Here is a 54,864-nt window from a genome sequence, read left to right on the forward strand (position 1 = left end):
CGGGGAGGACCTCGCGGAGCGAGCCGGGTGCGGGCACGCCTGTGTCGGCGCTGGGAGGACGGCGTACGAGGCGCGGGCGGTGAGGGGGGCGGCGGTACGCCGAGGGGGGCGTACCGCCGCCAGGCTGTGGGTCAGATCACCCAGAGGTCGTAATTGGTCCAGGTGCCGCCGTAGCACTGGTACTTCGACCAGGCGCCGTTGTTGATGCCGCGGTTGCCGACCTCGATGCAGCTGCTGGCCCAGAAGTAGTTGTCGATGTACCGCCAGCCGGGACCGGGCGGGTCGCTGCAGGGGTGGGTGCACTTGACGGTGACGGTCCCGTGCGGCGCGGGCGTAGCGGCGCTCGCGGGGGACGCGAGCGCGACGCCGCCTGCGGCCAGCGCACCCGCGACGGCGGTCGTCGCGATGAGATTCCGTGGTCTCATGAGGCGGACCCTTCGTTTCCGGGGAACTTCACCTCGACGTTATGGGCGGCCCCGTACCGAGGTATTGAACGAATGCGAAGGGCCGGCGCCCCGTCCCGCGCACCGATCGCCGACCGCGGCCGACCCGCGCGACGCGGTGGTCGTGGCGGCGTGCTCTGCGCGGAACGCGGTCGGCGTGCAGCCCGCCAGCCTGCGGAAATCCCGGTTGAAGTGGGCCTGGTCGGCGTAGCCGCACGCGGTGGCCACCCGCGGGAGCGTCGCGCCCGGGGATCGGGTGAGCAGCCGCGCGGCCCGCTGGAACCGCAGGATGCGGGCCATGGTCTTGGGCGGCAGGCCGATCTGCTCGCCGAAGCGCATCTCCAGGTAGCGGCGGGTCACGCCGATCTCCTCGGCGAGCGCGCCGACGCTGATCGCTCCGGCGGTCCGGCGCAGGAGCCGCCAAGCGCGCAGCACCGCCGGTGCCGGCTCCGGCCCGGCGCGGAACCAGGCGGGCAGCAGGTGGTCCAGCAGCGCGAACCGTGTGGCCCAGTCCGGTGCCTGCCACAGGCGTTCGGTGAGCTGTTCGCCGCGGTGGCCGAGCAGGTCGGCCAGGTCGACGGTGGTGTTGGACAGCTCCCGCATCGGCATCCCGAACAGCGCGTGCGCTCCGGGCGGGGTGAGCTCCACGGCCATCCCCCGGTGATGGCTCTGCTGCTCGAACAGCACGGGACCGTCGTGCAGGCCGGTGACGTGAGACGCCTGGACGCGCGCCGGCGTGGGCGTGGTGATCAGCCGCACCGAGGCGGTGAAGTCGATGAACAGCGCGACCGTGCACGTCGGCACGGCGCGGCCGTTCAGCGGCCGGGCGGCCTCCACGCGCAGACCGGCGTAACCGGAGACATGGCCGTGCAGGGCCGGGCCGGGCCGCGCCAACACCATCCTCGGCTCGGGCCGCGGGTCGCGGCACTCCAGCATGACTCCCCCGATGCCATTCACCATCGACCGCCTTTCCGCGTGGCTTCCCGGCCCAGTCTTCCCGCGGACCTGCGGGCCGGGGATCCGGGAAATCTCGTAATCGGGACGGGAAAGCGAACGCCGCCGGCGGGTGATACCGATGTGACCGCCATCCGCGCCATGGAAAGGCACCACATGACAGGGGATCCCCCGCCCGACCCGGTCGAGCGTTTCGATGAGGTCTTCGACGCTTATTTCGCCGAGATCCACCGGTACGCGGCCAAACGGCTCGGTCCGGACGCCGCCGCCGACGTCGCGGCGCAGACCTTCCTGGAGGCGTTCCGGGGGCGTCGGCGCTATGACCCGATTCGCGCGAGCGTGCGCACCTGGCTGTACGGGATCGCGACCAAGGTGGTCGGCAAGCATCAGCGGGCTGAGACGCGCGCGCTGCGGGCGCACGCCCGTCTCAGCCCGGGCCGGGGCACCGAGGAGCACACCGAACGGGTCGAATCGCGGGTCAGCGCCGAGGGGCTGCGCGGCCGGCTCGCCGGGGCGATCGCGTCGCTGCCGCGCGGGCAGCGCGACGTGCTGCTGCTCGTGGCGCTGGCCGACCTCAGTCACGACGAGGTCGCGGCGGCGCTGGGGATCTCCTATGGCACGGTCGGCTCCCGGCTGAACCGTGCCCGAACCACACTGCGCAAGGCGTTGGGCGGGACCAATCCGATGCTCACGTTGGAGGAACAGCATGGATGAGATGCGGATGGTCCGGGACTTCTACCCCGAGCCCGCTCCGCCCACCGCCCGGGACATCACCCGGGCGAAGGCACTGCTGAGCGAGTCGTCGCGCCGTTCACTGCCCCGGATGCGGTGGGGGCTGGGCGGCGGCCTGGTCGCGGTCGGCGCGGCGGCGGCCGTGGTGATCACCGTCGTCGGGGGGAACGCGTCTGGTGGGGGGAACACGCCTCCGTCGCCCGGCCCGGTGAACCTGGACGCCAAGGGGGCGGTCCTGGCAGCGGCGGAGAAGGCCGAACAGCAGCCGACCGGCAACTACTGGCACACCGACGTCGTCGCGGGCCAGTCCTACATCATGCGCTCCGCCACCGGGACGTACGCGATCACCGCTGCGGCCGACGAGACGTTCAACTGGTCCGGCGCGAAACCCGGCATGGGAGAGGCCTACTACGGCCGCGACCTGCCGGCCCACCCGCTGACCAAACAGGACGCGGCACTGTGGCGCAAGGCCGGGTCACCGTCGAGCTTCCACGTCTGGTCGGGCGACCACTACTACACCTACCCCGCCAAGGCGACGAAGTGGACCGCGAGCGGTCCGAACGTCGGCATCGACCCTCATGGCGGCGGGAATTACATGGGCAAGTCGGTGAAGGACCTACAAAACCTGCCGACCGACCCGGCCAAACTCGCCGCGATGTTCCTGAACGATACGGAGACGAACAGGGCGCTGGGCGCTCGGCCGGGGAGGAAGCTGTCGCCCGAAGCGGAACGACGCTTCAAAGAGGCCGCGCCCAAGCTGAAGATCTCCAGGGTGGCGGGGATCTTGAGCGGCCCGGTCCAGCCAAAGGCACGGGCCGGCCTGATGCGGGCGCTGGCCACCCAGCCGGGCATCCACGCGATCGGCGACGACACCGACCCGCTGGGCCGCCGAGGGATCGCACTGGCCTCCGACGACAGCGCCTTGACGGTCACCGGCGAGTACGGCGGGCCAAAGGCCGAGCAGGGGACTTACCGCTGGCGCGTGGTGGTCATCTTCGATGAGCACACCGGCGCGGTGCTGTCCCGGCAGAACGAGCTGACCACGCCCGGCGGCCCGTACTCGGAGATGAAGCCGGGCTTCGTCATCGAGTACCAGGCCTACCGCTCGACGGGCTGGACCGACACCAAACCCACCCCCTCACCCGAGCTGCCGTCGTTCGGCTGACCCTTTGGCCGGGCCCGGACGCGGTCCGGGCCCGGCCAAAGGCGCCCCTCAGACGAGGCCGGTGTACAGGTCGTGGGTGCGGCGGGCGATGTGGGACCAGGAGAAGTGCTCGATCGCCCGTCGGCGGCCCGCCTTGCCCATCGCCGCGGCGCGTTCGGGGTCGGCGACGAGGGAGCCCACGCGCTCGGCGAGGTCGGCGACGAAGCGGTCGGGGTCGGCGGGGGTGCCGGTGCCGTCGGCGGCCTGCTCGATCGGCACGAGCAGGCCCGTCTCGCCGTCGGCGACCACCTCGGGGATGCCGCCGGTGGCGGTGGCGACGACCGCCGCCTCGCAGGCCATGGCCTCCAGGTTGACGATGCCCATCGGCTCGTACACCGACGGGCAGACGAACACGCTCGCGTGGCTGAGGATCTGCACGACCTCGGGGCGCGGCAGCATCCGGGTGATCCACACGATCCCGTCGCGTTCGGCGCGCAGCGCGTCGACGAGCCCTTCGACCTCCGCGGAGATCTCGGGGGTGTCGGGGGCGCCGGCGCACAGCACGAGCTGGGCGGCCGGGTCGAAGGACCGGGCGGCCCGCAGCAGGTAGGGCAGCCCCTTCTGGCGGGTGATGCGCCCGACGAACACCACGGAGGGTCGGCCGGGGTCGATGCCGTGCCGGGTGAGGACGTCGGTGCCGTGGTCGGGGGCGTACTCGTCGGTGTCGATGCCGTTGTGCAGGACGGTGACCCGGCCGGGGTCGATGTCGGGATAGCAGGTGAGCACGTCGCGGCGCATGCCCTCGGAGACGGCGACGATCGCGTCGGCGGCCAGGAGGGCGGTGCGCTCGGCCCAGGAGGAGATGGCGTAGCCGCCGCCGAGCTGCTCGGCCTTCCAGGGCCGCAACGGCTCGAGGCTGTGGGTGGTGACCACGTGCGGGATCCCGTGCAGCAGCTTGGCGATGTCCCCGGCGAGATTGGCGTACCAGGTGTGGCTGTGCACTAGGTCCGCTCCCCCGGCTCCGGCGGCGATCTCCAGGTCGACGCCGAGGGTCTGCAGTGCCGCGTTGGCGTGTTCCAGCGCACCGGGGACGCGGTAGCCGGTCACGCCGGGCTCGGCCCGGTCACCGCCGAAACAGTGGACCCGCAGGTCGCACAGGTGGCGGAGCTCCCGGGCCAGGTGCTCGACGTGGACGCCGGCTCCGCCGTAGACGTCCGGCGGGTATTCGCGGGTGAGCAGATCGACGCGCATGCCCGGCAGCGTATGTGAAATATGCCCGCTCGTCCTGTTTTATTGCTGGTGGGGGGGCTAAGGTCCACGACATGGCGAGACCTCATGTCCTGGCGATGGTACTGGCGGGCGGCGAGGGCAAGCGGCTGATGCCGCTGACGGCCGACCGGGCCAAGCCCGCCGTGCCCTTCGGCGGAATGTACCGGCTGATCGACTTCGTGCTGTCCAACCTGGCGAACGCCGGCTACCTCAAGATCGTCGTGCTCACCCAGTACAAGAACCACAGCCTGGACCGGCACGTCTCGCGCACGTGGCGGATGTCGACCCTCCTGGGCAACTACGTGACGCCCGTCCCGGCCCAGCAGCGCCTGGGACCGCGGTGGTTCGCCGGCTCGGCCGACGCGATCCTGCAGAACTTCAACCTCATCGAGGACGAGCGGCCCGACCACGTCATCGTCTTCGGCGCCGACCACATCTACCGGATGGATCCACGGCAGATGGTGGACCAGCACATCGCCTCCGGCGCCGGGGTCACCGTCGCCGCGATCCGCCAGCCGCTGGCGCTCGCCGACCAGTTCGGGGTGATCGAGACCGGGCCCGACGGCGTCACCATCGCGGCGTTCCGCGAGAAGCCCAAGGACGCGATCGGCCTGCCCGACGCGCCCGACCAGGTCTACGCCTCCATGGGCAACTACGTCTTCGACACCCAGGTGCTGATCGACGTGGTGAAGGAGGACGCGGCCGACGTGTCCAGCAAGCACGACGTCGGCGGCAACATCATCCCCCGGCTCGTCAAGGCCGGCCGCGCGCAGGTGTACGACTTCGCCGACAACGAGGTGCCCGGCTCGACCGACCGCGACCGCGGCTACTGGCGCGACGTGGGGACCCTGGACGCCTTCTACGAGGCCCACATGGACCTGATCTCGGTCCACCCGGTCTTCAACCTCTACAACCGCGACTGGCCGATCTACACCGGCCATGACCCGCTGCCGCCGGCCAAGTTCGTCTTCAACGAGGAGGGGCGGCGCGGCTACGCGACCGACTCGATCGTCTCCCCCGGCGCCATCCTCGCGGGCGGGATGGCCGAACGTTCCATCCTGTCGCCCGGCGTTCAGCTGGACGCCGGCGCGGAGGTCCACGATTCGGTCCTGATGGACCACGTACGCGTCGGGCGCGGCGCCGTCGTCCGGAACGCCATCATCGACAAGAACGTCGTCATCCCCGACGGCGCGCGCATCGGCGTCGATGAGGACTACGACCGGGCGCACTTCACCGTGACGGACAGCGGCGTCCGGGTCCTCGGCAAGAACCAGGTCGTGCCGCGCTGACGGCCAGGGCCTGTCTCGAAGTCCCGCTCGCCAGGACAGCGGGACTTCGAGACAGGCCCTAAGGCCGGCCCGCCGGATCCTCGGCCATGAACTCGGTGATCAGGTCCGCCGGGTTGGCCGCCGCGGTGAGCGCGAACATCGCGTCGGGGTCGAACATGTCATAGAGGATCACCGGCAGCGGTCGTCCCAGGGCCGCGACGATGTGCCCGCCGGTGTGGAGCCCGCGCGCCACGTCGACGCACAGCTCGTGGAATCGCCGGTCGAGCAGCTCATCGCGCCGGTCGATCTCCTCTGCCGTCAGCGCGTCGCCGTCTTCGTACCACAGGCCCTCGGCCGCCGCCTCGCGCCGATGCGCCTGCGCGCCGGCCGGGTCGTGTTCGGGATCGTGACCGGCGACGCGGACGCCCTCCAGCCCGGACGGCGGGAAGTAGGCGTAGCTCCAGCGGGCCTCCCACGCCTCCGACGGGCTCAGTGTCGCCAGCATCCGCCGCACCTCGCCGTCGGTGTTGTAGCCGATCGCCAGGTAGGGGAACCGGGGATCCTGATCGACGCTGTCGATCCGGAACGTGACGGTGTAGATGTCGGGCACGGTCTCCGGCGGGAACTCCGCCAGGGCGCGCGCGGCGGCCTGCTCGATGTGCTGCCGGAACGTCTCCACTGCTCTCCTCGACTCCCCGGGAACCCTAGCGGGCCGGCGGCTCACTCGGGGCGCAGGGCGGCCAGCTGCTCCTCGAAGGGCACGACGGGCTCGGCCGCGGGCGGGGCGGCCGGGTGGTCCGGCATCAGCGCGGCCAGCTCGCCCGCCGCTCGGGTGATCCGGGCCGCCAGGTCGCCGGTGCGCTCCTCGCCGGCCGAACCCCAGTCCTCCGACGCCGCGTACACCGCCGTGGGGACCACGACCGCGCGCAGGTAGGCGAACAGCGGCCGCAGCGCATGCTCGAGGGCGAGCGAGTGGCGGGCGGTGCCACCGGTCGCGGCGATCAGGACGGGCGTGCCCGCGAGGGCGTCGGGGTCGAGCACGTCGAAGAACGACTTGAACAGCCCGCTGTAGGAGGCCGAGAAGATCGGGCTGACCGCGATCAGGCCGTCCGCGGCGGTGACCGCCTCGATCGCCGTACGCAGCCGGGCGCCGGGGAACCCGGTGACCAGGTTGGAGGCGATGTCGGTGGCCAGGTCGCGCAGCTCGATCACGGTGACCTCCACCGGGCGGGTGTCCTCGGCCAGGTGCTCGCGGGCCGCCTCGGCCAGGCGGTCGGCCAGCAGGCGGGTGGAGGAGGGCGTGCTCAGGCCGGCCGAGACGGCCACGAGGCTCAGCGGGTTCACTTGGCCGCCTCCGCCAGGGCCTCGGTGCCGCGGGCGGCGAGCAGGGAGGCGTGGGTGGGAGCGTCGGGGACCTCGGCGGGCCGGCCGTCGGCGAACTCCCGGCGAAGGACCGGGATGACCTCCTCACCGAGCAGGTCCAGCTGCTCCAGCACGGTCTTGAGCGGCAGCCCGGCGTGGTCGATGAGGAACAGCTGACGCTGGTAGTCGCCGAAGTGCTCGCGGAAGGTCAGGGTCTGGTCGATGACCTGCTGCGGGCTGCCGACCGTCAGCGGCGTCTCGTCCATGAACTCCTCCAGCGACGGCCCGTGCCCGTAGACGGGGGCGTTGTCGAAGTACGGGCGGAACTCCCGTACGGCGTCCTGGGAGTTCTTGCGCATGAACACCTGCCCGCCCAGGCCGACGATCGCCTGCTCCGGCGTGCCGTGGCCGTAGTGGGCGTACCGCTCCCGGTACAGGCTGATCAGCCGCTGGAAGTGCTCCTTGGGCCAGAAGATGTTGTTGGCGAAGAACCCGTCGCCGTAGTAGGCGGCCTGCTCGGCGATCTCCGGGCTGCGGATCGAGCCGTGCCACACGAACGGCGGGACACCGTCCAGCGGCCGGGGCGTGGAGGTGAAGGCCTGCAGCGGCGTGCGGAAGCGGCCCTTCCAGTCGACCACGTCCTCACGCCAGAGCCGGTGCAGCAGCGCGTAGTTCTCGATGGCGAGGGGGATGCCCTTACGGATGTCCTGGCCGAACCACGGGTAGACCGGCCCGGTGTTGCCGCGGCCCAGCATCAGGTCGACGCGGCCGCCGGCCAGGTGCTGCAGCATCGCGAAGTCCTCGGCGATCTTCACCGGGTCGTTCGTGGTGATCAGCGTGGTGGCGGTCGACAGGATCAGCCGCTCGGTCCGCGCCGCGATGTACCCGAGCATCGTCGTGGGCGAGGACGGGACGAACGGCGGGTTGTGGTGCTCACCGGTGGCGAACACGTCCAGGCCCACCTCCTCGGCCTTCAACGCGATCGCCACCATCGCCTCGATCCGCTCATGCTCACTCGGCGTCCTGCCGGTGGTCGGATCGGGCGTGACGTCGCCGACCGTGAAGATCCCGAACTGCATGACCCACCCTCCTGATTGAAAGTTCAACTATAGCCCCGAACGCACGGGCACGGCCGTCGATTCCCTTCGGGGGCTCAGCGGACGGGTCCGACGCGGACCACCTGCATCTGCTCCTCGGTGACGGATCCCCCGCAGTGCGCGCAGACCGTCGCGGGGTGGAACTCGGCTCCGCAGGAGTGCCGCCAGACCGTGGGCGCGGGGCCGTCGGTGACGTACCGGTCGCCCCACTCCATCAGGTTGAGCAGGATCGGGTGGAGGGCGCGGCCCGCCTCGGTCGGCACGTACTCATAGCGCGGCGGATGCTCCTCGTACCGCCGCTTCTCCAGCACGCCGGCCTCGACCAGTGTGCGCAGGCGCGCGGCGAGGATGTCGCGGCTGGCCCCGGTGTTGCGGGCGATCCCGTCGAACCGCCGCTCGCCGAGCAGGATCTCGCGCAGGACGAGCAGGCTCCACCGCTCGCCGATCACCGCCAGCGCGTTGGCGATGGAACACACACGGCCGCGTGCGGTCACCGGACTGCCCTCCTCGATCCGTCGCGGACCCCTCACGATCTCGCGCGCCCAACCTACCGTTGCCCACGCTACGAGTGGGTTGTGAAATCCAACTTTGCACGATATACCCGTGAGTAGGGTTCTGAAGCGACTGAGGGGACACCTCCATGAACGACGCTGTGATCGTCGACGCGGTCCGGACGCCGATCGGCAAGGGCAAGCCCGGCGGCGCCCTGTCGGGCATGCACCCCGTCGACCTGCACGCGCACGCGATCCGATCCCTCATCGAGCGGACCGGAATCGACCCCGCCATCGTGGACGACGTGATCAGCGGCGCGGTCGGCCAGATCGGCGAGCAGAGCGGAAACACCGCCCGGTGGGCCGCGCTGGCGGCCGGGCTCCCTGAGTCGGTGCCCGCCGTGACGGTGGACCGCCAGTGCGGCAGCAGCCAGCAGGCGATCCACTTCGCCGCCCAAGGCGTGATCAGCGGCGCCTACGACGTCGTCATCGCCTCCGGGGTCGAGTCGATGAGCCGGGTGCCGATCGGCAGCCAGACCGCCGGCCGCGACTTCCTCGGCCCGGGCGTCGCCGAGCGCTACCCGGACGGCCTCGTCCCACAGGGGATCAGCGCGGAGCTGATCGCCCAGCGCTGGGAGCTGTCCCGCCAACGGCTGGACGACTTCGCCGCCGAGAGCCACCACCGTGCCGCCCGGGCCTGGGCGGACGGCCGGTTCGCCGCCGAGGTCTCCCCCCTCAAGGCGCCGTCGGCCGACGGCGCCCTCGTGACCGTCGCCCAGGACGAATCGGTGCGCCCGAGCACGTCACCGCAGATCCTGGCCGGGCTGCGGCCGGCGTTCCGCGCCGACGTCTGGGAGGAGCGCTTCCCGCAGATCGACTGGCGGATCACCGCGGGCAACTCCTCACCGGTCAACGACGGCGCCGCCGCCGTGCTCATCACCAGCGGCCAGACCGCCCGGCGGCTTGGGCTGCGGCCCCGCGCGCGGCTGCACACCTTCGCCGTGGTCGGCGACGACCCCCTGCTCATGCTCACCGGCATCATCCCCGCGACGCGCAAGGTCCTCGACCGCGCGGGCCTGACGCTGCACGACATCGACGCGTTCGAGGTCAACGAGGCATTCACCAGCGTCGTGCTCGCCTGGCTGGCCGAGACCGGGGCCGACCCGGCCAAGGTCAACGTCAACGGCGGCGCCACCGCCATCGGGCACCCCCTCGGGGCCAGCGGCGCCCGCCTGATGACCACCCTGCTGTCAGTGCTCGAGCAGCGCGGCGGACGGTACGGCCTGCAGACGATGTGCGAGGCCGGCGGCCTGGCCAACGCGACCATCGTCGAACGTCTCTGAGCCGCTTCCGAGTCCGCGTGCGCGGGTGGTGTGCCCGGTCCTGGACAATGGAGAGTCCGCACCGGGCGCCGTGGGACGCCGGCGCCGCTCTGAGCAGGAGACCACGCCGTTGCCGCAGGATCACCAGACGCACGGCGCCGACCGCACCGACCTGCGGGCCGACTGCGGCCGGTGCCAGGCGCTGTGCTGCGTGGCGCTGCCCTTCTCCGCGTCGGCCGGCTTCGCGATCGACAAGGAGGCCGGGCGGCCCTGCCCGAACCTGCGCGCCGACTTCCGCTGCGGCATCCACGCCGACCTGAGGGCGAAGGGCTTCTCCGGCTGCACCGTCTTCGACTGCTTCGGCGCCGGGCAGAAGGTCTCCCAGGTCACCTTCGCGGGCCGGGACTGGCGGGAGGCGCCCGGCGTCGCCCGGGAGATGTTCGCGGTCTTCGCCGTCATGCGGCAGCTGCACGAGATGCTGTGGTACCTGACCGAGGCGCTGAGCCTCCCCCAGGCCCGCCCGATCCACGACGAACTGCGCGAGATGCTGCAGGACACCGAGCGACTCACCCGCGCCGGCGCCAGCGAGCTCGCCGAGCTGGACGTGGCCGCCCACCGCGCCCGCGTCAACCCGCTCCTGCTGCGCGTCGGCGAGCTCGTACGGGCCGGGGCGCCCGGCCGCCCGAAGAACCGCCGGGGCGCCGACCTCATCGGCGCCCGGCTCAAGGGCGCGGACCTGCGCGGAGCCGATCTGCGCGGCGCCTACCTCATCGCGGCCGACCTCAGGAACGCCGACCTGCGCGCGGCCGACCTGATCGGCGCGGACCTGCGCGACGCCGACCTGCGCGGAGCGGACCTGACCGGCGCCATCTTCCTCACCCAGGCGCAGGTCAATGCCGCCCGCGGCGACGCCGCGACCCGGCTGCCGGCCGCGCTCACCCGCCCCGCCCACTGGTGATCCCCTTACCGATCGCCGGGTGCGTGCCTTCTCATCGCTCGTCGCCGTGGCGGCTGCCGTATTCTGGCGACGTGGCAAAGCCCGACGGTGAACGCATGGGTGTCGTTACCGCACTGGTGCGCTCCTCTTTCCTGGTGAACGCCGTGTACGCCGACGCGGCCCGGGAGTACGGGCTGACCGCGCAACAGGGACAGCTGCTGTGCGTGCTGATGCCCGGCCCGTACGGCATGACCGAGCTGGGCCGGACGCTGGGGCTGGCCAAGTCGAGCCTGACCGGCCTGGTGGACCGGACCATGCAGCGCGGCCTGGTGCGGCGCGAGCCCGATCCGCAGGACAAGCGCGCGGTCCGCGTCGCGCTGACCGACGAGGGCAGCGAGGTCGTGGAGAAGTTCTACGCCGAGACCTGCCGCCGGGTGGACGCGCTGCCGGCGGACCTGCCGGAGTCCGACCGCGACACGCTCGCGGAGCTGCTCGGCCGCGTCGTCCTGGCCAACAAGGTGCCGATGGTCTTCGCCGAGGCCGACGCGGCGGCCACCGCCGCGCATGAGCACTGAGCGGCCACTCCACAATGGCCTGATGGCCGACTCCAGTACGGGCCCGGCGGACGGTCCCATGACGCCCGGGGCGGACTTCCTCCAGCTGCGCATCGAGGAGGCTCCTGCGGGCGGGCGCTCCGACTGGCTCGCCGAGCGGCTGCGGCACGCGATCGCGGACGGCCGGTTGCCGGTGGGCAGCCGGCTCCCGGCCACGCGGTCGCTGGCCGCCGACCTCGGCGTCTCGCGCGGGGTGGTCACCGAGGCCTACCAGCGTCTGATCGAGGAGGGCCGGCTCGCCGGCCGGGGCCGCGCCGGGACCGTCGTCGTCGCCGCCCCGCCTCCGGCGCGCAACCCGGCGCCTGTCCGCCCGGTGCCGGCGGGCGCGGTGTTCGCGGCCCCGCCGGGCGGGGACGTCTTCGACGCCGTGCGCGCGGCGCCCGCCCGGATCGACCTGTCGCCCGGGGTGCCGGACCTGGCCGCGTTCCCGCGCACCGCCTTGCTGCGTGCCGAGCGCGCCGTGCTCGCCGACCTGCCGACGGCCGAGCTGGGATACGGAGACCCGCGGGGAGCGCCCGCCCTCCGCCGCGCCGTCGCCGACCGGCTCGCCCGCACGCGCGGGATCCGGGCCGATCCGGACGAGGTGATCATCGTGGCGGGCACCGCCCAGGCGCTCGGCCTGTTCGCGCAGGTGCTCCGGGACGACGGGATCGGCGCGGTGGCGGTGGAGGACCCAGGGTCCCTGGGCGCCCGCCAGCACCTGCGGCACTGGGGACTCCGGACACCGCCGGTGCCGGTCGACTCGGCCGGAATCCGCGTCGACGACCTGCGCTCCCAGGGTGCCCCGGCCGTCCTGGTCACGCCGGCCCACCAGTTCCCGACCGGGGTGGTCCTCGGCGGGGACCGCCGCCGCCGGCTCACGGACTGGGCGCGCGAGGGCGGGCTCGTCCTGGAGGACGACTATGACGCCGAGCACCGCTACGACCGGCCTCCGGTGCCGGCGCTGCGGTCGATGCTCCCCGACCGCGTCTGCTACGCCGGGAGCGTCTCCAAGCTCCTGGCCCCGGCGTTGCGTGTCGGCTGGATCCTCGCCCCGGCGGCGTACCGGGACGCGCTGGTGGAGGCCAAGCGGTACGCCGATCTCGGCAACGCCCTGGTCCCGCAGCTGGTGCTGGCCCGCCTCATGGAGTCGGGCGCGATGGACCGCCACCTGCGCCTGGTCCGCAGGCGCCACCGGATCCGCCGCGACGCGATGATCGAGGCGATCGGGACGCACCTGCCGGGCGCGACCGTGCACGGCGCCGCCGCGGGCCTGCACCTGCTGATCACTTTCGCGGACCGGTTCGCCGACATCGAACTCGCCGCCGAGGCGCTCGCGCGCGGGGTGAAGGTCCAGCCGCTGTCCTGGCACCGCGTGCGGCCAGGCCGGCCGGGTCTGGTGCTGGGCTATGCCGCGAGCAGGCCGACGGACATCGCCGAGGGCGTGACGGCTCTCGGCGAAGCCCTGCGCGACCTGCTCCGCGGCCGGGCGTGACAGGTGCGGCTCGACGATCCCGCAGCGTATCGCGGCCGTCCCGTCACACGGGCGCGATCCGATCCGTCATCGGTACGGAGACGCGACAGAAGGACTTGACTTCCTCCCCCTCCTGGAGGAGGGGGATTCCCATCGGCCGTGCGGCCGATCCGGCCTTTAGGCCGGGTGCCTCACGGCGCGGGTTTCCTGGTTCAGCGCCGACTGCGGAAGGGAGGACCCTTGCCGTCTTACACCAGCTCCACAGGCATCACCAGGGTCGCCCCTGGCTACGGCTCGACCAGCCGCAAGGATGTTCTTGGCCGCGTTGATGTCCCGGTCGTGCCGGGTACGGCAGATGGGGCACGTCCAGTGCCGGGTCGAAAGGCTCAGCTCAGCGAGCAGGTGCCCGCAGATCGAGCAGGTCTTGGAAGAGGGGTACCAGCGGTCGATCAACACCAGGGTTCGTCCCGCGCGTTCGGCCTTGTACTCCAACTGCCGCCGGAACTCACCCCACCCCGCATCGCTGATCGCGCGCGCGAGCCTGTGGTTCTTGACCATGTTCTTGATCGCGAGGTCTTCGATCACGATGACATCCGCTCTGCGCACCAGGTTGGTGCTGACGCGGTGCAAGAAGTCGTCCCGGGCGTTGCGGACCTTGCGGTGGGCGCGGGCGACCTTGGCCTTGGCCTTTCGCCGGTTCATACTCCCGCGCTGGCAGCGGGCCATGCGCCGCTGGTAACGGGCCAGGTTGCGGGCCTTGCGCTCAAGATGGCGAGGGTTGGCGATCCGCTCCCCGTCGGAGGTGACCGCGAAGTCCCTGATGCCCAGATCGACGCCGATGGCATGCCTGGCCTTATCCATGGGCGCGGGCGCGTCGGTGTCGACGGCGAACGTCACATACCAGCGGCCATCCGGATCCCGGGAGATGACGACCATGGTGGGGTTGAGCGTGGCCACCTCGACGTCGTCGAAGGACCACACGAACCTCAGCGGCGTGGTCGTCTTGGCCATGGACAACTCGCCGTTCTTCATCCGGAACGCCGAGCGAGTGTAGTGCGCGGTCTGACGCGAGCTGCGCGTCTTAAAACGCGGGTACTTCGCGCGACCGGCGAAGAAGTTCGCGAACGCCGCATGCTGATGCCGCAGCGCCTGCTGCAACGGAACCGACGACACCTCCGACAAGAACGCCAGATCCTCGGTCTTCTTCCACCCGGTCAACGCCGCGTCGGTCTGCTTGTAAGAGGTCTTCTCACCACGCTGGTGATACGCCGCATGTCGGTCAGCCAGGGTCTTGTTCCACACGACACGCACACACCCGAACGTGCGGCTGAACACCGCCGCTTGCTCGGGGTCCGGGTAAGCCCGGCACTTGTACGCCGTCCGCATGCCCGTGACCTTACAGATGACATAAACAAGTGTAAAGCAGTTGGCTAGATTCCGATGGACTCTGCTCTTGTGCCAGTCCCGGCTAACGCCGGGTCGCTCCTGACGGAGCCCGAATTCCTCCCCGACCTGAAGGCCGGGGCAACCCGAGGAGGACGTGAGGGATGGACGAGGACGAGTTCCTGGCCGGCCGGTTCGAGGCGCACCGTACCCACCTGCGGGCGGTCGCCTACCGGATGCTCGGCTCCCTGGCCGAGGCCGACGACGCCGTGCAGGAGGCGTGGCTGAAGCTGAGCCGTGCCGACGTCGGCGACGTGGAGAACCTGGGCGGCTGGCTGACCACGGTCGTCGGCCGGGTCTGTCTCGACATGCTCCGGGCGCGCGGCAGCCGGCGTGAGGAACCTCTCGAGGCGCGCCTGCCCGATCCGGTGGTCAGCGCCGCCGAGGGGATCGATCCCGAGCAGGAGGCGCTGGTGGCCGACTCGGTCGGGCTCGCGCTGCTGGTGGTGCTGCAGTCGCTCGGGCCCGCCGAGCGGCTGGCGTTCGTGTTGCACGACATGTTCGCGGTGCCGTTCGAGGAGATCGCCCCGATCGTGGGCCGCTCGCCCGCCGCGGCCCGGCAGCTCGCCAGCCGCGCCCGCCGCCGGGTCCAGGGCGCGGCCCCGGTCCCCGACCCCGACCTGACGCGCCAGCGCGAGGTCGTCGACGCCTTCCTCGCCGCCGCGCGCGGCGGGGACCTCGACGCGCTGGTCGCCGTGCTCCACCCCGACGTGGTGCTGCGCACCGACCGTGGCGCCGTCCCGGGCGGACGGGCGGAGCTGCGCGGCGTACGGGACGTCTCCGGGCAGATGGCCACCTTCCACCGGGCCGCCAGTTCGTTCGCCACACGGCCGGCCCTGGTCAACGGCGCCGCGGGTGCCGTCGCCCTCGCCGGCGGGCGTCCGACGTCGGTTCTGAGCTTCACGATCACCAACGGCCTGATCGCCGCGATCGACATCCTCGCCGACCCCGACCGCCTGGCCCGGCTCGACGTCACGATGCTGGACGGCTGAGACGGACGGCTCCCATATATGGGATATCCTCCCGTATATGGGAACGTCGTCGATGAGTGCCGCGCCGGAAGAGGTGGACGCCCGGCTGGCGGCCCGCCTCGCGGAGCTGCGGGCCGAGCGCGGCTGGTCACTGGAGGAGCTGGCGCGGCGCACCGGGGTGAGCCGCTCCACGCTGTCGCGCCTGGAGCACGCCGAGATCAGCCCGACCGCCGCCCTCCTCAACAAGCTGTGCGCCGCCTACGAGCGCACCATGTCGCGGTTGCTGGCCGAGGTCGAGTCCGAGCCGCCGCAGCTCGTCCGCGCCGGCGACCAGGCCCTGTGGCGCGACGAGGCGTCGGGCTTCGTGCGGCGCTCGGTGTCGCCCCCGCACGCGGGCCTGCGCGGGGAGGTCGTCGAGGGCACCCTGCGCCCGGGCGCGGACATCTCCTACGACGGGCCGGCCGTGCCCGGCCTGGAGCAGCACATCTGGGTGCTCGAGGGAGCCCTGATGGTGGACGCGAACGGTCACGGCCACGAGGTTCGCGCGGGCGACTGCCTGCGGTTCCGGCTGTGGGGCCCCTCGCGGTTCCGCTGCGTCGGTCCCGACCCGGCCCGCTACGCCCTGGTGGTGGTGCTGCCGTGATCACCCGGCTGTCCGCCGCCGAGTTCGCCGCCGCGGTGCCGGATCTGGCGGAGCTTCTCGTCGACGTCGTCGCCGACGGCCACTCCCTCGGCTTCCTCACCCCGTTCGACCCGAGCGAGGCGGCCGCCTGGTGGGACGCGCGCAGCCCCGCCGTGGCCGACGGCGGCCTCCTCGTCTGGGTCTCCCGCGGCCCGCGCGGCGTCGACGGGACGGTCAGCCTCGCCCTGGAACCGAAACCCAACGGCCGGCACCGCGCCGAGGTCGTCAAACTGATGGTCCGCCGGGACGCGCGCGGCCGGGGCCTCGGCCGGGCGCTGCTCGCCACCGCCGAGAAGGCGGCGTCCCAGGCCGGTGCGACCCTCCTGCTCCTGGACACCGAGACCGGCAGCGTCGCCGAGGACCTCTACCACGCCGCCGGCTGGGTCCGGTACGGGATCGTCCCCGACTACGCCGCCGACCCGGCCGGGGCGCTCCGCGACTGCAGCTTCTTCTACAAGCGCGTCGGCTGACCGGTACTCATCCGGTGGCGCCGGAGTCCTCGCGAAGCGCCCGGAAGAACGCCCGTACGTCGGCGACCAGCAGGTCCGGCTCCTCCATGGCGGCGAAGTGCCCGCCCCGGTCGTACTCCGTCCAGCGCACGATGGTGTTCGTCCGCTCCGCGATGTGCCGGAGGAAGATGAAGTTGTCCTCGGGGAACACCGCCAGGGCGGTCGGCGCGGTCGACGGCTCGGGCGGATCGCCCCAGTAGTCGGCGTGCGCCCGCTCGTAGTAGACGCGGGCCGAGGATCCGGCGGTGCCGGTCAGCCAGTAGAGCATCACGTTGGTGAGCAGCAGGTCCCGGTCCACGGCGTCCTCGGGGCGGTCCCGGGAGTCGGTCCACTCCTTGAACTTCTCCACGATCCAGGCCAGCTGACCGACCGGGGAGTCGGTCAGCGCGTAGGCGAGGGTCTGGGGGCGCGTCGACTGGATCGCGGCGTAGCCCGCGCGCTCGCGCTCCCACTCGCGGGTCCGTTCCCAGGAGGCGAGTGTGCGTTCGCGTTCGGCGGGGCTCAGCGCCGCCAGCTCGGCCGCGTCCGGTTCGCTGGTCGCGGCCGAGTTCGGGAGCAGGTTCAGATGGACGCCGATGACGTGGCCGGGACGGATCCGGCCGAGTTCGCGGGAGATGACCGCGCCCCAGTCGCCGCCCTGCGCGCCGTAGCGCCGGTAGCCGAGGCGGTCCATCAGCTCGGCGAAGGCGGCCGTGATCCGCTGGTACTCCCAGCCGGTCTGGCGTGTCGGCCCGGACGGGCCGAAGCCCGGGATGCTGGGAATCACCAGGTGGAACGCGTCGGCCGGGTCGCCGCCGTGGGCTCGCGGATCCGTCAACGGGCCGGCGATCTCGGTGAACTCCACGATCGACCCCGGCCAGCCGTGGGTGATGATCAGCGGGGTCGCGTCCGGCTCCGGGGAGCGGATATGGGCGAAGTGGATGTCCGCGCCGTCGATCGTGGTGGTGAACTGCGGCCAGGTGTTCAGCCGGGCCTCGGCGGCCCGCCAGTCGTACTCGTGCCGCCAGTACCGTACGAGCTCGCGCAGGTAGTCGCGAGGGACGCCGTACGCCCAGCCCACTCCGGGCAGCTCGTCCGGCCACCGGGTGCGGTCCAGGCGCGCGTGCAGGTCGTCCAGGTCGGCCTGCGGGATGTCGATGCGGTAGGGGCGGATGCTCTGGTCGGCCAACGCGATCATTCACTCTCTCTTGAGACATCGGGCCGGTGCTCGGTGGAGCGCCGTGCGCGCAGCGCCCGGACCTTCTGGCGGTTGCCGCAGTGTTCCATGGAACACCAGCGGCGGCGGCCCGGGCGTGAGGTGTCGACGTAGATCAGGTAGCAGTTGTCCCCGGCGCACGTGCGGATGCGCTCGGCGAACGGGCCGGTCAGCAGGTCCACGGCGTCGTGGGCGACGGTGGCGAGCAGCCGCGCGCCGTCGGCGGGCCCTGCCCAGCGGCGCTCGCCATCCGCTCCGATGGCGGGTGCCAGCGGCGGGTGGGCGGCGGCCTCGTTGACGGTGGCCAGATCCTCCGGTGCGCACGGTTCGTCGCGCGTGCGGGCGATGGCGATCCGCCACAGCGCGTCGCGCAGCCGCCGCGCGTCCGTGACCTCCTGTGGGGCGATCTCCAGAGCGGGCGTCGGGGGCAGCCGTGACCTGGCCGCCCAGGCGGCCAGGTCGGCGGGCTCGTGCAGCACCTCCCATCTGCGGCCCTCACCGGGTCCGCCGGTGGTCAGCAGCTCCAGGCACAGCGCGCCGGGATCGAACCGGAAGACGGCCCCGGAGTGGGTGCGCAGGACCAGCCCGGGGGTTGCCGACGAATCCATGTAACCAATATAAGTGGTTACATGCCTTTGCATTGGAAGCTGGTCATCGACAGCAACGACGCCCCCGCGCTGGCGGACTTCTGGGCCGCCGCGCTCGGATACGAGGTGGAGGACCCCGGGGCGCTCATCGACCGCCTCCTGGCGGCGGGCCAGGTCGGCGAGGACGCGGTGATCGAGCACCGTGGCCGGCGGATGTTCCGCGGGTTCGCCGCGATCCGCCATCCAGAGGACCCGTTCGACGAGACCAGCGGGATCGGCCGGGGACGCCGCCTGCTCTTCCAGGACGTGCCCGAGGCGAAGACCGGCAAGAACCGCCTGCACATCGACGTCCACGCCGAGCCGGGAGGACTGGACCCGCTGGTGGCCCGGCTGGAGACCCTGGGCGCCAACCGCGTCCAGGAGGTGAACAAGGGACCGGCCGGGCACTGGTGGGTCATGCGGGACCCGGAGGGCAACGAGTTCTGCGCCGCGTAGTCCGAGGAGTTCCCGATAGGTTCGTGGTGTGGACGAGACCGACCTGGACGTGGATGCCTTCACCGCGGCGATCGAGGGCTTCAACCGCTTCTACATCCGGCTTCCCACCCTGGAGAAGCTGTCGTTCACGACGCTGTCGGTCCTCGACACCCTGGCGTTCAGCGACCGGCCGATGCGGCTGACCGACCTCACCCGGACCGAGCAGGTCACCCAGCCCGCCATCACCCAGCTGGTCACCCGACTGGAGCGCGACGGACTGGTCCAGCGCCGCCCCGACCCGAGCGACGGACGCGCCATCCTCGTCCACATCACCGAGGCCGGCCGGCGGATCTGCCGGTCGCGCCACGACGACCGGACACAGCACCTGGCCCCGCTCATCGCCCGGCTGAGCGCCGAACAGCGAACGGCGCTCGCAGGCGCGCTGCCCGCCCTGACCCGCCTCGCCGAACTCGGACGCGAACCGTAGTCTCCGATGCCGGCGTGAGCCTCCGGCCGCCTGGTCAGTCGGTGCCGGACTCCATCGCGGCGTGATCGAGCAGCTCCTCGTCGGCGGGCACCTCTCCACGAGAGGCGATCGCCTCGGCGCCGCCCCGGGGCATCGCGCCGATCAGCCCGGTCGAGGCCGCCTGCGCGGCACCGATCAACGTCGGGTGCCGGCTGCCGACCATGCCGAGCCCGGCGTACTGCTCGAGCTTGGCGCGAGAGTCGGCGATGTCGAGGTTGCGCATGGTCAGCTGGCCGATCCGGTCGACCGGCCCGAAGGCGGAGTCCTCGGTGCGCTCCATCGACAGCTTGTCCGGGTGGTAGCTGAACGCCGGACCCGAGGTGTCCAGGACGGAGTAGTCCTCACCGCGCCGCAGCCGCAGGCTCACCTCGCCGGTGACCGCCGTGCCGACCCAGCGCTGCAGCGACTCGCGCAGCATCAGCGCCTGCGGGTCCAGCCAGCGGCCTTCGTACAGCAGCCGGCCCAGCCGCCGTCCCTCGGAGTAGTAGGTGGCGAGGGTGTCCTCGTTGTGGATCGCGTTGACCAGCCGCTCGTACGCCGCGTGCAGCAGCGCCATCCCCGGCGCCTCGTAGATGCCCCGGCTCTTGGCCTCGATGACGCGGTTCTCGATCTGGTCGGACATGCCCAGGCCGTGCCGGCCGCCGATGGCGTTGGCCTCCAGCACCAGGTCGACGGCCGAGGGGAACTCCTTGCCGTTGATGGTGACCGGCCGTCCCTGCTCGAAGCCGACCGTGACGTCCTCGGCGGCTATCTCGACGCTCGGGTCCCAGAACGGCACGCCCATGATCGGCTCGACGATCTCGATGCCCGCGTCGAGGTGCTCGAGCGCCTTGGCCTCGTGGGTGGCGCCCCAGATGTTCGCGTCGGTGGAGTAGGCCTTCTCGGTGCTGTCCCGGTACGGCAGGTCACGGGCGAGCAGCCACTCCGACATCTCCTTACGGCCGCCCAGCTCGGTGACGAAGTCGGCGTCCAGCCACGGCTTGTAGATCCGCAGGGAGGGGTTGGCGAGCAGGCCGTAGCGGTAGAACCGCTCGATGTCGTTGCCCTTGAAGGTGGAGCCGTCGCCCCAGATCTGCACGCCGTCCTCGAGCATGGCGCGCACGAGCAGGGTGCCCGTGACGGCCCGGCCGAGCGGCGTGGTGTTGAAGTAGGTGCGGCCACCGGAGCGGATGTGGAAGGCGCCGCAGGCCAAGGCCGCGAGCCCTTCTTCCACCAGGGCCGCCCGGCAGTCGACCAGGCGGGCGACCTCCGCGCCGTACGCCGTGGCGCGCCCGGGCACCGACGCGATGTCGGGTTCGTCGTATTGGCCGATCTCGGCGGTATAGGTGCACGGAACGGCACCCTTCTCGCGCATCCACGCGACCGCAACCGAGGTGTCGAGGCCGCCGGAGAAGGCGATCCCGACACGTTCACCGACTGGCAGAGAAGTGAGCACCTTGGACACGAGCACAAGTATGCACGATGATGCATGGTCATGCAAAGCCCTGTATGCCAGACCGTTGGACGAACTTCCGAAAACCGGATTTCGGGCGACCTTCCCGAGGGGCTGCGGCCGGCGCGGCCCGTCGCCGTCTCGGCGCCGGCCGGGGCCTTCCCGATCGGCTACCGCCGGAGCGGACCGTCGCCGTCCCGCTCCGGGGTGACCGACGCGGCCAGCTCGTAGGCGGGTGAGCGGTCGAGGGAATCGCGGGCCCGGTCGTACCGCCGGGTGGTACGCGGATCGGCGTGCCCGGCGAAGTCCTGGACCACGTGCAGCGGCCGCCCGTCGCTCAGCGCGATCGTGATCGCCGAATGCCGGAACGAGTGCGGCGAGATCGCGTGCGGCACTCCGGCCGCGCGCGCGACCCGGTTGACCAGCTTCCACGCGTACGACTGCGTCAGCCGCCGGCCGGTGCGCGACACGAAGAGCAACCCCTCCCGGGGATCCCCCCGCTCCTCCAGGTAGCCCTGCACCGCGGCCAGCGCCGCGGGCGGGATCGCGAACCGTTTGACCCGGCCGCCCTTGACGGCCAGGTCCAGGACCTGATGGCCGCGGTCCTGGCCCAGCTGCTCGATCCGCGCGTCCAGGATCGAACTGATCCGCCCCGCCGTGGCGAACATCAGCCACAACAGCGCGTACGTCCGGGCGGACTCATGGTCGGCGGCATGGCCGAGGACCGCGGCGACCTGCTCGCGCGACAGCCCCCGCGTACGGGAGGCATGGGCGTCCAGCCGTGGCCGCTCGGCGCCCTCGAACGGGTTGATCGCCGCACACCGCTCCCGGAGCAGGTAGGTGTACCACGACGAGACGGCCGCGATCCGTCGGCCGATGGTGGCCCGCGCCAGCCCCGATTCCTTCAACGCCGCGATGTACAGGTCCGCCGCGGCCGTGGTCGCCGCCGCAGGTACGCAGCGCTGCGCGGCGCACCACGACACCCACCAGCTCAGGTCTCGGACATAGGCGGCACGTGTATGCGGTGACTCGCGCCGGCCGGAGACCAGCCACATGGCGGTCGACCGCAGCCCCGCCTCCGGCATTCCCGCCGCCCGCAGGAGGCTCGCCAGCTCGTGCGGTGTCCGGCCCGGCGGCGCGCCCCGCAGGGCGACCCCGGCGGCTGCCGAAGAGGTCACCACCTCGACGCCCACGGCCATCGCTCACCACCATCACCCGTATGCCCGGTACCGTCCAGAAACGTTATCGCCCCGTGCCGGCCAGGATCATGAGGCGCCGCCGGCCGGATCCGGCGTCAGCCGTCGAGGACCTCCGGGCTCCGGCCGGTCATGGCCTCCAGCGCCATGACGGCCACGTGCAGTTCCGTACGCTGCGGACCGGACTCCAGGTCGTGGCCCAGCAGGCGTTCGATCATCCGGAGGCGGTGGTAGAACGCCTGGCGCGACAGGCCGCTGCGCTTGGCTGCCGCGGACTTGTTGCCGGCCTCGGCCAGGTAGTGGTGGAGCGTGGCGATGAGATCGCCGCCGTGTCGTTCGTCGTGGTCGATCAGCCGGCCGAGCCGGCGGTCGACGTACCGCTGGATCCGCACGTCGTCGCGCAGCGCGTACAGCAACTGCGGCAGGCCGATGTCGGAGGTCACGTGGAACGGCCGGTCGGAGGCGCCGGGCCGGATGGCCTCCAGGACCTGCTCGGCCTCCGCGAAGGAACGGGCCACCTGCCCGAGGTCGGCGACGCCTGGCCCGACCGCGACGACCGCGTCGGTGCCGAGCTCCTCGCGGGCGAACCGGCCGACGCGTTCGGCGACCGGCTCCCACGCGCCCGCGCGCGCCACGGCGATCAGCACGCCGGTCACTCCGGGACGCAGGCCGCCGACCAGGGCACGCGCGCCTCCGGCGGCGAGCCGGGCCGCCAACGCGTCGCCGAAGCCGTCCTGGGCCGTCCGGGAACCGGCCCGGATCAGGAGTGCGACGACCCGGTGTCCGGCGACCGGCAGGCCGAGGGATTCGGCTCGGGTGCGGGCCTCGGTCGCCGTGCGGTGCCGCCCCTCGATCAGGGCGCGAAGCGCCGTCTCATGGGCGTCGCGTTCCCAGCGCATGTGCCCGGCCAGCCGCGCGAGCGTCAGCGCGGTCGCCGCGTGGTCCAGGACCATGACGTGCTCGGGACTGATCAGCCGATCGTGCTCGTCGGGCAGGAGCACCAGCCGTCCCCAGCGGCTGCCGCCGTGCTCCAGCGGCGTGACGAGCCACTCCTCCGGCCCGCTCTGCGCGGTGCGGTCGGGCGTCGCCGTGCCGTGGGAGCGCCGCGGCCAGGCGGTGAGCACCTGCCCGGCCGGGCGGCCGGCGGGCGCACAGTGCACGGCGTGGTGGATGAGGTTCTCCAGGACGATCGGGCACCCGGTGAGCTCCGCCGCGGCTTCGACGATCTCGCCCGGTTCGGCGCCGTGCAGAGTCAGGTCCCGGAAGACGTCCTGGATGCGCTGGGCCCGGCGGAGCAGCTCTCCCTGAGCGTCGAGGATCAGCGCGTGCACGGTCTGGGTCACGTCGATGAACCGCACCTCGCGGTGCAGGACGATCAGCGGGAGGTCGCGATCACGGCAGGCGCGGACCAGGTCGGCCGGCACTCGCTGGTAGCGGCGGCCGAGCTCGATGACGAGCCCGGCGGCGCCGATGTCGGCGAGCTGATCGACGTAGGCGCGCAGCAGGGTGGGATCCTCCGGGTGCGGCATGCCGGTGGTGAGGATCAGTTCGCCGCCTTCGAGGAAGGACGCCGGGTCGAGGAGTTCGGTGACGTGCACCCAGCGCACCTGGCGCGCCAGGTGCCGCTCCCCGGACACGACCTCCGGGAGTCCCGCGACGAGGACCGGCAGCCGCAGCACGTCGGCGATCGTGAGGGACCGGGTCGGCGACGACACCGATGTCGTCTCCCCCGGTTCTGGCGTCTGCCGCATGTATCGCCACTCTGGCAAACCGGCCATGATCCCCGCAAGGGCCGTTGACGCTGGTCAGGCAGGGCTTTGCGGCATCATCGCCGGGCCGGTGCGGTCACGGACGGTGGGGATCCGCGCCCGGAGCGGTGGACACACCGTCCACATCCGGGCCGCCGACCGCACAGTGTGCGCGTTGACCGTGGGTGGAGTGCGTGGCGAAGGTGGCCGTGTACGCCGGGCCACGAGACCGCACGCACCCCTTCGCACCCCACGGGAGATCAGCACCATGACCGACCTGTCCCCGCACCTGCGCCAGGCCACCCCGGTCGTCGCCGAACGCGGCGAAGGCGTCTACCTGTACGGCACGGACGGCCGGCGCTACCTGGACTTCACCGCGGGCATCGGCGTCACCAGCACCGGGCACTGTCACCCGCGCGTGGTCGCCGCCGCCCAGGAGCAGGTGGCCAAGCTGATCCACGGGCAGTACACGACGGTGCTGCACGAGCCGCTCGGCCGGCTGACCGCCAAGCTCGGCGAGGTGCTGCCCGAGGGCCTGGACAGCCTGTTCTTCGTCAACTCTGGCAGCGAGGCGGTGGAGGCCGCGATGCGGCTCGCCCGCCAGGCCACCAAGCGCCCGAACATCGTGGTCTGCCACGGCGGCTTCCACGGCCGTACGGTCGCGGCGGCGTCGATGACCACCTCCAACACCAAGGTGCGGACCGGGTTCGGGCCGCTGATGGGCGGTGTAGTCATCACGCCCTTCCCCAACGCCTTCCACTACGGCTGGGACGAGGAGACCGCGACCCGCTTCGCGCTCCGCGAGTTCGACTACATACTCCAGACCGTCTCCGACCCCGAGGACACGGCCGCGATCATCGTCGAGCCGGTGCTCGGGGAGGGCGGCTACGTCCCGGCCACCGAAGGCTTCCTGAAGGGCCTGCGGGAACGCGCCGACCGGCACGGCATCCTGCTCATCCTCGATGAGATCCAGACCGGCGTCGGGCGCACCGGCCGGTTCTGGGGACACGACCACTTCGGGGTCCGCCCCGACATCCTCATCACCGCCAAGGGCCTGGCCAGCGGCTTCCCGCTGTCCGGCATCGCGGCGTCGCAGGAGCTGATGCGAAAGGCCCGGCCCGGCTCGCAGGGCGGCACGTACGGCGGCAACGCCGTGGCCTGCGCCGCGGCCATCGCCACGCTCGAGGTCGTCCAGGACGAGGGGCTGGTCGCCAACGCGGCGGCGATGGGCGCCCGCCTGCGCGCCGGCCTGGAGAAGGTCGCGGCGGACCACCCGGGCATCGGCGACGTACGCGGGCTCGGGCTGATGCTGGCCAGTGAGTTCGTCACCGCCGAAGGCGAGCCCGACCCGGAGACGGCCGCGCGCGTGCATCGGGCCGCCGTCGATGAGGGCATGCTCCTGCTCACCTGCGGCCCGTGGAACAACGTGGTCCGGATGATCCCCGCCCTGGTCGTCGCCGAGGACCAGATCGACGAGGCGCTGCGGGCCTGGACGGCGGCGGTCGCCGTCGGCACCTCTGCCCAGTGACCTGGGAGAACGCTCCGGACCGGCGCGCCGTCCTGCTGGAGGCACTGGGCCGCCACGCGCCGGGCCTGGAGGTCGACGCGGGCGCCGGACGGCGCGCGCAGTACGCCTACGACGCCTCGAACTACCGGGTGCCGCCGCTGGCGGTGGCCTTCCCCAAGGACCCGGCCGACGTCGCCGCGGCGGTCCGGGCCTGCGGAACCGCAGGCGTGCCGATCACCGCGCGGGGCGGCGGCACCAGCATGGCCGGCAACGCGGTCGGGCCCGGCCTGGTCCTGGACTTCTCGCGGCACATGAACCGGGTGCTGCGCGTGGACCCGGACACCCGCACCGCGGTCGTCGAGCCCGGCGTCGTCCTCGACGACCTGCAGCGCGCCGCGGCGCCGTACGGCCTGTTCTTCGGCCCCGACCCGTCCTCCCACAGCCGCTGCACCCTCGGCGGGATGATCGGCAATGACGCGTGCGGCAACCACTCGGTCCGCTACGGCCGTACGGTCGAGCACGTCGAGTCCCTGGAGATCGTGACGGCGGACGGGGTGCACGCCGTCGCGGAGGCGGGTGGGCTGCGGCCGGCCGACGCCGCCGACGACAGGGCGGTGCGGCGGGTCGCCGAGATCGACGCGGCCCTCGACGGCCTCGTCACCGGCAACCTCGCCGAGATCCGCACCGAGCTCGGCCGGATCCCGCGTCAGGTCTCCGGCTACCAGTTGCACCATCTGCTGCCCGAGCGCGGCCGGCACGCCGCCCGTGCGCTGGTGGGCACCGAGGGCGGCTGCGCCGTCGTGGTCCGGGCCACCGTGCGCCTGCAGCCGATGCCGGCGGCGACGGCGCTGCTGGCGATCGGCTACCGCGACGTCATCGACGCCGCCGCGGACGTGCCGGCGATCCTGGAGCATCGCCCCACCGCCGTGGAGGGCATGGACGAGGCGATCGTCGCGACCATGCGGCACCGGCGGGGACCGGGCGCGGTGACGGGGCTGCCGGAAGGCGACGCGTGGCTCTACGTCGAACTCGACGGTGACGACCCTGAGGACGCCGGGCGGCGCGCCACCGGCCTCCTCGCGGCGCTGCGCGAGAGCGGCCGGATGGTCGCCGGACGCGTCGTCGAGGACCCCGCCGAGCGGCGCTCGCTGTGGCGGGTACGCGAGGACGGCGCGGGACTGGCCGCCCGGCTCGTCGGCGGCGGCGAGTCGTGGCCGGGATGGGAGGACGCCGCCGTCGCGCCCGAAGACCTCGCCGCCTACCTGCGCGACTTCCGGGCGCTGCTCACCGAGCACTCCCTGACCGGCGTGCTGTACGGGCACTTCGGCGCCGGCTGCGTGCACGTGCGCATCGACTTCGACATGACCTCCCCGCGAGGGACGGCCGCGATGCGGGCCTTCCTGCAGGACGCCGCGGCCCTCGTCGTCAAGCACGGGGGCACCCTGTCCGGTGAGCACGGCGACGGCCGGGCCCGAAGCGAACTGCTGGCCACCATGTACGGGCCGCGGATCCGCGCTGCGTTCGCCGCGTACAAGAAGATCTTCGACCCGGAGGGGATCCTGAATCCGGGGATGGTCGTGGCCCCCGCCCTGCTCGACGCCGACCTCGCGCTGACCGTCGTGTCACCGGCCGGACCGCAGGAGACCCGGACCGGGTTCACGTTCCCCGAGGACGCCGACGGGCTGGCGGGGGCGGCCCGGCGCTGCATCGGCGTCGGCCGCTGCCGGAGCGCGACCGGCGCCATGTGCCCCAGCTACCAGGCCACCGGAGACGAGCGCGACTCCACCCGCGGACGCGCGCGCGCCCTGCAGGAGATGCTGCGCGGCGGCCCGGACGCCGTGCTGACCGACGGTGCGCGGTCCGCCGATGTCCGTGACGCGCTCGACCTGTGCCTGTCCTGCAAGGCCTGCGCGTCCGACTGCCCGGTCGGGGTCGACATGGCCACCTACAAGGCGGAGTTCCTCCACCGCCACTACCGGCGGCGGCTGCGGCCGCGCAGCCACTACACGCTCGGGTGGCTGCCCTGGTGGGCCGCTGCCGCCGGGTACGTCGCGGGACCGGTCAACGCCGCGCTGAGCGGCCCGGCCGGGCGGCTGGCGGCCCGCCTGGGCGGGGTGACCACCGAACGCGCCCTTCCCCGGTTCGCCTCCCGCCGCGCGCTGCGGGCCGCGCTGGACGGGAGGCCCTCAGGACGCGCCGAGGCGGTCCTCATGGTCGACTCATTCACGCGCGCCTTCCGGCCGGAGGTGGCCGGCGCCGCGATGCGCGTGCTCGGCGACGCCGGCGTGCCCGCCTCCGCACGCACCGGCCTGTGCTGCGGGCTGACGTGGCTGAGCACCGGCCAGCTCGGCATCGCACGCCGGGTGCTGACCCGTACGGTCAGCGCACTCGACGAGGGCCCGAACGAAGGCCTCCCGATCGTGCTGGCCGAACCCAGCTGCGCCGCCGCGCTGAAACACGACGCCCCCGCCCTGCTCGGCACCGAGGCCGCCCGCCGGGTCGCCGCACGGATCCGGACGTTCGCGGGCGCGCTCACCGACCTGGCCGACCCCGGCTGGCGGCCCCGGAACGTCCCGCGCCGGGTGACGGTGCAGCCGCACTGCCACGAGCGCGCCGTATTCGGCGCGGCGACGCAGGAGGCGCTGCTGCGGCGCGTCGGCGTGGAGACCATCGACCAGCCCACGGGCTGCTGCGGCCTGGCCGGGAACTTCGGTTTCGAAGCCGAGCACTACACCACCTCCATGGCCGTCGCGGAACTCTCGCTCGCGCCCCGGATCCGCGACGCCGACGCCGACGCCGTCGTGCTCGCCGACGGCTTCAGCTGCAGCACCCAGATCGACCATCTCACCGGCGCCGCCGGCCCCCGGGCCCTGCACCTCGCCGAACTTCTCGACCCGCAGGAAAGGGAGACCTCATGACCATCACCGACGCCCGGACCGACGTCGTGGCCGCCGTTCCCAAGCGGCTGTTCATCGACGGCGCTTGGACCGACGCGGCGTCCGGCAGCACGTTCGCCGTGGCCGACCCGGCCACCGGCAGGGAGCTGTGCGAGATCGCCGACGCCGGTCCCGACGACGGACGGCGCGCGCTGGAGGCCGCCGTCGCGGCGCAGGAGGGCTGGGCCGCGACCGCTCCCCGGGCCCGCAGCGAGATCCTGCGCCGCGCGCACGAGATCATCCTGGCCCGCACCGAGGAACTCGCCCTGCTGATGACGCTCGAGATGGGCAAGCCGCTGGACCAGGCGCGCGGTGAGGTCGCCTACGCCGCCGAGTTCTTCCGCTGGTTCTCCGAGGAGGCCGTGCGCATCGACGGCGGGTACGCGCCGACACCGGACGGCGCCAACCGCATCGTGGTCATGCGCCAGCCGGTCGGCCCGTGCCTGCTGATCACCCCGTGGAACTTCCCCCTCGCCATGGGCACCCGCAAGATCGGCCCGGCCGTCGCGGCCGGGTGCACAATGGTGCTCAAGCCTGCCCCGCAGACGCCGCTGTCCAGCCTGGCGCTCGCCGGGATCCTCGCCGAGGCCGGGCTCCCCGCGGGCGTGCTGAACGTCGTCACCACCTCCGACGCCGCCGCCGTCATCGAGCCCCTGCTGCGGGGCGGCCGGGTGCGCAAGCTGTCGTTCACCGGCTCGACCCAGGTCGGCCGGATCCTGCTCGCCCAGTGCGCCGACACGGTCGTGCGCACGTCGATGGAGCTGGGCGGCAACGCGCCGTTCATCGTCTTCGACGACGCCGACCTCGACGTCGCGGTGGACGGCGCCATGGCCGCGAAGATGCGGAACATGGGAGAGGCGTGCACCGCGGCCAACCGGATGTTCGTGCACCGTTCCGTCGCGGACGAGTTCGCCGCCCGGTTCGCCGAGCGGATGGCCGGGCTCACCGTCGGCCCCGGCACCGAGCCGGGCACCGACGTCGGGCCGCTGATCGACGCGGCCGGGCGCGGCAAGGTCGAGGAACTGGTCGCCGACGCCGTCGCGCGCGACGCCAAGGTCCTGACGGGCGGGACGACCCCGGAGGGCTCCGGCTACTTCTATCCCCCGACCGTCCTCACCGACGTGGCCCGCGACTCCGCGCTGATGAGCACCGAGATCTTCGGCCCGGTCGCCGCCATCACGACCTTCGAGGACGAGGACGACGTCGTCCGCGTCGCCAACGACACCGACTGGGGCCTGGTCGGCTACGTCTTCACCCGCGACCTGGACCGCGCGATCCGCGTGAGTGAACGACTCGAGGTCGGCATGGTCGGCCTGAACACCGGCCTGGTCTCCAACCCGGCGGCCCCGTTCGGCGGCGTGAAGCAGTCCGGCCTCGGCCGCGAGGGCGGCCGTGTCGGCATCGAGGAGTTCCTGGAGTACAAGTACCTGGCCGTCCCCGTACGCGCCGCGAAGTGACCTCCGCGCGGCCGCGCTCACCCGGTTGATCCGGGTGCCGTCCAAGAGTCGGCGAGGACGCACAGGTCCTCGAGCGCGGCTTCGACGCGTGCGTGGTCGCCGGTGATGAGCAGGTCGGTCTGCAGGCCGGCGTAGGCGCTGTTGAGGTAGGTCGCCTTGATCAGGGCCTCCTGCGGGTCGAGTCCGCGAGCGGTCAGTGCCCTGGCGACGAATTCGGCCCGTTCGGTCAGGAACTTGGGCACTCGGTCGCCAAGGCGCCCGGCGGCCGCCAGTCCCTCGATCTCGTGGATCAGGCGGGTGTGGGCGAGATTGGCGGGCTTGATGTGGCGGTGCCAGGAGTCACGGACGATCGATCCGATTCCGCGATCGGTGTCGTCCCAGCCTTCCGTGGCGTGGAGTTGCTCGTGCTGGATCTCGTCCAGGCGCGTCAGCAGGGCGGCCAGCAGGGCGTCCTTGTCGGCGAAGTGATGGGTCAGCACGCGCGTGCTGTGTCCCAGCGCCTGTGCGATGGGGCGCAGGGACAACCCGTTGATCCCGGTCTGGGCGAGGTGGTCCAGGACCGCATCGAGGATCTCGACGCGGCGATGCGGATCGCGGGGTCTGGCCACTGTGGCTCTCCTTGTCCGGGCGGCCCGTCATTAGGGAAACATATGTTACGTTAACGCGACCATGGACGTCGCACGTGGCCGCACTTTCGCCAAGCCCTGGCTCATCGCACTCGCCCTTACCGCCTTCGCCCTGCAGACGGACGATTTCGTCATCGTGGGGGTACTGCCGTCGATCGCACGCGAGCTGAAGGTCAGCGAGGCCGCGGCCGGTCAGCTCGTGAGCGTCTTCTCGGTGATGTGTGCGGTGATCGGGCCGCCTGCCGCCGTCATCACCGCGTCATGGTCCAGGCGGCATGTGCTCATCGGCGGCCTGCTGCTGTTCTGTGCCGCCGGCTTCGCCGTTCCCCTCGCCACGTCGTACCCCGTCCTGATGGCACTGCGGATCGTGGCCGCACTCGCGGCAGCGGTCACCCTGCCCACCGTGTTCGCGGTCGTCGCCGCGCATTCCCCGCCCGAGCGGCAAGGCCGCCACCTCGCCATCGTCATGACCGGGCTGACCGGCGCCGTTGTCATCGGCGTTCCACTGGGCACCTGGACCGGTGCGGTGTTCGGCTGGCAGGCCACCTTCGTGCTCGGCGGCCTCCTCGGCCTGGCGGCACTGGTCTGCGTGCACGTCGCCGTGCCGCGGACTCCATCCCCGCCTGCCGCAGGTCTGGCCGATCGGCTCAGCCCGCTGACGCGTCCGGCCGTGCTGGGCGTCCTGCTCGCAGCCGTCGTCGCCGTGCTGGGAAATCTGATGTTCCAGACCTACCTCGCCTCCTTCCTTCACGACATGGCGGGCGTGACGCCGGCCACGCTGGGTGGCCTACTGGCGTTGACCGGCGCAGCGGGCATCGCAGGAGCACGGTTGAGCGGTGGGCTGGTCGACCGATTCGGCCCGGCACGAGCGTTCATTCTCGCGGTGGTGGTCTTCGCCGCCGCCATGCTGGGACTGGCACTGTGCTGGTCACTTCGGCCGGCGTACCTTCCCCTCATCGTGCTCCTCCTGCTGGTCTGGTCGGCCGCCGCATGGGCGGTTCCTCCACCCGTACAGGCCCGCATCCTCGCGCTGGCCGGACCGGACGCCGGACCCCAGGCCCTGGCGCTCAGCAGCAGCGCGGTCTATATCGGGTCCTCACTCGGTGCCGGTCTCGGCGGCTGGCTGCTCAGCACGCACGGTTCCGGAGCGCTCCCGCTCACCGCCGCCTTCAGCGCCCTGGCGTCCTTGGCCTTGTTCGCCGCTACCGAACGCAGCACACGATGGCGCGGCCGGCGGAGACGCCCGGCGCATGGCCCGCCCCCGCAGCGGTCGGCGGGAAACAGAGTTGGGCGGACGTGACCCCGGCTGGTAACGTGCGAGCCGCCGTGACATCGCGCGAGGAGGTGAGACCCATGAACGCTGTACGCACGTGGGTGCTCCCGCTCGCCGTCACGGTCGGGCGATTGACGTAGGTGTCGCCGGGAGCGCCTCGACAACAAGGCAATCCCGAAAGGCAACACCTATGCATACTGTGCGTTTCACTACGGAGACTTCGTCGAACGGCGTCCTTGAACGCGACTTCGTCGTGGGCGAGGTCACCGGCGTGCTCTGGTCGCCCGCATCCGGCTCCGATCGTGCGCCCCTGGTGCTGATGGGTCACGGTGGCGGCCTGCACAAGAAGACGCCGGGACTCATGGCTCGCGCCCACGACACCGTGGCCAGGTGGGGTTTCACCGTGGTCGCCATCGATGCGCCCGGACACGGCGACCGCCCGCGTACGGCGGAGGACGAGCAGGCTCGCGCCGACCTCCGGCAGGCGATGGAGGCGGGCGAGACCGAACGCTTCGAGTCGGTCAGCGTCCGCTACAGCACCTCCCTGGCGGAGCGTGCCGTACCGGAATGGCAGGCGACCCTGGACGCCCTTCAGAAACTGCCCGAGATCGGCACCGAGGCACCGATCGGCTACGGCGGTGGCATGTCGTTGGGCACCGCGATCGGGATACCGCTGACGGCGGCCGAACCCCGGATCACCGCCGCGATCTTCGGCGGCGGGTTCTTCGCGCACGAGGCGTTGGTCGAGGCGGCGAGACGGATCACCGTCCCGGTCCAGTTCCTGCTCCCGTGGGACGAGGAGTACGTCGACCGCCAATCCGTTCTCGCGTTGTTCGACGCCTTCGCCTCGAAGGACAAGACGATGCTCGCCAACCCCGGCACCCATCGCCGCATGCGCTGGATCGGGGTCGACGACGAGTTCTTGGTCCGGCATCTCGACCGGGCCGACACACCGGCCTGACCTGACGGGCATCGGCGTCCGGCCCACCCGCCGGGCGCCGATACCGCCGTCACATCTCGACGGAACGTCGCGCCGAGAAGGTCCTTCGGGCGGCGAAGGGCGAACCTTGGGAGCATTCGTGTTGGGGCAAAGATCAGCATGCCCCAGAACTGTTCTGCTTCCTCGCTGAAGGCGACAGCCAGTGGATGAGGACGAGTTCGCCCTGGTGGGTTTGGCTGGCGGGCATTGGGCAGATGGTCGTGCCGGGCACGCCGCGCGACTCTCTGCATATCCTGGACGCGCTGCTGAACCTGGATGCCGGGGTGAAGCCGGAGATGGTCGCCACCGACAACGCCTCGTACTCCGACATGGTGTTCGGGCCGTTCACGATGCTGGGCTACAACTTCTCGCCGCGCTTCAAGAACCTGGGCGAACAGCGGTTCTGGCGGGCGGAGATGCCCGGTGTGGAGACCGGCGAGTACGGGCCGCTGGAGGACCTGGCCCGCAACAAGGTGAACCTGACCAAGGTCACCACGCACTGGCCGGACATGCTGCGGGTCGCCGGCTCACTGGTGACCGGGCAGGTCCGCGCGTACGACCTGCTGCGGATGTTCGGCCGCGAGGGGCGACCGACCCCGCTGGGCCAGGCGTTCGCCGAGTACGGGCGGATCGCTAAGGCCCTGCACCTGCTCCGGGTCGTCGATCCGGTCGACGACACCTACCGGCGCCAGATGAACCGGCAGCTCACCGTCCAGGAGTCGCGGCACAAGCTCGGCCGCGACATCTGCCACGGCAAGCGCGGACAGATCATGCAGGCATACAGGACGGGGCAGGAGGACCAACTCGGGGCGCTCGGCTTGGTCCTCAATGCCGCCGTGCTCTGGACAACCCGCTACCTCGACGCCGCCGTCGACCACCTGCGGGCCCTGCCGCCCGAGGAGCGGGAGCATGACGTCCTCAACGAGGACGTGGCCCGGGTCTCCCCGCTGAAGCACGCCAACCTCAACTGCCTGGGGCCGATACAGCTTCGCCGCCCGCCCGCCACGTGAGGGCCTGCGCCCACTGCGTGACCCGGCGACCGTCCACCTCGACGAGGACGACGAGGGCACCGGCGAATGACGCGGCGTTAGGGCGCGTATCGGGTCGTGATCAATGAGCATCGCAGCTTCCGGGGCGGATGCCCGTCTGGGGTACGGGGCCCGGCGATCTGCGGCTGCGCCGTGTGGACCTCCGGCTGCGTGCCCGCCGGCCTCATGATGCTCGGCGGCAAGTCCCGCAAGCCGCAGAAGCAGGGCTGATCCTTTCGGTCTTCCCTTTGAGGGCATCCGCCGTGACCGAGGTCGCGGTGGGTGCCTGGACGCGTTCTTCAGGGCGTGGGTGCGGTGAGATACCGCTGGACCGTGGGTCCGAGCCAGTCCACGATCTCCTCGCAGCCGAGCGCCACGCTCGCCGGGAACCGCAGCACGTAGCGCGTCAGCGCGAGCCCCAGCACGGTCGAGACGCACAGTGCAGCCCGCGCCTGCGCCTGCTCCGGCTCGTGGCCCAGTCGGCGGGCCAGCGGGATCATCTGCTCGCGCAGCACGCTCTGCATGCGATCGGCGGCGGCCGGGTCGGTGGCGCCGACCCGCATCAGCGCGGTGAGCTCCCCGTTCTCCTCCCACAGGTTGAGGAAGTGACGCACCAGCGTACGGCCGATCTCCTCGCGCGGTTCGAGGGACAGGCCCGGCAACCCGGGATCGATCGCGACGGCCGCCGCGAACAGGCCCGCCTTGTTGCCGTAGTAGCGCATCACCATTGACGGGTCGATCTTCGCGTCGCGCGCGATGGCCCGGATGGTCGCCTTCTCGTAGCCGTCCGCCACGAACCGCTCGCGGGCCGCGTCGAGGATCGTGGCGCGGGTGGCGTCGGAACGCCGTGCGGCCTGCTGGTTCTCCGTGGTGCCGGTCATGCCAACAACGTAGACCAACAGGTGTTGACAGTCCAGGGCTGCTGCTCTACGTTTGCCAACAACGTTGACCAACGGTGTTGACCAACAAGCGTTGGCAAGATCGCAGTCGCTGGAGGCCTTGGTGTCACCAGCGATGCCCTTGAGTGACCGTCAGATCCCCTCGTGCCACAGATAGCGAGCGTCGTGAGCGTTGCCGGACCCAGTACGGCGGTGGCCGGCCTCAGTGCCGCGGGGCAACCGACAGTGAGAGGAAGTACCGAAAATGGCCAAGCTGCAGAGTCTCGACCCGAATACGCCGATGTTCGCGCAGTTCAAGGAGAAGACCGGACCCATCGTCCTGGCCAACACCTTCGTCGTCCCGAAGGAGAGGACTGAAGCGTTCCTGGCCCTCTTTCGGAGGCAGGCGGAGTTCATGAAGGCTCAGCCGGGATTCGTCTCCCTGCAGATGCACAAGGGAACGGCGGACAGCCAGCTTCTGATGAACGTCGCGGTCTGGGAGTCGACCGAGGCGCTCGCCACGGCGTTCGGCAGCCCGGAGTTCCAGCGCATGGCGGCCGAGTTCAGCGACGACATCGTGTCGTACCCGCACATATTCGAGCAGATCAACGTATGACACGGCAGCTGCAGCCAGAGAGGGCAGCCGGAGAAGCCCTGCCCTCCCCCCGGCAGTCACGCATCCATGCACCATGCCGGGTCGCCAAGGCCGAGCCCGAAGCCGGCCACGCCTTGCGCCCCACCACGCGTAGCCCCGTCCCTGAAGAGGAGTCACCATGCCCGTGGAACTGAATCACACCATCGTCCCCGCCCGTGACCCGCAAGCCTCGGCGCAGTTCCTGGCCGACATCCTCGGCCTGAGTGTCGATCCGCCGGTGGCACACTTCACGCCGGTCACGCTGGCCAACCAGGTCAGTCTGGACTACGACCAGCTGGACGACTTCGAGCCACACCACTACGCGTTCATGGTCAGTGAGCAGGAGTTCGACGCCGCCCTCGCCCGCATCCAGCACGGCGGGATCACCCACTACGGCGATCCTGCATGCCAAGAGATCGGGCAGATCTATCGCAGTAAGCACACCATGGGCCGCAGGGGCGCCTACTTCCGCGACCCCGACGGACATCTCATGGAAATCCTCACCCCGGGCGGCGCCGGGTCGTGAGGCCGATGGCGGCCCAGCCGATCACGGCTTCACTGGTGGTGGCGGGATCGCGGCAAAACCGGCATCGGCGAAGACGACCCGGCAGGCAGGCGCGGTCAGAGACCGAGTAAGGCGATCTTGCCCCCCACCCGCGCCGGCCCGCGTCATCTGGCACGTCATCGACCGCCCCCGCCATGCCCGCCGCATCCGCCGCTGAACCCCTGCCCCACCCCAGGCTGAACGTCAAAGGAGAAGAACCATGTCGCTGAAGAACGTCAACACCGTCCTGGCCACCGTCTGCACCCTGTTCGTCCTCTACCTCGGGTTGTCCTTCATCCTGGCCCCGGAGGCGTCCACTCAAGGTGTTGGCCTGCCGACCTGGCCCGCCGGCAACGGCGACGGCTTCCTCATCATGAAGGGCACCCGCGAATTCTCGATGGGCCTGGTCATCGGCATCCTCCTGCTGACGGGCCACCGCCGCGCCCTGGGCTGGGTCCTGCTGATGGAGGCCGTCGCCCCGTTCGGCGACATGATCAACGTCTTGGCCCACCACGGCCCCCTCGCCGCCGCGTTCGGCATCCACGGCCTGACCTCGGCGCTGATCGCGATCACCGGCCTGCTGACCCTCCGGGAGACCAGTAAGCCTCACAAGGCCACCGCCCCGGCGCCCGCCACACAGCCCGCCTGACAGCTGCATGCCCCCAAAGGGTGGCCCGGCCACATGGCCGGGCCACCCCTTATCCGTCAGCGACCGCCGAGAAGGGTCAGGCAAACGATCTTCTTCCAGCCGGTGGCGGCATGACAGCTGAGGCGGCCTGCTGCGCCGCAGCGGCCACGGCCACCTGAATTGGCTGGTATTGGGCACGGGTGCCGCGGTCACCACCATGCCGCTCATCACCCGCGCCACCACGGAAACGAGACCCGAGCCGGTTGAGTCGAACCGGCCCCCTGCCCCGATTCTCATAAACGATCGTTCGCGATACACCACTCGGCGAGCGGCATCTCCGCAGGACAGGCGTGTAACGCTTCCCGTGTACGCGCCTATGTCACGCTGTCGGACCTTCGCGTTACGCTCGCGGGCCATGCGGATCGGCTACGCCCGGGTCTCCACCCGCGACCAGCACCCCGAAGCCCAGCACGACGCCCTAACGGCCGCCGGCTGTGAACATGTCTTCATCGACAAGGCCTCCGGCAAGCTGGCCAGCCGCCCAGAGCTGAACAAGGCTCTGCTGGTCGCCCGCGACGGCGATCAGCTCGTCGTCACGAAACTCGACCGGCTCGGCCGCTCCCTGGAACACCTCATCACCTTGTCGAAAGAGTTGCACGAGCGCGGCGTGGACTTGGTGGTACTCGACCAGGGCATCGACACCTCCACGGCCATCGGCCGGATGTTCTTCCAGATCCTCGGCGCCATCGCCGAGTTCGAACACGCGCTGATGTCCGAACGGACGCTTGACGGCCTGGAAGCCGCCCGCACCCGCGGTCGCACCGGCGGCCAGAAACCCAAGCTCGGCCCCCGGCAGGTGAAGCTCGCCCGACAGATGTACGACGAACGCGACGACCGCGGAAAACGCCGCTACACCGTCCAGCAGATCGCCGACGAGTTCGGCGTCACCCGCCCCACCATCTACCGGCACCTGAGCAAGATCACGTAACCGCAGCTCAGGGCCATATCCGACGGAAATTCCTACAGGACTACCGGGACCCCAGAAGGTCACCTACACCGGCTCGGCCGAGGACGCCCCGCACATTGAGTGCGTGCCTGACGTGTCCGGCGGCATCTTCGAGTTCGCTCTGCAGGTCGACCGGCCCACCGCCGTTGAGCACAGGGTGGATGCGGCGGGGTTGCCGGCGAACGCCTATGACCTCGTGCTCGCTGCCCGGGACGGGGCCGACCGCGCCAAGGCGCTGCTGGACGGCGGCACGGCAGGATCGTGACCGGCCTTCAGGCGGACCATTCGTAGTCGTCGGCGTCGTCGAGGAAGACCGGGCGGTCATCGCCGTACAGGAGTTCTTCCAGGTCGATCTCGTCTGCGGGCGCGTGTTCGCGGTCCTGCGGCGCCATCGGCTGTGCCCCCTCGTTCGGCATCCGGTGTGGTCGATGATCTCAGCGGGGCCGGGGCGACCGCGGCAAAACAGCGCATCGGTTCCGCCATAACGCCGAGCTACTTTTCCCCGGGCGACACGGACCCGAGTGGGGGGCCGAGGAACGGACGGCAAATGGCACGATGAATTGGCAGGGAGCCGGTCCTGCGCGCCTGTACGGCCGCTCTGGTCGCGCCGGGACAACGGCACGGCCCACATCGGGTAGCGGACTGGGTATTTGTCCGGATCCGGGCGGGCGGGTCGACCGGCCATGCTGGGCAGCGGATGGGTACGGATCACTGGGGCGGGCCCCCGGGCCCGGCGTCTTCCCCCCAGCCGGGCCCGGGGACCCTGGGGTTGAGGCCAGGCGATTTCGGTGCCATACGGCCACGGCGGGCGCGTTCACGCCGCCTTCCAGCCGCGAACCCAATGACAGGCGGCCATAGCCCCCCTGTCCGTGACTTCCGGGAACGGACTCGGCCGCCCCGGGGCGGGGCAACGGCCCGTCACGGCACCGCAACCCGGTCCCGGGTGGTCAAGACCGTCGTGACCATACGGCCCGGCGGCCTCATCGGCCCCCTTACCCCGGTGCGCTCTCCTGCACCTCGATGTGGGGGCGCCCTCACACCGGCTCGCGGGTCGATAGAGGGCCAGCGACCTGTGACTTCGCACTATCCGCCGGGACCGTCACCCGACCATGATCACTCTCAGCGATAACGGCTGTTCCTGGGTTCCCCGACCCCGACCTCCCTTGGGGCGGGTCCCTAAGAGAGTATTGAAGAACCGCTGATCAGCCTTGGGCGGTTTTGCGCGTGGTGACGTGGGGTGATGGGCGGCTTGGTCAGGTTCGGTAGTGGCGTGCGGCGGTGTCGGCGCTGGTGCCGAGAACGGCGACTATTTCGTGCCAGGTGGCGCCTGCGGCGCGGTCTGTGGTGACGGCGGCAGCGAGGGTTGCGCGGGCTTGGCTGAGCAGGGGCAGGGCTGCGGCGGTGTATCCGGCGATGGGACCCTGGGTCCAGCCGGTTTGGTGGGTGGGCTGGGCAAGGTCTTCGGCTCGCAGGTCGTGGGCCAGTCGCTGCGCTGTGGAGGCTAGGGTTTCGGCCTGCTGGCGTAGGTGACGGCGCTGGCGGCGGGTGTCGGTCTGGCGCTGGTGTCGTTGGTCGAGGGGGCACCAGCGCTGGGTGCGACTGCGGTGAAAATTCCACCGGCATTGGTCGTTGCAGTAGAGGCGTGGCCGTCCGCCGCTGGGTGATGGTCGCGGTAGGGGCGTGCCGCAGTGTGGGCAGGTGTCGGGAGCGCCCATCGGATTCCTGTTCCGTGACGAGGTTTCGTGTCCGCAGCGGCGCGGGTTGCGGTGTCTCGTTTCCAGGGTTCCGAGGAAGAACGATCCGCAAACGTGCGGCTCGGTGCCTTGCTTGTGAGTTCGTGCTAGGTGTACTCGGTCGTAGTGCAGATCACGGTGTTTGCCCTCCGACGGCAAACACCGTGATCTGCACTAGTCGAGGGCTCCGATGAGAGGCGCGGCGAGGTGGAGCTCCTGACCGGGTGAAGAGGCCTATGCTGACGCGGAGGGTGACAGGGAGCCGACCCCGGCATCGGCGCACTGGTCATCCTGTTCGAGCGTCCCTCCGGCGATCGCGATCGCACCGACGACGACATCGCCGCGCCGGATCAGCCGAGCGGCCCTGCCGGCCACGATGGGTGTTCCCGCCACGTCAATTATCTGCGCGAACACTGCCGGGTAGGCCTGCTGCAGGCCCATCAGGTCACTGTCGTCGCGATGGAACAGCGCAACGCTGGATGCTTTCGCCGGGGCGATACGGGCCGACATCGGAGACGCGCCGTCCATGCGATCAAGAACCTGCAGGTGCCCGCCACCGTCGACGATTGCGACCGTAACCGTCGCGCCGATTCCGGCAGCGTGCTCGCGCACGCGGTCGCTGACGGCCCGAGCTTCGTCCAAAGTGAGCGACATCGTTCCTACCTTCAATCTCTTGGATCGACCAATCTTGGTAGGACCAAGAGTACACCAGGTTCGTTGGATGAACCAAGGGATTGGCTTAGACTTGGTGCGTGGAGATGAACGAAGCGCCAACCCGTCTGCGCTGCAAACCCAGCTGGCTGATCAACAGGGCTTCCGCTCGGGCGCATCGACTCATCAAAGAAACGATGGCCGCTGCCGGCGGGCACGCCTATCACTTCGCGATCCTCGCCGCGCTGGAGGAGTTCGGCCCGGACAGCCAGGTGCAGATCGGCCAACGATGTGGAATCGACCAGAGTGACATGCACACGATGCTCAATGAGCTGGTAGAACAAGGCCACGTCGCGCGCACCCCAGACCCCGCCGACCGGCGCCGCAACCTGGTCACCCTGACCGCCGCCGGGCGACGACGGCTCGAAGACCTAGATACGACACTCACGGGGGTTCAACACGACATCTTGGACGCCCTATCGGCCACCGAGCGCGACACGCTCACCGGCTTGCTCACCCGTATCCTCGGCTAGCCTCCTTCGCCTCCACTCGGGAGATCGGCAGATCAACATCCTCGGCACCTGGCTGCCGGGTCTGTCTCTCGCCGGTGACCTGATCCACCTCAGATCGAGCGGGCCTGCTCATGGATGAGCTGGTCCGTCTCGGGTAGACGCGGGCAGGCAAGCATGCCCGAGATCGCCAGCGAGCTTAGGCGCCCCCGGTCTCCCACCCCAAGGCAGGACACAGGCGAAAGATCCCGCCCGCCCCTCCGTGGAAGGTGCCCCGGCTACGGTCCGACCAGGAGAGTCGGGTCATCCAGCCATACGCGTTCGCCGTCCGGTGAGACCGTCAGCCCGAACCGATCGCGGGCAGGACGTCCGAGGGACAACCACCGGAGGTACGCCTCGGAGACTTCGTCCCAGAGGCGACGCGGCCCATGCTGTTGGACGAGGAACTCGGTCTTTCCGGGCACATAGTCCACCGACGCCCAGGACCCGTCGTGCCCGGCATTGTCGAGCACCCAGAATGTCGCCTCCCCGGAGTCCGTCTCCTCGTCGTAGTAGAGGCGTTTGTGCACGCCGGGAACGCTGGCGCAGATGAACAGGTCTGCGTCGGTGTCGTCGTGCAGGTGTCGCGGGTCGAGACGGGTCGTCGACTCCGCCGGGTCGTCCGACTCGTGCACCCAGTCGAACGCGGCCCCGCGTGCCGGGCGCTGCGAGCGCATCAGCATGTACCCGGCTGGACCCGGAAACCGCCCGACGGCCGTTCCGTCGCCGACGACGACCAGGCGAGCCAGCCAGCCGTACCCGTAGCCAGGACTGTAAGGGGTGAGGATCAGCCCACCCGGACGGGTCTGCTCCACCCAGGCGTATGGGATCGTCGCGACCGCGCATGTCACGTGGACACGGTCGAAGGGCGCACCGTCCGGCCACCCGTCGGCACCGTCACCGACGACCAAACGAGGCGCGTATCCGGCCGCCTTGAGGTTCGCCGCCGCCTGTTCCGCCAGCACCGGATCGATTTCGATGGTGGTCACGTTCCGGTCGCTGATGCGATGCGACAACAGCGCCGCCGTCCAGCCGGTTCCCGTGCCGATCTCCAGGACCCGATCGTGATCCTTGACCATGAGCGACTCCAGGAACGCGAAGACCACCCCCGGAGCCGAACAGGACGAACTCGCCAGTCCGCCGCCGAGCACGTCGGAGCCGCCGTCGTCGCGTTGCGTGACCAACGACGCATCGGAGTAAACGGCCTCCCACCAGGTCGTTTCGTCACCGGTCCGGTCGACCGGGTATCCAGGGGCAGGACCGTCCGGGTTCGCCCAGGCGACATCGGGCACGAACAGGTGCCGGGGCACCTCCACCAGCGCTTGCCGCCACCGCTCATCGGTGAGGTCCCCTTGACCCGCGAGCAGGTCAGCGAGGGTTTCGGCGCGTGCACGCGGGTCAGGAAATGTCATCGCTCACTTACCTCGCTTGCCGTCGCTCGGGTTGTCGTTGGTGTCGCCGCCGGTGCCGCGCTTGCCGCCCTGCGGGTTGTTACCGTCCGTCGGCGTGTTGCTGTCGCTGTTACCTCCACCGTGCCTGCCCATGCTCACCTCCCATCTCCGATTCGTTGCGCCTTCGAAGCGCTGGTACGGATCGATGGCTATTAAGGCCACTCAGCACAGGAAGGTCTACACGGGTCGACGCGGTGTCCGACGGCAGGTGAAAACTGTCCCCCAGGTGATGGCTAGTTCGCCGAGGATGGGCCGGCGGGCGCGGCCAGGTGTCCGCCTGGATGATCGCCCGCGTCAACTCCTCCACGTCCGCCGCCTCCACCAAACGCCAGCCCCACGACACTCGCGCGAGCGCCCACCAGGATCTAGTTGCCGCACCGAACCAGAGCGGCACCCCGGGAAAGCGGTGCGTCAAGATCGCCACCATCATGGGATTGGGGGCTAGGAGGTTCACGGCGCACCATCCGCATTACCCGACCGTCGTGCCGCCCATGCATCACCCGCCCGTGTCCAGACATGCGCGGCAATGGCAGCAGCCGCCCCCGCCGGATCCGTCACCAGGTGACTGTCATCCCCCGACTTCCACTCGAAGTAGTCACCACTGACCGCGATCACGACGACGAGCCGCCCCGCAGCCGAACGGATGAACACTGCCGGACCCGCGTCACTCATCCCGACCTGAAACCCGAAGCCGACCAGCTCACGGACCAGATCGGTCAGGAGGCGTATCTCGCGCTTGTGCTGTTCCCGTGTTTGGCTGAGCGTCATGGTTAGACGATGCGGCTGTCAGCCCGCATCGACCCGCAAGAATCCTGCGGGTCACCCAAGTTCTTTGAGCGCCTCGCTCCAGGGGAACTCCCGGACACGTCCGGGACGCCTGATACCAACAGGGAAAACAACTCCGGCATCTTGGAGAAGTCGGGTATTGCGCACGTATGCCGGATTGCGGGCCTGGGTGTCACTGACGAACGGCAATGCGACTAGCGGGACGCCAAATCCAAACGATTCACCGAGTATTCCTGTCGCCAAAGTGTCACATATGCCATTGGCCCACTTGCCGAGCGTGTTCATGGACGCTGGAGCGACAACTATGGCATCAGCATTAGGCATGCCGATATCATCCGCTCCCGGTTCATTGTAAGAGATGCGCACAGGGTGCCCGGTCACTTGCTCAAGAGTGGCGATATCTGCAAAATTGCGAGCATCCGGAGTTGCGATGACCCAGACATCCCAAGCATGAAACTGGGCCAAAGTTACTAGACGATCCGCGTATGGCGCGGGGGCGGCGGCGCACACGATCAGATAGAGAATTCTGCTCACTATGATGCCCTGTTGACTCCGGCTCGCTGCGCTAGCGTTCGGACTTTTGTCCGGAATGAAGGTCGCTCTCTATCCAGCAGTTGCCCGACGAAGGTTCTAACTCGGGGGTTCAGGCGCACCTCTTCATGCGCTATTTGGTCGGCTTCCAATAGACGCTCCGTGGCCGCCTCATCTTTGCCGAGCTGCGCATGACCATATGCAAGGTCGATCAAATGCCGCGCTCTCCTCTCCGCCGACTCGATCAGCGGAGGACTCGTCGAGACGGCAAGCGGATCGACTCCGTCGTGTAGCTCGACAGCCACGCTGACCTCTGTGATCCGGACATTTGTAGGACCGAAGAATGTCTGATGGGCATTCCCGTCGCGGACCCGGCGTCCGATTGATCGCGCTTCCGCGAGGTGCTCACGTGCCGAAACCCGGTCCTCTTTGAGTCCGCAGGCAATAGCAGCATTCAAATGCAGTGCGCCGCGCATCGCCAAATGTTCAGCGTCGCTGGTTAGTGAAGACTCGGCAGCCATTGCGACTGAGACCGCTTGATCGTGTAGTCCGAGTGATTGACATGCGAAGCTTAGCCTCCAGGCACCAGCAGCCGCGAGACCGTCATCGCGAATATCGGTGGCATGGTTAATGCTGCGCTCCGCCAAAAGTCGAGCCAGGTGCGCATCGCCAAGCTTCTTTATCATCCCGGATGTGAGTTGATAATACTCGGCGAGTATCTGAGAGTTTGCCCCGATGCGAGAGCGGAGAAGTGGAAGGATTGCGGCTAGCGTTCCGTACCGACAAGCGTGAAACAGGTGCCAGGCATCATCCATCTCGCGGCGAAGCTTTACCGGATCTCTTTCGGGCTCCGCATCGCTTCTCAGGCTGTCGGGGAGCTGAAGGGCGCTCCGCAGACTTTGGAGTCCTTCGAAGGAAGGTCCATTACCGGTCCGGACTATGGGCAGTTCGTCAACCAGGTCGGCGACTTGGACGCCAAGTTCACGGGCTACCGTGACGAGGACCGAGAGGCGATCAACCTTGAGCGCCCCACGCTCCACCTGTGACACCCAGCTTTCGGACCGGCCGATCAGGCCCGCAAGAACGTTCTGGGAGATTCCGCGACGCTGCCGCCACTTCGCAATGTTCTCACCGATTCGCCGGTAAACCTGATCGTCCATCGCTGCCCCGCAATGCGCCGTTGCTCCGGTGTGGTGGCTCTTCAAGCGTACGGCGTTGAGCGTCCTCATGCGGTCGACGGATAGGACCGCATCGCCCGCGCCCGCCAGGATGCCACCAACCGGTCGGAGAAACCCGCCGAACAGATCCGCCGGAAACCCCAGCGCCTTGGCCCGCCGTAGCTTGACGATCTCCTCCAACATCGTCTCCAACCCCAACCGGCCCGGGCCGGACTTCAACTCGAGCAGGAACCCGTCCGCACCGGTGGCCAGCGCCAACAGCGCGGCCTGGGACTCAGCCGACAGCCGCCCCGCCGTCTGGGCGCAGAACTCCCACTCGAACCGCCTGCGTGCCGAGCCTAGAATCCGTTCGATCCGGCCGGGCGGCTCGATCTTCTTGGTCCGCCAGCGGACCAGCAGCCGTCCCCGCAGCGCCTCATCGGTCAGCACCTCCGGGCAGACCTTGTCCGCCGGCCACTCGATCAGTTCGCACGGGATGACCTGCGAGGTCTGCCTACCGTGACTTCCCGTTCGTCTGCTACATCAGCTCCGACACGCGAATCTGTGACTCCTACGGCAGCCGCCGTGCCGCTCGCGGGCGGACCGTGGGGTCGCCGGCCTAACGTGTGGGTACGCGCGTGACCAGCCGGTGAGTCCTCAGGTCCCAAAGGTCGATGGTCCGGTGCAAGCCGCCGGCCGCGAGGAGCCTCCCGTCGCCGCTGAAGGCCAGCGCGCTCACCAGGTCGGAGTCCCCCGGATCGAGGGTGGCGACCTGGCGCCGCGACGCGACGTCCCATAGGAGGATGGCGCTGCCGCCGGCGCTGGTCGCGAGCGTCCTGCTGTCGGGGCTGAACTCCAGCGTGACGCTGTCGGTCTGGACGGACGGGAGCGTGAGCGTCCCGACCTTGTTCCGGGTCGCGGCATCCCACAGGTCCACGGCCCCGGGGGCGCTTCCGGTGAAGGTCTCCTCAGAGGCGGCGAGGGTCTTACCGTCGGGGCTGAACACCGGGTCGGCGACGGCGCCGTCACTGACGCCCGGCAGATCGCCCAGCTTCCGATGCCGGGCGACGTTCCACAGGCCGGGCCCGGACCCGATGTCGCAGGCGACGCTCGCGCCGCCGGGGCTGAAGTCCACGCATCGGGAGTCGTCTCCGGAGATGGACCTGACGGTCTGCTTCTCGGAGCCGAGTCTCCAGATTCCGTACTGGCCGTTGTCGGTCGCGCTGAAGAGGGTTCGGCCGTCGTGGCTGAACTCCAGGGCTTCGACGTTGTCGATGCTGCTGCGGAGGGGGAACTGGACGGTGGCGGTCTGCTTGCGGTGGGCGATGCTCCACAGGCCGACTGTCCCGTCGGCACCTCCGACGGCGAGTGATCTGCCGTCCGGGCTGAAGGCCAGCGTCACGGGGTCGTCCGTGCCCGTGAAGGTCATGAGCAGCCGGTGAGTCGTGCGGTCCAGCAGCTCCACGGCGCCGTCGCTCGCGGTCCGCCCGTCCACCTCTCCCACCGCCAGGATCTTCCCGCCCGGGCTGAACGCCAGCGGTCCGACATCCTTCGAACCGGCCGCGTACGAAGCGCTGGGCACGCCACCGGGCGGGCCCGCCGTGCCCCAGGGCGGTCCGGCCGGCGCCGACCCCGGGAGGCCTCCGGGGCCGCTCGCGCCGCTCACCGGAGCGCCACCGGCGTTGCACGCGTAGACCAGGGCGCCGACCACCGGCAGGAGGGCCAGAAGGCCGAGGGCCGCCCTGCCGGACGGCCGTGTGCCGGCACCCGACCGCGCGGCCGGTCGGGCAGTTGGTCGGGCGACCGGTCGGGCGGCCGTCGTCGCGGCCCGCGCCGGTCGTTTCGGCCGGCCCGCCGCGGAGCCCGTGACCTTCCGGGGGACCGGGGGAGGCGACGGCGGTGCGGCGGGGGCCGCGGGTGCCGGCGGGAGGAAACTGGCGGCGGGGGTCTCCTCGGGATTCAGGACCCGATCCAGGGCGGCGGCCGCGTCCTCCGCCGTCGCGCGCCGGGCGGGATCCTTCTGCAGGAGCGAGACGATCAGAGGGGTGAGCGGACCGGCCGAACGGGGAGGTTCGGGCTCCTGGGTGAGCAGGGCGAGCAGAACGGAGGCGTAGTCCCCGCCCTGGTAGGGCGGATGTCCCTCGAGGGCGTTGTAGAGGGTGGCGCCGAGGGACCACAGATCCGCGGCGGGACTGGCAGCCGCGTTCTGCGCCTGTTCAGGGGAGACGAACGCGGGCGTACCGCTCATCTCTCCGGGTTCGGCGATGGTGATCTCGCCGATACGGCGGGCGATCCCGAAGTCGGTGACGACGACGCGCTGGTCGGTGATGAGGACATTGGCCGGTTTCAGGTCGCGATGCACGATGCCGGCGGCGTGCGCCTCGCGCAGGGCGGCCAACACGGCGGCGCCGATCTCGGCGACGCGCTCGGGGGGAAGGCGTACCTCCTCTCGGAGGATCTCGGCGAGGGAGCGGCCTTCGATGAGCTCCATCACGATCATCGGGGCGCCGTCGTGTTCGATGACGTCGAAGATGGTGATGACCCCGGGGTGGCGGAGGCGAGCGGTGGATCGGGCCTCATCCATCGCGAGGGCGCTCAGCTCGGCGCGCTCCTGGTCGTCCAGCTCGGGTGGGAGCAGGACCTCTTTGACCGCCACCTCACGGTCGAGGGTCTCATCATGAGCGCGCCAGACCGTGCCCATGGAGCCTTGACCGATCATTTCGAGCAGTCGATAGCGGTCGTTGACCAAAGATCCAGCGACTTCCCCCATGATCAGCACAATAACCACCGGAAGCGCGCATGCGCCGGGAAGGCGGCGGGTCAGGCGATCCCGGACACCGGCGCTCCGGGCACGTAAAGAGCCGTCGGGCAGCGGCTCTTCGACGTCGCGCAGGGCTGGGAGTACGACCTGATCCCCACCCGTGACCTGGGGCTGCGCGGTCTGGGCTTCCCGAAGGTCCCGGTGCCCTTCTACAACGGCACCGCCTGGTTCCTGCCGTTCGCCGGGGCCTACTACAAGGCCAAGGACCGGCTGCGCTGACCACGGCCGGTCCCGGCTGTCGGCTGGGGAAGCGCCGTTGCAGCGCCTCCCCAGCCGACAGCCGGGCGTCTAAGTCCTGGGAGCCGACTTCTTCGACAAGCGGACCAACCCCGAACGCCGTAAACAAGCCCACGTCTCAGGGCAGGAGATCCTCGATCATGATGGGGATGTGGCGGACCCGGATGCCGGTGGCGTTGTAGACGGCGTTGGCGACCGCCGCCGCCATGCCCACCGTGCCGATCTCGCCGACGCCCTTGGCCCCGACACTGTTGTGCAGAGTGTCGGGGTACTCCACAAAGTGGACGTCGACCTCGGATATGTCCGCGTTCACCGGGAGCAGGTAGCCGGCGAGGTCGGCGTTGGCCGGCCGGCCGTTCTCCTCGATCTCCAAGCCCTCGTGCAGGGCGGCGGACACGCCCCAGATCATGCCGCCGATGATCTGGCTGCGAGCCGTCTTGGCGTTGATGATCCGGCCGGCGTCGAAGACGCCGAGCATGCGGGACACGCGGGCCTCGCGTGTCCACCTGTGCACCCGGACCTCGCAGAACTGGGCGCCGAAGGAGCTGAACGAGTGCTTCGTCAGCTCTTCGCCGGGCGCCGACGAGCCGATCGCGGAGATCGACGAACGATTCACCGTCCGGAGCAGCTCGCCGAAGGTCATCGCCCGGCCGTCCGCCAGCACGCGGCCGTCCGCGTAGGAGACCTCCAGGCCCTCGAAGGGCGCGCCCGGAGACGACGCCAGGGCGAGCAGCTCGTCGATCACCTGCGCCGCGGCGATCATGATCGCCGAGCCCGCGCTGGCGGTGCCGGTCGAACCGCCCGACATGCCGCCCGGCGGAAAGGCCGAGTCGCCCAGCCGTGGCGTGACCCGGGCCGGTGGGATGTCGAGCGATTCGGCGCCCACCAGGGAGAGCACCGTCAGTAGTCCGGTTCCCGGATCCGCGCCGCTGGTCGCCACCTCGGCCGTGTCGTCGTTCCGCAGGGTGACCTCCACCGAGGCCGGGAACCGGAGGGCGGGGAACATGGCGGTGGCCGTACCGAGGCCGACGAGCCAGTCGCCGTCGGTGTGACCGTGGGGCGTGCGGTGTGCCCAGCCGAACCGGGCCGCGCCGATGCGGAAACACTCCTCGAGATGCTTGCCCGACCACAGCAGGTCCTTGCCCAACGGCGCGGTCGAGTCGTTCTTCATGCGCAGCTCGATCGGGTCCATGTTCAGCGCGACCGCCAGTTCGTCGATGGCGCTCTCCAGCGCGAAGGACCCGGGGGCCTCGCCGGGCGCCCGCATGAACGTGGTCGGGGGAATGTTCAGTGGCACCATCTTCTGGCTGATGGCCAGGTTCTGGGTGGCGTAGTACTCCCTGGTGCTGTGCGAGGTCGGTTCGACGAACGACCGGTCCATCGGCGTAGCGGACCACGAGTCGTGGCGGATCGCGTTCAGCGAGCCGTCTGCGGCCGCGCCGAGGGCGATCTTCTGGATCGTCGCGGCGCGGGTCGCGGTCGCGGTGAAGACCTGTTCCCGGCTCAGTACGACCTTGACCGGCCGGTCGAGGTCCTTGGCCGCCGCCGCCGCGAGAAACGCCGCGACGGACGTGCGGGCTTTGCCGCCGAAGGCACCGCCCACGAACGGGTTGACCGAGTGCACCGACGACGGATCCACATTCAGCGCCTCGGTCAGCTCCATCGCCTGGAGGTTGGCCCCTTGGTTTCCGCTGTAGACCGTGAGTGCGCCGGAGTCCCACACCGCGACCGCCGAGTGCGGCTCCATCGCGGCGTGGTTCTGGGTCGCGGTGGAGTACGTGGCCTCGACCACCACCGGGCTGGCCTCCAGGGCGTCCTCGATGGAGGAGACGCCCGGCGCGAGAATGGCCATGGTCGAGGGCGAACCGTCGCGGCTCGGCGGCGCGTCTTCGGCGGACGGGAGGCCGTCCCGCAACGAGGTCAGGGCCGGACGCTCGTGGTAGGTGACCTCCACGGTCATCGCCGCGTCCCGGGCCTGCTCGTACGTCTCCGCCACCACGAGACCGATGGGCTGACCGTAGTACGTGACCTCCTTGTCCTGCAGGGGAACCCACGTCTCACCGAACAGGGTGTTCGGCGTCCGCAGGTCCAGCGGGTCGAACGGCGAGTACGCGTCGATCACCCCCGGCGCGCTCCTGGCCGCCGTCAGGTCCATCGCGCGGATCTCGCCGTGGGCGATCGTGCTGACCACGATGCAGCCGTGCGCCATGCCGGGAAGGTTGTTGTCGGCTCCGTATTTGGCCTGGCCGGTGACTTTCAGCGGCCCGTCCAGCCGGCTGGGCATCAGCGACTCCCCTCGATCAGCGCACGAACGACGGTCCGTTTCAGCAAGGACACCTTGAATCCGTTGCCGGGCAGCGGCCTGGCCCCTTCGGCCGCGACCGACGCGGCGTCCTCGAAGGCCGCTTCCGTTGCGGGCGCGCCGCGCAGGGCCGCCTCGACCGCGGCCAGCCGCCACGGCCTGGTCGCCACGCCGCCGACGGCCACCCGGGCGTCGGCGACGCGTGAGTCCCGGATGTCCAAGGCGACGGCGGCGGAGCAGAGCGCGAACTCATACGACTGCCGGTCCCGCACCTTCACGTAGGTGGAGCGTCGGGCCCAGTCCAGCCGCGGAACCACGACCTCGGTGATCAGCTCGCCCGGCCGCAGGTCGTTCTCCACCTCCGGCGTCTCACCCGGCAGGCGGTAGAAGTCGGCCAGCCGGACCGTGCGGGTTCCCGAGGCGCTGGCCAGCCGGATCTCCGCGTCCAGGGCGACGAGGGCGACCGCGAGGTCGCTGGCGTGCGTCGCCACGCACGAGTCGCTCGTACCCAGGACGGCGTGCGTCCGGTTGGCCCCCGAGACGGCTGGGCAGCCGCTGCCGGGTTCGCGCTTGTTGCAGGGCATGTTGACGTCGCGGAAGTAGCCGCAGCGGGTGCGCTGAAGCAGGTTGCCTCCGATGCTGGCCATGTTGCGCAGCTGCTGGGAGGCGCTCAGCAGCAGGGCACGGGAGATGGCCGGGTACACGCCGGGATGCCGGGCGACGTCGCTCATCCGCTCCAGCGCTCCGATCCGCAGGCCGTCACTGGTGTCGATGCCTCGCAACGGCAGCGCGTTGATGTCCAGGACATGCCGCGGCGTCACGACGTTGAGCTTCATCAGGTCGACGAGAGTGGTGCCGCCGGCGAGGAAGGTCCCGGTCGAGGCGAGGGCGGCCTCCACGGTCGCGGGCGCCGACAGATCAAACGGTCGCATCGGCTTGCCTCGCCTGGTCGACGGCGGCCGCGATGTTCGGGTACGCCGAGCAGCGACAGATGTTGCCGGACATGAACTCCCGGACATCCTCGATGTCCTGCTCGACCGCTGCGACCGCCGACATGATCTGGCCGGACGTGCAGAACCCGCACTGGAGGGCGTCCTGGTCGACGAACGCCTGCTGGACCGAGTGCAGCCGATCGTCCGTGGCCAGGCCCTCCACCGTCGTCACCGGTGCTTTGACCGTGGCGGCCAGGGTGAGGCAGGAGAGCACGGGCCTGCCGTCGACGTGCACGGTGCAGGCGCCGCACTGTCCGCGGTCGCAGCCCTTCTTCGGGCCGGTGATGCCGAGGCGTTCACGCAACGCGTCCAGCAATGTCACGCCGGGATCGATACTGAGCTGTTCGGTACTGCCATTGATCTCGAGGGAGATGTCCACCGAATCTCTTTCCCGCGAACCACCGCTGGACTTCCGCGTCGGACGGCTCGGCGGTGTGAATGATCACCAGCCGCAGCGCGGTACCGCCCACGTCAGGGGCCCGTCGCCGAACGGAACCGGATATCTATCCGGTACATGCTCTCGAAGCTATCGGATTCTTATCCGCTTTGCAATGATGGATCCGCGCCCCAGGCGGTCCGCGCAATGCGCGCATCGGTCCAAGCCCGTCGGTGCACTACATTTCACGTGGGCAGACCGCGGCACGCTGCCGGGGAGGGACGAACGATGACGACGGGAGCGGTCAATCCCAGGCGCGCGGACACGCGGCGCAACCATGAGCGCATTCTCGCGGCGGCGTTGGAGTCGCTGACGACGTCGGGCGAGATCTCGTTCAACGCCATCGCGAAGAGGGCGGAGGTGGGCGTCGGCACCGTGTACCGGCACTTCCCCACACCGGAGGTGCTCGTCCTGGCCGTCTACCGCCGCGAGGTGCAACACCTGGTCGACGTCGTGCCGACCCTGCTTGAGACGAACACGCCGGAACAGGCCTTCCGTGCGTGGACCGGCCACCTCGCGCGCTACATGATGACCAAGCGAGGTCTGGCCGACGCCCTCCGCACCGCCACGACCTCCCAGGAGGAACTGTTCGCAAAGGCCTACGAGGCCATGGTCAGCGCGGTCTCCACGCTGCTGGAGGCCAACGTCCGCGCCGGATCGGTCCGAGCCGGCGTGGATCCGCCGACCGTGTTGCGCGCGTTGAGCGGCCTGCTGCATCTCAACCCCACAGAAGACTGGCAGAGCCAGTCGGAGGACCTCACCAACCTGCTCTGGAAAGGCATGCGCGCCGACCAAGGCGGATGACGGTAAGTCTCCAGCCAGGAGACTTACCGTCATTGGGCGCGTCCGGCCTCCAGCATCGCGGCATAAGCCCACGACCAACGTTGGTTGACGCGGCACTACGAGCGGGTCGCCTCGTAGTCGGGGAGTGCGGCCGGAATGGTCCGGGTCGCCGAGCGCATGGTCAGGGTCAGTACCGCCAGCCCGGCGAAGATGACCGCGGCGACGACGCCGGTGACGTGCAGGCTCGCGGTGAACGACTCCCGCGCGGTGTGCAGCAGTTCCGTGCCCTGGCCGGCGGGAAGGTGCCGGCTGGCGGCGACCGCGCCGGCCAGCGAGTCGGACGTGCCGTGCATCCGGCTGCGGTAGACCACCGCGGCCACGACACCGAGCAGCCCGAGGCCGAGTGAACTTCCGAAGTAGCTGCCGGTCTCCGACATCGACGCCGCCGAGCCGGCGCGCTCCGGTGCCACGGACCCGAGGACCAACCCGGTGCCCAGCGCGAACAGCGGGCCGGTGCCCAGCGCCAGCACGGCGATGCCGATCATCACCAGCGGCAGGGCGCCCGTACCCCCGACGGCGACCAGCAGCAGGCTGCCCAGTGCCGACAAGACCAGCCCGCCGGCGATCGCGGTCGTCTGCTTCATCCGCCGGGCCAGCACCGGCGCGGTCATGGTGCCGACCGCCATGCCCAGGCCCATCGGCGCGAACAGCATCGCCGACGCGAACGGCGAGTAGCCCAGCACGCTTTGCAGGTACTGGGTCACCAGCAGGCCGGTGCCGGCCAGGGCGAGGCCGGCGAAGACCAGCGCCACGATGACGGCCGTGAACGGGCGGTTGCGGAACAGCCGCAGGTCCAGCAGCGGCGTCTCCAGCCGCAACTGCCGGCGTACGAACAGGTATCCGATGGCCGCACCGACGACGAGGGCCACCGCCGGCACGACTCCCACGCCCTCGACGGTCAGCTGCTTGATGCCGTAGACCATCAAGAGCACCGCCACCAGCGACAGCCCGACACTGGCCGGGTCCAGCCTTCCGGCCTGGCCGCCGCGGAACTCCGGCAGCAGGACCGGCCCGGCGAGCACCAGCAGCACCATCACCGGCACGGCGGCCAGGAACACCGATCCCCACCAGAAGTACTGGAGCAGGAATCCGGCGAGTACAGGGCCGAGCGCGCCGCCGGTGAACTGGCAGGTCGCCCAGATCGCGATGGCCTTCCCGCGCTGCTGTTCGTCGCGGAACATGTTGGTGAGCAGGGCAAGAGTGGACGGCGCCAGGGTCGCGCCGGCGACGCCGAGCAGCGCGCGCACGACGATCAGCATCAGCGGGTCGACCGCGAAGGCGGCCACGACCGACAGCACCGCGAACGCCGCCGCGCCGACGATCAGCAGCCGCCGACGCCCGATCCGGTCGCCGAGTGTGCCCATCGTGATGACCATGCCGGCCACCAGGAATCCGTAGCCGTCACTGATCCACAGCTGCTGAACGTTGGTGGCACCCAGGTCGGCGCTCAGCCGTGGGAGCGCGAGGAGCAGCGCTGTGATGTCCATCGCGACGAGGAATGTCGGCAGCATGAGGAGGGCCGCTCCCAGCCACGTCCGGTTGACTCGCATATCCTAAAACTCCCTGTTCTCTCGACGTTTCGCCGGTTGGTCGGAGTAGCCGGCGGCTTCTTGACATCGGCACGGGGGAGAATTCACGGAAAAGTTCTGGCGGGGGATGTCAAGACGACGGCGGTGGCTCCGACCAACCGGTCGAAGGGCCCGACCGGGGCTCGCGAACCACGAGGGAGTACGCGATGAAGTTCCTGATCAGCATGCACATCAACCCGGCCGTCATGGACGCGCTGACCGACGAGGAGAAGGCGGCGATCGGCGACGGCCACGGCAGGTTCCTCGAAGCGCTGAAGGAGTCCGGTGAGCTGATCACCACCCAGGCGCTCGTCGACCCGTCACAGGCCGCCGTGGTGTCCGTACGCAACGGCCAGCCGGTCGTGACCGACGGTCCCTTCCTGGAGGCCAAGGAGTACCTGGGCGGCTTCTACCTGATCGACTGCGAGAACAAGGAGCGGGCGATCGAGCTGGCGGCGCAGATCCCGGACACCGCGATCGAGGGTCTGGGGGTCGAGGTGCGGCAGGTGATGTTCGCTGACGGACAATTGGAAGCATGACCGCACCAGCTATCGAGGACCTGCTGCGTGAGCTCACGCCGCAGGTCCTCGGCGTCTTGGTACGCCGGCACGGCCAGTTCGAAGGGTGTGAGGACGCCGTGCAGGAGGCCGTCCTCGCCGCCACCGTGCAGTGGCCGGCCGAGGGAGTGCCGCACACCCCACGCGGCTGGCTGGTGACCGTCGCGTCCCGGCGGCTCATCGACCAGATGCGCAGTGACCACGCACGCCGCGAGCGGGAGTCGGCGACGGCCACCGAGGTGGTGCCGGAGGACGTACCGGACACCGACGACACGCTCGTCCTGCTGTTCCTGTGCTGCCATCCGACGCTGACTGCGGCCTCCCAGACCGCCCTGACGCTGCGGGCGGTCGGCGGCCTGACCACTGCCGAGATCGCCCGCGCGTTCCTGGTGCCGGAGGCCACGATGGCGGCCAGGATCAGCCGGGCCAAACAGCGCATCAAGGCCGCCGGCAGCTCGTTCAGCCTGCCGGACGGCGCGGAACGCGAGGAGCGGCTACAGGTCGTCCTGCACGTGCTCTACCTGATCTTCAACGAGGGCTACGCCGCCTCCTCGGGCAGTGCGCTGCATCGGCCCGACCTCGCGCGCGAGGCGATCCGGCTGGTCAGGATGGTGCACGCGCAGCTGCCCGAGGATGGCGAGGTGACCGGGCTGCTCGCGCTGATGCTGCTGACCCACGCCCGCCGGGAGGCACGCACAACGGCGGCGGGCGACCTGGTGCCGCTGGACGAGCAGGACCGTACGGAGTGGGACCGCGGGCTGATCGACGAGGGTGTCGAGCTGGTGAAGGCGTCGCTGGCCGGACCGGAGCTGGGGCCCTACCAGCTGCAGGCCGCCATCGCCGCGACGCATGCCGACGCGGCCACGGCCGAGGAGACCAACTGGCGGCAGGTGCACGCCCTCTACC

Annotated in this window: 54 protein-coding genes and 1 pseudogene (1 of these 55 only partly in view); 28 read left to right on the plus strand and 27 right to left on the minus strand. The window is 70.5% G+C overall.

Translation table 11 applies throughout. The features are described 5' to 3' along the window. Positions 1–131 precede the first annotated feature (131 nt). Both AB0I04_RS32775 and AB0I04_RS32780 read right to left on the minus strand, forming a co-directional pair. Complete coding sequence (locus tag AB0I04_RS32775) at positions 132–425, minus strand: hypothetical protein (protein ID WP_360893235.1); 294 nt, start codon at positions 423–425, stop codon at positions 132–134. 39 nt (positions 426–464) lie between these two features. Continuing rightward, the gene (locus AB0I04_RS32780; protein ID WP_360893238.1) at positions 465–1,403 is read right to left on the minus strand and encodes a helix-turn-helix domain-containing protein; all 939 of its coding nucleotides are present in this window, start codon (positions 1,401–1,403) and stop codon (positions 465–467) included. Positions 1,404–1,553: 150 nt separating this feature from the next. Here AB0I04_RS32780 and AB0I04_RS32785 point away from each other — a divergent pair, with 150 nt between their 5' ends. Continuing rightward, the gene (locus AB0I04_RS32785) at positions 1,554–2,111 is read left to right on the plus strand and encodes an RNA polymerase sigma factor (protein WP_360893241.1); all 558 of its coding nucleotides are present in this window, start codon (positions 1,554–1,556) and stop codon (positions 2,109–2,111) included. After that, positions 2,104–3,294: a CU044_5270 family protein gene (locus tag AB0I04_RS32790; protein ID WP_360893244.1), complete on the plus strand. Its 1,191-nt coding sequence runs from the start codon at positions 2,104–2,106 to the stop codon at positions 3,292–3,294. Before AB0I04_RS32785 ends, AB0I04_RS32790 begins: the two co-directional genes overlap by 8 nt. Before the next feature lie 48 nt (positions 3,295–3,342). Here AB0I04_RS32790 and glgA read toward each other — a convergent pair whose 3' ends face one another. Beyond that, complete coding sequence (glgA, locus tag AB0I04_RS32795) at positions 3,343–4,524, minus strand: glycogen synthase (RefSeq protein WP_360893247.1); 1,182 nt, start codon at positions 4,522–4,524, stop codon at positions 3,343–3,345. Positions 4,525–4,595: 71 nt separating this feature from the next. Here glgA and glgC point away from each other — a divergent pair, with 71 nt between their 5' ends. Beyond that, the gene (glgC, locus tag AB0I04_RS32800) at positions 4,596–5,831 is read left to right on the plus strand and encodes a glucose-1-phosphate adenylyltransferase (protein WP_360893250.1); all 1,236 of its coding nucleotides are present in this window, start codon (positions 4,596–4,598) and stop codon (positions 5,829–5,831) included. 58 nt (positions 5,832–5,889) lie between these two features. On the opposite strand, the gene AB0I04_RS32805 is transcribed toward glgC, so the two are convergent. The 4 genes from AB0I04_RS32805 to AB0I04_RS32820 all read right to left on the minus strand — a co-directional run bounded on the left by AB0I04_RS32805 (position 5,890) and on the right by AB0I04_RS32820 (position 8,763). After that, complete coding sequence (locus tag AB0I04_RS32805) at positions 5,890–6,489, minus strand: hypothetical protein (protein ID WP_360893252.1); 600 nt, start codon at positions 6,487–6,489, stop codon at positions 5,890–5,892. 41 nt (positions 6,490–6,530) lie between these two features. Then, the gene (locus AB0I04_RS32810; protein WP_360893254.1) at positions 6,531–7,154 is read right to left on the minus strand and encodes an FMN reductase; all 624 of its coding nucleotides are present in this window, start codon (positions 7,152–7,154) and stop codon (positions 6,531–6,533) included. After that, positions 7,151–8,251, minus strand: coding sequence for an LLM class flavin-dependent oxidoreductase (locus tag AB0I04_RS32815; protein WP_360893257.1), 1,101 nt, complete (start codon positions 8,249–8,251; stop codon positions 7,151–7,153). Before AB0I04_RS32815 ends, AB0I04_RS32810 begins: the two co-directional genes overlap by 4 nt. A gap of 74 nt (positions 8,252–8,325) precedes the next feature. Then, positions 8,326–8,763, minus strand: a complete 438-nt coding sequence (locus AB0I04_RS32820; RefSeq protein WP_360893259.1) for a helix-turn-helix domain-containing protein — start codon at positions 8,761–8,763, stop codon at positions 8,326–8,328. Positions 8,764–8,909: 146 nt separating this feature from the next. On the opposite strand from AB0I04_RS32820, the gene AB0I04_RS32825 reads away from it, so the two are divergent. The 4 genes from AB0I04_RS32825 (at position 8,910) to AB0I04_RS32840 (ending at position 13,107) form a co-directional block, all read left to right on the plus strand. Beyond that, positions 8,910–10,103 carry a thiolase family protein gene (locus AB0I04_RS32825; protein WP_360893262.1) on the plus strand — a complete coding sequence of 398 codons (1,194 nt, stop codon included), beginning with the start codon at positions 8,910–8,912 and terminating at the stop codon, positions 10,101–10,103. Positions 10,104–10,212: 109 nt separating this feature from the next. Further along, positions 10,213–11,040 carry a pentapeptide repeat-containing protein gene (locus tag AB0I04_RS32830; RefSeq protein ID WP_360893265.1) on the plus strand — a complete coding sequence of 276 codons (828 nt, stop codon included), beginning with the start codon at positions 10,213–10,215 and terminating at the stop codon, positions 11,038–11,040. 95 nt (positions 11,041–11,135) lie between these two features. After that, on the plus strand, positions 11,136–11,594 hold the full coding sequence (locus AB0I04_RS32835) for a MarR family transcriptional regulator (RefSeq protein ID WP_360893268.1): 459 nt from the start codon (positions 11,136–11,138) through the stop codon (positions 11,592–11,594). Positions 11,595–11,616: 22 nt separating this feature from the next. Then, a complete protein-coding gene (locus tag AB0I04_RS32840; RefSeq protein WP_360893270.1) occupies positions 11,617–13,107 on the plus strand; it encodes a PLP-dependent aminotransferase family protein in 1,491 nt (496 codons plus the stop codon). Between the two features lie 156 nt (positions 13,108–13,263). Here the strand turns inward: AB0I04_RS32840 and AB0I04_RS32845 are convergent, their stop codons facing one another. Further along, a complete protein-coding gene (locus tag AB0I04_RS32845) occupies positions 13,264–14,472 on the minus strand; it encodes an RNA-guided endonuclease TnpB family protein (protein WP_360893273.1) in 1,209 nt (402 codons plus the stop codon). A 161-nt stretch (positions 14,473–14,633) separates the two neighbouring features. Between AB0I04_RS32845 and AB0I04_RS32850 the strand changes: the two genes are divergently transcribed. Genes AB0I04_RS32850 through AB0I04_RS32860 form a run of 3 tightly spaced genes read left to right on the plus strand, consistent with a single transcriptional unit; the run spans position 14,634 to position 16,652 of the window. Further along, positions 14,634–15,521, plus strand: coding sequence for a sigma-70 family RNA polymerase sigma factor (locus AB0I04_RS32850; RefSeq protein WP_360893276.1), 888 nt, complete (start codon positions 14,634–14,636; stop codon positions 15,519–15,521). Positions 15,522–15,558: 37 nt separating this feature from the next. Beyond that, the gene (locus tag AB0I04_RS32855; protein WP_360893278.1) at positions 15,559–16,143 is read left to right on the plus strand and encodes an XRE family transcriptional regulator; all 585 of its coding nucleotides are present in this window, start codon (positions 15,559–15,561) and stop codon (positions 16,141–16,143) included. Further along, complete coding sequence (locus tag AB0I04_RS32860) at positions 16,140–16,652, plus strand: GNAT family N-acetyltransferase (protein WP_360893281.1); 513 nt, start codon at positions 16,140–16,142, stop codon at positions 16,650–16,652. The genes AB0I04_RS32855 and AB0I04_RS32860 overlap by 4 nt, the downstream gene beginning before the upstream one ends. A 7-nt stretch (positions 16,653–16,659) precedes the next feature. Here AB0I04_RS32860 and AB0I04_RS32865 read toward each other — a convergent pair whose 3' ends face one another. Together AB0I04_RS32865 and AB0I04_RS32870 are read right to left on the minus strand one after the other, a co-directional pair. Continuing rightward, a complete protein-coding gene (locus tag AB0I04_RS32865; protein ID WP_360893284.1) occupies positions 16,660–17,868 on the minus strand; it encodes an epoxide hydrolase family protein in 1,209 nt (402 codons plus the stop codon). After that, positions 17,865–18,494, minus strand: coding sequence for a CGNR zinc finger domain-containing protein (locus AB0I04_RS32870; protein ID WP_360893286.1), 630 nt, complete (start codon positions 18,492–18,494; stop codon positions 17,865–17,867). Before AB0I04_RS32870 ends, AB0I04_RS32865 begins: the two co-directional genes overlap by 4 nt. Positions 18,495–18,515: 21 nt before the next feature. Here AB0I04_RS32870 and AB0I04_RS32875 point away from each other — a divergent pair, with 21 nt between their 5' ends. Continuing rightward, a complete protein-coding gene (locus AB0I04_RS32875; protein ID WP_360893289.1) occupies positions 18,516–18,968 on the plus strand; it encodes a VOC family protein in 453 nt (150 codons plus the stop codon). A gap of 28 nt (positions 18,969–18,996) precedes the next feature. Beyond that, on the plus strand, positions 18,997–19,434 hold the full coding sequence (locus tag AB0I04_RS32880; protein WP_360893292.1) for a MarR family transcriptional regulator: 438 nt from the start codon (positions 18,997–18,999) through the stop codon (positions 19,432–19,434). Positions 19,435–19,468: 34 nt separating this feature from the next. Here AB0I04_RS32880 and argG read toward each other — a convergent pair whose 3' ends face one another. The 3 genes from argG to AB0I04_RS32895 all read right to left on the minus strand — a co-directional run bounded on the left by argG (position 19,469) and on the right by AB0I04_RS32895 (position 23,852). After that, complete coding sequence (argG, locus tag AB0I04_RS32885; RefSeq protein ID WP_360893295.1) at positions 19,469–20,917, minus strand: argininosuccinate synthase; 1,449 nt, start codon at positions 20,915–20,917, stop codon at positions 19,469–19,471. 158 nt (positions 20,918–21,075) lie between these two features. Further along, positions 21,076–22,104 carry a tyrosine-type recombinase/integrase gene (locus AB0I04_RS32890; protein WP_360893298.1) on the minus strand — a complete coding sequence of 343 codons (1,029 nt, stop codon included), beginning with the start codon at positions 22,102–22,104 and terminating at the stop codon, positions 21,076–21,078. A gap of 95 nt (positions 22,105–22,199) precedes the next feature. Next, the gene (locus AB0I04_RS32895) at positions 22,200–23,852 is read right to left on the minus strand and encodes a PucR family transcriptional regulator ligand-binding domain-containing protein (RefSeq protein WP_360893301.1); all 1,653 of its coding nucleotides are present in this window, start codon (positions 23,850–23,852) and stop codon (positions 22,200–22,202) included. A 265-nt stretch (positions 23,853–24,117) separates the two neighbouring features. Between AB0I04_RS32895 and AB0I04_RS32900 the strand changes: the two genes are divergently transcribed. The 3 genes from AB0I04_RS32900 to AB0I04_RS32910 are packed head-to-tail and all read left to right on the plus strand — an operon-like array spanning position 24,118 to position 29,749. Then, a complete protein-coding gene (locus AB0I04_RS32900) occupies positions 24,118–25,377 on the plus strand; it encodes an aminotransferase class III-fold pyridoxal phosphate-dependent enzyme (protein WP_360893303.1) in 1,260 nt (419 codons plus the stop codon). Then, positions 25,374–28,274, plus strand: a complete 2,901-nt coding sequence (locus AB0I04_RS32905; RefSeq protein WP_360893306.1) for an FAD-binding and (Fe-S)-binding domain-containing protein — start codon at positions 25,374–25,376, stop codon at positions 28,272–28,274. The genes AB0I04_RS32900 and AB0I04_RS32905 overlap by 4 nt, the downstream gene beginning before the upstream one ends. Beyond that, the gene (locus AB0I04_RS32910) at positions 28,271–29,749 is read left to right on the plus strand and encodes an NAD-dependent succinate-semialdehyde dehydrogenase (protein WP_360893309.1); all 1,479 of its coding nucleotides are present in this window, start codon (positions 28,271–28,273) and stop codon (positions 29,747–29,749) included. Before AB0I04_RS32905 ends, AB0I04_RS32910 begins: the two co-directional genes overlap by 4 nt. A gap of 17 nt (positions 29,750–29,766) precedes the next feature. Here AB0I04_RS32910 and AB0I04_RS32915 read toward each other — a convergent pair whose 3' ends face one another. Continuing rightward, positions 29,767–30,357 (minus strand): TetR/AcrR family transcriptional regulator, encoded by a 591-nt coding sequence (locus AB0I04_RS32915; RefSeq protein WP_360893312.1) that lies wholly within the window; start codon positions 30,355–30,357, stop codon positions 29,767–29,769. Between the two features lie 61 nt (positions 30,358–30,418). On the opposite strand from AB0I04_RS32915, the gene AB0I04_RS32920 reads away from it, so the two are divergent. From AB0I04_RS32920 to AB0I04_RS32935, 4 genes and pseudogenes are all read left to right on the plus strand, one after another. Continuing rightward, positions 30,419–31,675 (plus strand): MFS transporter, encoded by a 1,257-nt coding sequence (locus AB0I04_RS32920; RefSeq protein WP_360893315.1) that lies wholly within the window; start codon positions 30,419–30,421, stop codon positions 31,673–31,675. Positions 31,676–31,838: 163 nt separating this feature from the next. Next, positions 31,839–32,609: an alpha/beta hydrolase gene (locus tag AB0I04_RS32925; protein ID WP_360893318.1), complete on the plus strand. Its 771-nt coding sequence runs from the start codon at positions 31,839–31,841 to the stop codon at positions 32,607–32,609. Positions 32,610–32,827: 218 nt separating this feature from the next. Further along, a pseudogene (locus AB0I04_RS32930) lies at positions 32,828–33,707 on the plus strand (Tn3 family transposase); the annotation flags it as partial. Between the two features lie 26 nt (positions 33,708–33,733). Then, positions 33,734–33,886, plus strand: coding sequence for a hypothetical protein (locus AB0I04_RS32935; RefSeq protein ID WP_360893320.1), 153 nt, complete (start codon positions 33,734–33,736; stop codon positions 33,884–33,886). A gap of 68 nt (positions 33,887–33,954) precedes the next feature. On the opposite strand, the gene AB0I04_RS32940 is transcribed toward AB0I04_RS32935, so the two are convergent. Next, entirely contained in the window at positions 33,955–34,536 is a 582-nt protein-coding gene (locus AB0I04_RS32940; protein WP_360893322.1) for a TetR family transcriptional regulator, read from the minus strand. Between the two features lie 262 nt (positions 34,537–34,798). Here AB0I04_RS32940 and AB0I04_RS32945 point away from each other — a divergent pair, with 262 nt between their 5' ends. The 5 genes from AB0I04_RS32945 to AB0I04_RS32965 all read left to right on the plus strand — a co-directional run bounded on the left by AB0I04_RS32945 (position 34,799) and on the right by AB0I04_RS32965 (position 37,610). Further along, a complete protein-coding gene (locus AB0I04_RS32945; RefSeq protein WP_014173895.1) occupies positions 34,799–35,149 on the plus strand; it encodes an antibiotic biosynthesis monooxygenase family protein in 351 nt (116 codons plus the stop codon). 157 nt (positions 35,150–35,306) lie between these two features. Continuing rightward, the gene (locus tag AB0I04_RS32950) at positions 35,307–35,693 is read left to right on the plus strand and encodes a VOC family protein (protein ID WP_360893325.1); all 387 of its coding nucleotides are present in this window, start codon (positions 35,307–35,309) and stop codon (positions 35,691–35,693) included. A gap of 238 nt (positions 35,694–35,931) precedes the next feature. Continuing rightward, complete coding sequence (locus tag AB0I04_RS32955) at positions 35,932–36,360, plus strand: DUF4267 domain-containing protein (RefSeq protein WP_360893328.1); 429 nt, start codon at positions 35,932–35,934, stop codon at positions 36,358–36,360. Positions 36,361–36,754: 394 nt separating this feature from the next. Next, a complete protein-coding gene (locus AB0I04_RS32960) occupies positions 36,755–37,327 on the plus strand; it encodes a recombinase family protein (protein WP_360893331.1) in 573 nt (190 codons plus the stop codon). 103 nt (positions 37,328–37,430) lie between these two features. Next, entirely contained in the window at positions 37,431–37,610 is a 180-nt protein-coding gene (locus AB0I04_RS32965) for a hypothetical protein (RefSeq protein WP_360893334.1), read from the plus strand. 988 nt (positions 37,611–38,598) lie between these two features. Here AB0I04_RS32965 and AB0I04_RS32970 read toward each other — a convergent pair. After that, positions 38,599–39,060 carry a hypothetical protein gene (locus AB0I04_RS32970; protein ID WP_360893337.1) on the minus strand — a complete coding sequence of 154 codons (462 nt, stop codon included), beginning with the start codon at positions 39,058–39,060 and terminating at the stop codon, positions 38,599–38,601. Positions 39,061–39,312: 252 nt separating this feature from the next. Continuing rightward, positions 39,313–39,732, minus strand: coding sequence for a heme-binding protein (locus AB0I04_RS32975; protein ID WP_360893340.1), 420 nt, complete (start codon positions 39,730–39,732; stop codon positions 39,313–39,315). 104 nt (positions 39,733–39,836) lie between these two features. On the opposite strand from AB0I04_RS32975, the gene AB0I04_RS32980 reads away from it, so the two are divergent. Next, positions 39,837–40,262: a MarR family winged helix-turn-helix transcriptional regulator gene (locus AB0I04_RS32980; protein WP_360893577.1), complete on the plus strand. Its 426-nt coding sequence runs from the start codon at positions 39,837–39,839 to the stop codon at positions 40,260–40,262. A 254-nt stretch (positions 40,263–40,516) separates the two neighbouring features. On the opposite strand, the gene AB0I04_RS32985 is transcribed toward AB0I04_RS32980, so the two are convergent. The 9 genes from AB0I04_RS32985 to AB0I04_RS33025 all read right to left on the minus strand — a co-directional run bounded on the left by AB0I04_RS32985 (position 40,517) and on the right by AB0I04_RS33025 (position 50,933). Continuing rightward, a complete protein-coding gene (locus AB0I04_RS32985) occupies positions 40,517–41,689 on the minus strand; it encodes a methyltransferase domain-containing protein (RefSeq protein ID WP_360893343.1) in 1,173 nt (390 codons plus the stop codon). A 3-nt stretch (positions 41,690–41,692) separates the two neighbouring features. Then, positions 41,693–41,821 (minus strand): hypothetical protein, encoded by a 129-nt coding sequence (locus tag AB0I04_RS32990; protein ID WP_345428392.1) that lies wholly within the window; start codon positions 41,819–41,821, stop codon positions 41,693–41,695. Positions 41,822–42,178: 357 nt separating this feature from the next. Next, a complete protein-coding gene (locus AB0I04_RS32995) occupies positions 42,179–42,496 on the minus strand; it encodes a hypothetical protein (RefSeq protein ID WP_360893346.1) in 318 nt (105 codons plus the stop codon). A 51-nt stretch (positions 42,497–42,547) separates the two neighbouring features. Beyond that, positions 42,548–43,048, minus strand: a complete 501-nt coding sequence (locus AB0I04_RS33000; protein ID WP_360893349.1) for a flavoprotein — start codon at positions 43,046–43,048, stop codon at positions 42,548–42,550. Further along, positions 43,048–44,652, minus strand: coding sequence for a helix-turn-helix transcriptional regulator (locus AB0I04_RS33005; protein WP_360893352.1), 1,605 nt, complete (start codon positions 44,650–44,652; stop codon positions 43,048–43,050). Before AB0I04_RS33005 ends, AB0I04_RS33000 begins: the two co-directional genes overlap by 1 nt. A 169-nt stretch (positions 44,653–44,821) precedes the next feature. After that, positions 44,822–46,972: a serine/threonine-protein kinase gene (locus AB0I04_RS33010; protein WP_360893355.1), complete on the minus strand. Its 2,151-nt coding sequence runs from the start codon at positions 46,970–46,972 to the stop codon at positions 44,822–44,824. A gap of 406 nt (positions 46,973–47,378) precedes the next feature. Beyond that, entirely contained in the window at positions 47,379–49,544 is a 2,166-nt protein-coding gene (locus tag AB0I04_RS33015; protein WP_360893358.1) for a xanthine dehydrogenase family protein molybdopterin-binding subunit, read from the minus strand. Then, positions 49,544–50,494, minus strand: a complete 951-nt coding sequence (locus tag AB0I04_RS33020) for a xanthine dehydrogenase family protein subunit M (RefSeq protein WP_360893361.1) — start codon at positions 50,492–50,494, stop codon at positions 49,544–49,546. Before AB0I04_RS33020 ends, AB0I04_RS33015 begins: the two co-directional genes overlap by 1 nt. Beyond that, the gene (locus AB0I04_RS33025; protein WP_360893364.1) at positions 50,481–50,933 is read right to left on the minus strand and encodes a (2Fe-2S)-binding protein; all 453 of its coding nucleotides are present in this window, start codon (positions 50,931–50,933) and stop codon (positions 50,481–50,483) included. The genes AB0I04_RS33020 and AB0I04_RS33025 overlap by 14 nt, the downstream gene beginning before the upstream one ends. A gap of 285 nt (positions 50,934–51,218) precedes the next feature. Here AB0I04_RS33025 and AB0I04_RS33030 point away from each other — a divergent pair, with 285 nt between their 5' ends. Next, complete coding sequence (locus AB0I04_RS33030) at positions 51,219–51,794, plus strand: TetR/AcrR family transcriptional regulator (RefSeq protein ID WP_360893367.1); 576 nt, start codon at positions 51,219–51,221, stop codon at positions 51,792–51,794. A 95-nt stretch (positions 51,795–51,889) separates the two neighbouring features. Here AB0I04_RS33030 and AB0I04_RS33035 read toward each other — a convergent pair whose 3' ends face one another. Continuing rightward, positions 51,890–53,383 (minus strand): MFS transporter, encoded by a 1,494-nt coding sequence (locus AB0I04_RS33035; protein ID WP_360893370.1) that lies wholly within the window; start codon positions 53,381–53,383, stop codon positions 51,890–51,892. 185 nt (positions 53,384–53,568) lie between these two features. On the opposite strand from AB0I04_RS33035, the gene AB0I04_RS33040 reads away from it, so the two are divergent. Then, positions 53,569–53,940: a YciI family protein gene (locus AB0I04_RS33040; RefSeq protein ID WP_360893373.1), complete on the plus strand. Its 372-nt coding sequence runs from the start codon at positions 53,569–53,571 to the stop codon at positions 53,938–53,940. Further along, positions 53,937–54,864 carry the 5' portion of a DUF6596 domain-containing protein gene (locus AB0I04_RS33045; protein WP_360893376.1) on the plus strand. Its footprint extends 284 nt past the window's final position, so only the first 928 of its 1,212 coding nucleotides appear in the window; the start codon lies at positions 53,937–53,939; the stop codon falls past the right edge of the window. The genes AB0I04_RS33040 and AB0I04_RS33045 overlap by 4 nt, the downstream gene beginning before the upstream one ends.

This window comes from Actinoallomurus sp. NPDC050550, from assembly GCF_040655075.1.
Classification (GTDB): Bacteria; Actinomycetota; Actinomycetes; order Streptosporangiales; family Streptosporangiaceae; genus Actinoallomurus.

What these genes read in the sequence shown, in the direction of transcription:
- AB0I04_RS32960 (WP_360893331.1), top strand. Translation starts at nt 36,755, where the DNA reads ATGCGGATCGGCTACGCCCGGGTCTCCACCCGCGACCAGCACCCCGAA.
- AB0I04_RS32845 (WP_360893273.1), bottom strand. Translation starts at nt 14,472, where the DNA reads ATGCGGACGGCGTACAAGTGCCGGGCTTACCCGGACCCCGAGCAAGCG.
- AB0I04_RS33040 (WP_360893373.1), top strand. Translation starts at nt 53,569, where the DNA reads ATGAAGTTCCTGATCAGCATGCACATCAACCCGGCCGTCATGGACGCG.
- AB0I04_RS33010 (WP_360893355.1), bottom strand. Translation starts at nt 46,972, where the DNA reads ATGGGGGAAGTCGCTGGATCTTTGGTCAACGACCGCTATCGACTGCTC.
- glgC (WP_360893250.1), top strand. Translation starts at nt 4,596, where the DNA reads ATGGCGAGACCTCATGTCCTGGCGATGGTACTGGCGGGCGGCGAGGGC.
- AB0I04_RS32790 (WP_360893244.1), top strand. Translation starts at nt 2,104, where the DNA reads ATGGATGAGATGCGGATGGTCCGGGACTTCTACCCCGAGCCCGCTCCG.
- AB0I04_RS32945 (WP_014173895.1), top strand. Translation starts at nt 34,799, where the DNA reads ATGGCCAAGCTGCAGAGTCTCGACCCGAATACGCCGATGTTCGCGCAG.
- AB0I04_RS32890 (WP_360893298.1), bottom strand. Translation starts at nt 22,104, where the DNA reads ATGGCCGTGGGCGTCGAGGTGGTGACCTCTTCGGCAGCCGCCGGGGTC.
- AB0I04_RS32990 (WP_345428392.1), bottom strand. Translation starts at nt 41,821, where the DNA reads ATGGGCAGGCACGGTGGAGGTAACAGCGACAGCAACACGCCGACGGAC.
- glgA (WP_360893247.1), bottom strand. Translation starts at nt 4,524, where the DNA reads ATGCGCGTCGATCTGCTCACCCGCGAATACCCGCCGGACGTCTACGGC.
- AB0I04_RS32985 (WP_360893343.1), bottom strand. Translation starts at nt 41,689, where the DNA reads ATGACATTTCCTGACCCGCGTGCACGCGCCGAAACCCTCGCTGACCTG.
- AB0I04_RS32900 (WP_360893303.1), top strand. Translation starts at nt 24,118, where the DNA reads ATGACCGACCTGTCCCCGCACCTGCGCCAGGCCACCCCGGTCGTCGCC.
- AB0I04_RS32970 (WP_360893337.1), bottom strand. Translation starts at nt 39,060, where the DNA reads ATGGGCGCTCCCGACACCTGCCCACACTGCGGCACGCCCCTACCGCGA.
- AB0I04_RS32975 (WP_360893340.1), bottom strand. Translation starts at nt 39,732, where the DNA reads ATGTCGCTCACTTTGGACGAAGCTCGGGCCGTCAGCGACCGCGTGCGC.
- AB0I04_RS32775 (WP_360893235.1), bottom strand. Translation starts at nt 425, where the DNA reads ATGAGACCACGGAATCTCATCGCGACGACCGCCGTCGCGGGTGCGCTG.
- AB0I04_RS32825 (WP_360893262.1), top strand. Translation starts at nt 8,910, where the DNA reads ATGAACGACGCTGTGATCGTCGACGCGGTCCGGACGCCGATCGGCAAG.
- AB0I04_RS32850 (WP_360893276.1), top strand. Translation starts at nt 14,634, where the DNA reads ATGGACGAGGACGAGTTCCTGGCCGGCCGGTTCGAGGCGCACCGTACC.
- AB0I04_RS32920 (WP_360893315.1), top strand. Translation starts at nt 30,419, where the DNA reads ATGGACGTCGCACGTGGCCGCACTTTCGCCAAGCCCTGGCTCATCGCA.
- AB0I04_RS32865 (WP_360893284.1), bottom strand. Translation starts at nt 17,868, where the DNA reads ATGATCGCGTTGGCCGACCAGAGCATCCGCCCCTACCGCATCGACATC.
- AB0I04_RS33020 (WP_360893361.1), bottom strand. Translation starts at nt 50,494, where the DNA reads ATGCGACCGTTTGATCTGTCGGCGCCCGCGACCGTGGAGGCCGCCCTC.
- AB0I04_RS32875 (WP_360893289.1), top strand. Translation starts at nt 18,516, where the DNA reads ATGCCTTTGCATTGGAAGCTGGTCATCGACAGCAACGACGCCCCCGCG.
- AB0I04_RS32895 (WP_360893301.1), bottom strand. Translation starts at nt 23,852, where the DNA reads ATGCGGCAGACGCCAGAACCGGGGGAGACGACATCGGTGTCGTCGCCG.
- AB0I04_RS32785 (WP_360893241.1), top strand. Translation starts at nt 1,554, where the DNA reads ATGACAGGGGATCCCCCGCCCGACCCGGTCGAGCGTTTCGATGAGGTC.
- AB0I04_RS32950 (WP_360893325.1), top strand. Translation starts at nt 35,307, where the DNA reads ATGCCCGTGGAACTGAATCACACCATCGTCCCCGCCCGTGACCCGCAA.
- AB0I04_RS32940 (WP_360893322.1), bottom strand. Translation starts at nt 34,536, where the DNA reads ATGACCGGCACCACGGAGAACCAGCAGGCCGCACGGCGTTCCGACGCC.
- AB0I04_RS33015 (WP_360893358.1), bottom strand. Translation starts at nt 49,544, where the DNA reads ATGCCCAGCCGGCTGGACGGGCCGCTGAAAGTCACCGGCCAGGCCAAA.
- AB0I04_RS33035 (WP_360893370.1), bottom strand. Translation starts at nt 53,383, where the DNA reads ATGCGAGTCAACCGGACGTGGCTGGGAGCGGCCCTCCTCATGCTGCCG.
- AB0I04_RS32780 (WP_360893238.1), bottom strand. Translation starts at nt 1,403, where the DNA reads ATGGTGAATGGCATCGGGGGAGTCATGCTGGAGTGCCGCGACCCGCGG.
- AB0I04_RS32855 (WP_360893278.1), top strand. Translation starts at nt 15,559, where the DNA reads ATGGGAACGTCGTCGATGAGTGCCGCGCCGGAAGAGGTGGACGCCCGG.
- AB0I04_RS32815 (WP_360893257.1), bottom strand. Translation starts at nt 8,251, where the DNA reads ATGCAGTTCGGGATCTTCACGGTCGGCGACGTCACGCCCGATCCGACC.
- AB0I04_RS32840 (WP_360893270.1), top strand. Translation starts at nt 11,617, where the DNA reads ATGGCCGACTCCAGTACGGGCCCGGCGGACGGTCCCATGACGCCCGGG.
- AB0I04_RS32910 (WP_360893309.1), top strand. Translation starts at nt 28,271, where the DNA reads ATGACCATCACCGACGCCCGGACCGACGTCGTGGCCGCCGTTCCCAAG.
- AB0I04_RS32995 (WP_360893346.1), bottom strand. Translation starts at nt 42,496, where the DNA reads ATGACGCTCAGCCAAACACGGGAACAGCACAAGCGCGAGATACGCCTC.
- AB0I04_RS32870 (WP_360893286.1), bottom strand. Translation starts at nt 18,494, where the DNA reads ATGGATTCGTCGGCAACCCCCGGGCTGGTCCTGCGCACCCACTCCGGG.
- AB0I04_RS32980 (WP_360893577.1), top strand. Translation starts at nt 39,837, where the DNA reads ATGAACGAAGCGCCAACCCGTCTGCGCTGCAAACCCAGCTGGCTGATC.
- AB0I04_RS32835 (WP_360893268.1), top strand. Translation starts at nt 11,136, where the DNA reads ATGGGTGTCGTTACCGCACTGGTGCGCTCCTCTTTCCTGGTGAACGCC.
- AB0I04_RS33030 (WP_360893367.1), top strand. Translation starts at nt 51,219, where the DNA reads ATGACGACGGGAGCGGTCAATCCCAGGCGCGCGGACACGCGGCGCAAC.
- AB0I04_RS32955 (WP_360893328.1), top strand. Translation starts at nt 35,932, where the DNA reads ATGTCGCTGAAGAACGTCAACACCGTCCTGGCCACCGTCTGCACCCTG.
- AB0I04_RS32925 (WP_360893318.1), top strand. Translation starts at nt 31,839, where the DNA reads ATGCATACTGTGCGTTTCACTACGGAGACTTCGTCGAACGGCGTCCTT.